General features: G+C 66.9%; 29 protein-coding genes and 1 pseudogene (1 of these 30 cut by a window edge). 14 read left to right on the forward strand and 16 right to left on the reverse strand.

Annotation, left to right across the window (positions count from 1 at the left end; translation table 11 throughout):
• On the reverse strand, positions 1 to 543 hold a 543-nt coding region (locus CDN38_RS31685), incomplete at its 3' end, for a PE family protein (RefSeq protein WP_180276288.1).
• A gap of 1,089 nt (positions 544 to 1,632) precedes the next feature.
• Between CDN38_RS31685 and CDN38_RS04795 the strand changes: the two genes are divergently transcribed.
• Complete coding sequence (locus tag CDN38_RS04795) at positions 1,633 to 3,354, forward strand: DEAD/DEAH box helicase (protein ID WP_075511438.1); 1,722 nt, start codon at positions 1,633 to 1,635, stop codon at positions 3,352 to 3,354.
• A gap of 12 nt (positions 3,355 to 3,366) precedes the next feature.
• On the opposite strand, the gene CDN38_RS04800 is transcribed toward CDN38_RS04795, so the two are convergent.
• The 11 genes from CDN38_RS04800 to sepIVA all read right to left on the reverse strand — a co-directional run bounded on the left by CDN38_RS04800 (position 3,367) and on the right by sepIVA (position 16,531).
• Positions 3,367 to 5,814, reverse strand: a complete 2,448-nt coding sequence (locus CDN38_RS04800; protein ID WP_075511437.1) for a [protein-PII] uridylyltransferase — start codon at positions 5,812 to 5,814, stop codon at positions 3,367 to 3,369.
• A 51-nt stretch (positions 5,815 to 5,865) separates the two neighbouring features.
• Positions 5,866 to 6,204, reverse strand: coding sequence for a nitrogen regulatory protein P-II (gene glnB / locus CDN38_RS04805; protein ID WP_023372285.1), 339 nt, complete (start codon positions 6,202 to 6,204; stop codon positions 5,866 to 5,868).
• Positions 6,201 to 7,634 carry an ammonium transporter gene (locus tag CDN38_RS04810; protein WP_099318822.1) on the reverse strand — a complete coding sequence of 478 codons (1,434 nt, stop codon included), beginning with the start codon at positions 7,632 to 7,634 and terminating at the stop codon, positions 6,201 to 6,203. The genes glnB and CDN38_RS04810 overlap by 4 nt, the downstream gene beginning before the upstream one ends.
• Before the next feature lie 142 nt (positions 7,635 to 7,776).
• Complete coding sequence (ftsY, locus tag CDN38_RS04815; RefSeq protein WP_075511436.1) at positions 7,777 to 9,066, reverse strand: signal recognition particle-docking protein FtsY; 1,290 nt, start codon at positions 9,064 to 9,066, stop codon at positions 7,777 to 7,779.
• Positions 9,067 to 9,139: 73 nt separating this feature from the next.
• Entirely contained in the window at positions 9,140 to 12,754 is a 3,615-nt protein-coding gene (gene smc, locus CDN38_RS04820) for a chromosome segregation protein SMC (RefSeq protein ID WP_075511435.1), read from the reverse strand.
• 11 nt (positions 12,755 to 12,765) lie between these two features.
• The gene (locus CDN38_RS04825) at positions 12,766 to 13,047 is read right to left on the reverse strand and encodes an acylphosphatase (RefSeq protein ID WP_075511434.1); all 282 of its coding nucleotides are present in this window, start codon (positions 13,045 to 13,047) and stop codon (positions 12,766 to 12,768) included.
• Positions 13,034 to 13,447 (reverse strand): OsmC family protein, encoded by a 414-nt coding sequence (locus tag CDN38_RS04830; protein ID WP_075511433.1) that lies wholly within the window; start codon positions 13,445 to 13,447, stop codon positions 13,034 to 13,036. The genes CDN38_RS04825 and CDN38_RS04830 overlap by 14 nt, the downstream gene beginning before the upstream one ends.
• A 69-nt stretch (positions 13,448 to 13,516) precedes the next feature.
• Entirely contained in the window at positions 13,517 to 14,377 is an 861-nt protein-coding gene (gene mutM / locus CDN38_RS04835) for a DNA-formamidopyrimidine glycosylase (protein WP_075511432.1), read from the reverse strand.
• Entirely contained in the window at positions 14,378 to 15,103 is a 726-nt protein-coding gene (gene rnc, locus CDN38_RS04840; RefSeq protein WP_075511431.1) for a ribonuclease III, read from the reverse strand.
• Positions 15,100 to 15,693, reverse strand: coding sequence for a YceD family protein (locus tag CDN38_RS04845; protein WP_082277197.1), 594 nt, complete (start codon positions 15,691 to 15,693; stop codon positions 15,100 to 15,102). The genes rnc and CDN38_RS04845 overlap by 4 nt, the downstream gene beginning before the upstream one ends.
• Positions 15,694 to 15,793: 100 nt before the next feature.
• Positions 15,794 to 16,531: a cell division protein SepIVA gene (gene sepIVA / locus CDN38_RS04850; RefSeq protein WP_075511441.1), complete on the reverse strand. Its 738-nt coding sequence runs from the start codon at positions 16,529 to 16,531 to the stop codon at positions 15,794 to 15,796.
• A 275-nt stretch (positions 16,532 to 16,806) separates the two neighbouring features.
• Here sepIVA and CDN38_RS04855 point away from each other — a divergent pair, with 275 nt between their 5' ends.
• From CDN38_RS04855 to CDN38_RS04905, 11 genes are all read left to right on the forward strand, one after another.
• Positions 16,807 to 17,538, forward strand: a complete 732-nt coding sequence (locus CDN38_RS04855; RefSeq protein ID WP_075511429.1) for a thioesterase II family protein — start codon at positions 16,807 to 16,809, stop codon at positions 17,536 to 17,538.
• A 668-nt stretch (positions 17,539 to 18,206) separates the two neighbouring features.
• A complete protein-coding gene (gene fadD26, locus CDN38_RS04860) occupies positions 18,207 to 19,958 on the forward strand; it encodes a long-chain-fatty-acid--AMP ligase FAAL26/FadD26 (RefSeq protein WP_075511428.1) in 1,752 nt (583 codons plus the stop codon).
• A complete protein-coding gene (locus CDN38_RS04865) occupies positions 19,955 to 25,507 on the forward strand; it encodes a type I polyketide synthase (protein ID WP_099318823.1) in 5,553 nt (1,850 codons plus the stop codon). Before fadD26 ends, CDN38_RS04865 begins: the two co-directional genes overlap by 4 nt.
• Positions 25,504 to 30,138 carry a type I polyketide synthase gene (locus tag CDN38_RS04870; protein ID WP_099318824.1) on the forward strand — a complete coding sequence of 1,545 codons (4,635 nt, stop codon included), beginning with the start codon at positions 25,504 to 25,506 and terminating at the stop codon, positions 30,136 to 30,138. Before CDN38_RS04865 ends, CDN38_RS04870 begins: the two co-directional genes overlap by 4 nt.
• Positions 30,135 to 36,692, forward strand: coding sequence for a type I polyketide synthase (locus CDN38_RS04875; RefSeq protein ID WP_075511426.1), 6,558 nt, complete (start codon positions 30,135 to 30,137; stop codon positions 36,690 to 36,692). The genes CDN38_RS04870 and CDN38_RS04875 overlap by 4 nt, the downstream gene beginning before the upstream one ends.
• Entirely contained in the window at positions 36,689 to 42,166 is a 5,478-nt protein-coding gene (locus CDN38_RS04880) for a type I polyketide synthase (protein WP_075511425.1), read from the forward strand. The genes CDN38_RS04875 and CDN38_RS04880 overlap by 4 nt, the downstream gene beginning before the upstream one ends.
• Positions 42,163 to 46,590: a type I polyketide synthase gene (locus CDN38_RS04885; RefSeq protein ID WP_075511424.1), complete on the forward strand. Its 4,428-nt coding sequence runs from the start codon at positions 42,163 to 42,165 to the stop codon at positions 46,588 to 46,590. The genes CDN38_RS04880 and CDN38_RS04885 overlap by 4 nt, the downstream gene beginning before the upstream one ends.
• An 11-nt stretch (positions 46,591 to 46,601) precedes the next feature.
• On the forward strand, positions 46,602 to 47,591 hold the full coding sequence (locus CDN38_RS04890) for an ATP-binding cassette domain-containing protein (protein WP_075511423.1): 990 nt from the start codon (positions 46,602 to 46,604) through the stop codon (positions 47,589 to 47,591).
• Positions 47,588 to 48,454 carry an ABC-2 transporter permease gene (locus CDN38_RS04895; protein ID WP_075511422.1) on the forward strand — a complete coding sequence of 289 codons (867 nt, stop codon included), beginning with the start codon at positions 47,588 to 47,590 and terminating at the stop codon, positions 48,452 to 48,454. The genes CDN38_RS04890 and CDN38_RS04895 overlap by 4 nt, the downstream gene beginning before the upstream one ends.
• 5 nt (positions 48,455 to 48,459) lie before the next feature.
• A complete protein-coding gene (locus tag CDN38_RS04900) occupies positions 48,460 to 49,281 on the forward strand; it encodes an ABC transporter permease (protein WP_420865956.1) in 822 nt (273 codons plus the stop codon).
• 48 nt (positions 49,282 to 49,329) lie between these two features.
• A complete protein-coding gene (locus tag CDN38_RS04905; protein WP_075511420.1) occupies positions 49,330 to 50,589 on the forward strand; it encodes a phthiocerol/phthiodiolone dimycocerosyl transferase in 1,260 nt (419 codons plus the stop codon).
• Positions 50,590 to 50,686: 97 nt separating this feature from the next.
• Here CDN38_RS04905 and CDN38_RS04910 read toward each other — a convergent pair.
• Together CDN38_RS04910 and CDN38_RS28850 are read right to left on the reverse strand one after the other, a co-directional pair.
• Positions 50,687 to 50,767, reverse strand: a pseudogene (locus tag CDN38_RS04910) (transposase); the annotation flags it as partial.
• Positions 50,768 to 51,084: 317 nt separating this feature from the next.
• Complete coding sequence (locus CDN38_RS28850) at positions 51,085 to 51,297, reverse strand: hypothetical protein (protein WP_142361241.1); 213 nt, start codon at positions 51,295 to 51,297, stop codon at positions 51,085 to 51,087.
• Between the two features lie 244 nt (positions 51,298 to 51,541).
• On the opposite strand from CDN38_RS28850, the gene CDN38_RS04915 reads away from it, so the two are divergent.
• Together CDN38_RS04915 and mtf2 are read left to right on the forward strand one after the other, a co-directional pair.
• On the forward strand, positions 51,542 to 52,264 hold the full coding sequence (locus tag CDN38_RS04915; protein WP_408632998.1) for a rhamnosyl O-methyltransferase: 723 nt from the start codon (positions 51,542 to 51,544) through the stop codon (positions 52,262 to 52,264).
• 622 nt (positions 52,265 to 52,886) lie between these two features.
• Positions 52,887 to 53,696, forward strand: coding sequence for a fatty-acid O-methyltransferase Mtf2 (gene mtf2 / locus CDN38_RS04920; protein WP_075513631.1), 810 nt, complete (start codon positions 52,887 to 52,889; stop codon positions 53,694 to 53,696).
• Here mtf2 and CDN38_RS29250 read toward each other — a convergent pair.
• Positions 53,682 to 53,825, reverse strand: a complete 144-nt coding sequence (locus CDN38_RS29250; protein ID WP_161951717.1) for a hypothetical protein — start codon at positions 53,823 to 53,825, stop codon at positions 53,682 to 53,684. The two genes, mtf2 and CDN38_RS29250, sit on opposite strands and share 15 nt — an antisense overlap.
• Before the next feature lie 106 nt (positions 53,826 to 53,931).
• On the reverse strand, positions 53,932 to 57,671 hold the 3' portion of the coding sequence (pks2, locus tag CDN38_RS04925; protein ID WP_099318825.1) for a sulfolipid-1 biosynthesis phthioceranic/hydroxyphthioceranic acid synthase. Its footprint extends 2,554 nt past the window's final position; 3,740 of the gene's 6,294 nt are visible here — the last part of the coding sequence; its start codon lies off the right edge, out of view; it ends in the stop codon at positions 53,932 to 53,934.

The following is a 57,671-nucleotide window of genomic DNA, read 5'->3' on the forward strand; positions in this document are numbered from 1 at the left end:
GCCGCCCACACCGGACGTGCCGGCCCCGCCGGCACCACCGGCACCGAACAGACCCGAACTCCCGCCCTGTCCACCGGCCTGCCCGGCTGCCCCGGCCGCACCGTCACCGCCGTTGCCGACCAAGAACCCGCCCGGCGCACCCGGCTGCCCCGGCAATGCGCCGTTGGCGCCGTTGCCGATCAACGGGCGCTGGAACAAATAAAGGGTGGGCGCATTGATTGCGGCGAGAAGGTCTTGCTCGAGGACCTGCAGCGGCGACGCATTAGCCGCCTCGGTCATCGCGTACAACAAACCCCCGCCGCTCAACAGCTGGACGAATTGCTCATGAAACAGCGCGGTCTGCGCGCTGACCGCCTGAAACCCTTGCCCCAAATCGCTAAACACCGCCGCGATCGCCACCGACACCTCATCGCCGGCCGCGGGCAGCAGCTGCGTCGTCCCGACCGCTGCCGCAGCGTTAGCCGCTCTGAGTGTCGAGCCAAGGCTGTTCAGATCCGCGGCCGCCGCCGCTGTCGTCTCGGGGGCTATTGCTACGTACGACATCGGCGGATTTCCTTTACCTCAGCAATATCATCCGCACCATTACGGTGGGGCAAGCACACTTTGGGCGTAGCGTACAGCTACCTATCGCAATTTGGGAAGGCTTTGTTAATACTTTTTCGCGAAGATTTAAGCCGCCATCGATGCTGTTGGATCACACGGACCAGGTGACGGATACATCGCGGCGACAGCGAACTCTGGTGCGTGCCGACCGCAGTGAGCTGATCTCGTGGTGATGACAACGAACTGCGCTTTTTCACAAGACCTTTCAGGTGTTACCTGTGTGGGATCACCATGTGCTTCTCCGACCTACACTTTATTGCGCAACAGCATATGTCGACCGCGGTACGGACGTGGGCACTTTGTCAACATCAATGACAACGACCACCAGTCATAAAGGGCCCATCATTGCAATGTAAAGTATTTGTACGGCGCTCATTAAAGCTGAACTTTTGTACTATTTGTCTACGTACGGCGCTCTACTTGACATCGTCCCGTAGCTCGTAAATACGCCAGAATTAGTAGTTAGCTACTAGCTAGCCGTGGGTTAGTCCAGGGTTAGCCCCAAAGGCTCGGGACTGCTGCCGTCGGGGTGATTAACGCGGAATCCGCGGTGGCCGGCGGTATCGCCCCGATGGCAACGGCCGCGACGACCGCCGCGACGGACAACGCGCGCATCACGGAGGCCGATTTTCGCCGGTTATTCGTCTTCGCACCAGGATCTTCGGACGGGGCCCGGGTGCCCGGCAACCGGGCTCCCGCCAGCCTTCACACCGACACACGCTTCAGAGATGTGGACGCGAAACCTCTCACCAGCGCAGCGGTCGGCCCGAGGAACGCGGCGAGCTGATCCGGAAGTGACCCCATGTCGCGACTGCACCGAAAAGCGTTGCCATGCTAGATTTCACACTCGCCGCCCAGCCGCATTGACCCGACCCGGAAGACTTTCGTCGCGCCCGCCGGTGTGCCGACAACGGCTCCCCGCGTGTTGTGCCGCAACATGCCACCACGTCGGGGTGGGCGTGCGGAGCCATGTGACGGCGTGAACGTGAACCGCCACGCGCGGGTGAGCATCCGGGGGGGCAGTGTTCGATGCAGCAGGTCAGTCACTCCGACGGCGAAAGCAGTCGGCCGTTGCGGGGCTGGCAGCGCCGGGCAATCGTGAAGTACCTGGCCGCCCAGCCGCGGGATTTTCTGGCCGTGGCCACCCCCGGATCGGGCAAGACGACGTTCGCCCTGCGGATCGCGGCCGAATTGCTGAGCCATCGGGCGGTCGAGCAGCTCACCGTCGTGGTGCCCACCGAACATCTGAAGATCCAGTGGGCACGGGCCGCGGGACGGCACGGGCTGGCCCTGGATCCCAGGTTCACCAACTCCAACCCCCGGACCTCACCGGAGTACCACGGGGTCGTCGTCACCTACGCCCAGGTCGCTGCGCATCCGACGCTGCACCGGGTGCGCACCGAACAACGCAAGACCCTGGTCGTTTTCGACGAGATCCACCACGGCGGCGACGCCAAGACCTGGGGCGACGCGATTCGCGAATCCTTCGGCGACGCCACGCGCCGTCTCGGCCTGACGGGCACACCGTTCCGCAGTGACGACAGCCCGATCCCGTTCGTCAGCTACGCGCCCGACGGGGACGGCGTGCTGCGTTCCCAAGCCGACCACACCTACGGCTATGCCGAAGCCCTTGCCGACGGCGTGGTCCGGCCGGTGGTGTTCCTTGCCTACTCCGGGCAGGCGCGCTGGCGCGACAGCGCCGGCGACGAGCATGAGGCGCGCCTGGGTGAGCCGTTGTCGGCCGAGCAGACCGCACGGGCCTGGCGCACGGCGCTGGACCCTGCCGGCGAGTGGATGCCGGCGGTCATCACGGCCGCCGATCAGCGGCTGCGTCAGCTGCGCGCCCAGGTGCCCGACGCCGGCGGCATGATCATCGCCTCGGACCGGACGGCGGCCCGAGCCTATGCCGGGTTGCTGACCAAGCTGACGTCCGAAGCGCCCACCGTCGTCTTGTCCGACGATCCCGGATCCTCCTCCCGCATTACGGAATTCGCCTCCAACACCAGCCGGTGGCTGGTCGCCGTGCGGATGGTTTCCGAAGGTGTCGACGTGCCTCGCCTGTCGGTGGGCATCTATGCCACCGGCGCCTCGACGCCGCTGTTCTTCGCGCAGGCGGTTGGCCGGTTCGTGCGGTCACGTCGACCCGGCGAAACCGCGAGCATCTTCTTGCCGTCGGTTCCCAGCCTGCTGCAGCTGGCCAGCGAGCTGGAGGCCCAGCGCAACCACGTGCTGGGCAAGCCGCACCGGGAATCCGGCGACGATCCGCTCACCGGTGATCCCGCCACCAGGAAACAAACCGAACCGGGCGAAACCGGCTTCACCGCACTGGGAGCCGACGCCGAATTGGATCAGGTCATCTTCGACGGATCGTCGTTCGGCACCGCCACTCCGGCGGGAAGCGACGAGGAGGCCGACTACCTCGGCATCCCCGGGCTGCTCGACGCGGAGCAGATGCGCGCGCTGCTGCACCGCCGCCAAGACGAGCAGCTGCAAAGGCGGGCCCGGCGTCAGCACGGGGCCGCGCAATCAGTCCCCGCCCAGCCAACCACCACCCACGGCCAACTCCGCGAGCTGCGCCGCGAGCTCAACAGCCTGGTGGCGATAGCTCATCACCGCACCGGCCGGCCGCACGGCTGGATCCACAACGAACTTCGCCGCCGCTGCGGCGGCCCGCCGATCGCCGCGGCAACCCGCGAGCAGCTCAAGGCGCGCATCGAAGCCTTGCGCCAGTTGAACTCCGAGCGGGCTTGACCGGGGGGCGGGTCAATCGCCGACGGGCTCGTCGACCAGCACGTCGGCGGGGGTACCCAGCACCGCCGACAGCTGCTGCTCGACCGCGGCGGGTATGTCGGACTCTCCGGGAACCGTCACGCAGAAAACGTCGGCCGCGGTCGACCCGAACGTGTTGACCTTGGCCCACCGGATATCTGCGCCCGCGCGCTCCAGAGCGTGCGTAAGCAGCGCGAGCAATCCCGGTCTGTCCATGGCACGAACCTCCAGGATCAGCTGACGGGAGCTGGCAGATTCCAGCCACAGGATGCGCGGCGGCGCGGCCGAACGCGTGACCGGCACTCCGGCCACCACTTCACCGGCTCGCTCGGATGCGGAACTGCTGGCCTCGCTGTCCCGCTTTTCCACCATGGCCAGGACGTCGACGTCGCCGCCGAGGGCACCGACGAACTGCTGGCGCAACAGTTCGGCCGCCGGCGGCGAACCGAACAGCGGGGACACCACGAATTCAGTGATCGCAACGCCGTCGTGGCTGTTGACCGCCGCCGAATGGACGCCCAGCGAATTCAGCGCCAGCACGGCAGCGGCTTTGGAGACCAATCCCGGCTGGTCCGGGGCGACCATCACCACCTGGTACATCCGCGCGCTGTCACCGGGCGCGATCTCCACGTGCACGCCGTGATCGGTGGCCAGCGAAAGATAGTGCGGGGCAAGGGGCTTCGCCTGCGGCAGGGCCTCACCAGCCATCACCATCCGGCAGCGTGACACCAGTTTGTCGACCAGCGACGCCTTCCAGTCGCTCCACACCCCCGGGCCGGTGGCCTTCGAGTCGGCTTCCGTCAGAGCGTGGAGCACCTCGAGTAATTGCGGGTCCCCGCCCAGGGCCTCGGATACGCCCTCGATGGTCTTCGGGTCGTTCAAGTCGCTGCGGGTGGCTACGACGGGTAGCAGCAGGTGATAACGGACCAACTTCGAGAGCACATCGACGTCCGTGGACGGCAGACCCAGCCGCTCGCCGATCTGCATGACCATTTCGGAGCCGAGGACACTGTGGTCGGCGCCCCTGCCCTTCCCGATGTCGTGCAGCAGTGCACCAAGCGCCAGCAAATCGGGTCGAGCCACTCGGGTGGCCAGCGGCGCGGCATGGATGGCGGTCTCGATCACATGACGGTCCACGGTCCATTTGTGGGCGACATCGCGGGGCGGGAGGTCGCGAATACTGCCCCATTCCGGCAACAATCGGCCCCACAACCCGGTGCGGTCGAGCGCTTCGATAGTCCCCACCGCGGTGGGGCCGGCCAGCAGCACCACCAGCAGGTCGTCCAATACCTCACGCGGCCAGGGCGTCGGCAGCTCCGGAGTGCAGGTGGCCAGTCGGCTCAAGGTCGCGGCGCCGATGGGCAGTCCGGTGTCGGCCGCGGCGGCGGCCACTCGCAGCGTCAGTCCGGCATCGCGTTCGGGTTGAGCGTCACGGGCGAGCACGATTTCGCTGGCGTACTCGACGACGCCCTCGTCCAGCGGTCGCCGCTTCGGCCGGTGCCGTAATGCCGAGATGCCCCGCCGCGGCAACGCGTTGGCGGCGGTGCGCAGCCCGGTTTCGGATTGGTAGGCGATGGTGCGGCCGGCGCCGGACAGCATCCGGGCCAGGTCGAAGCGGTCGCCGAAATGCAGGGCCGCGCTGATGTCGTCGGCGTGCTGGGCCAGCAGCAGATCGTGTCCGCGGCCCGATACCCGGTGCAGTTCGGTGCGCACGTTGAGCAGCGTGAGGTAGGCGTCGTCCAGCGAACCTACCGGCAGGCCCGGAGCGGCCATGCCGTGGCGGTCGATGAGCTGGGCTATCGCCAGCGCGTTGAGCAATTGCACGTCGCGAAGGCCACCGCGACCCGATTTGAGGTCGGGTTCGGCGCGGTGGGCGATGCGACCGTAACGCAACCAACGGTCATGCGTTATTTCGACGAGTTCGTCCATGCGCGAACGTATTCCGCTGCGCCATTGCCGCCGCACGCCTTCAATCAACCCGTCCGAAAGTCGCTTGTCGCCGGCGATGTGACGGGCTTCCAGCATGCCCAGGGCGGCCACCAGGTCGGAAGTGGCCACGCCCAGCGCGTCGGGAACGGTTCGCACGCTGTGGTCGAGCCGAATGTTGGCGTCCCACAACGGGTACCACAGCTTGTCGGCGACCTCTCCGAGCACCTCGGCAGGCTTGCCGTCGTGCACCAGCAGCAGGTCCAGGTCGGAATGCGGCAGCAGTTCGCGTCGGCCCAGCCCGCCGACCCCGACGATCGCGAAGCCGCTGTCGTCGGTGATCCCGATTTCTGCGGCCTTGGCGATCAGCCAGGACTCGTGCAGCTCCAGCCAGGCCTGTCGCAGCTCCGCAGGATGCGGTGCCCGCTGGTCGTCGGACAGCAATTGGCGCCGTGCGGCAACCAAATCGCTTGCCGGACAGGTGGTTACGGCCTGGTCGCGCTGGTCGGGGGTCATACCGGGTCGGACCGACGCGTCCCAGAACGGTTCAGCAATGCGCGGCGACTCTCACAGCGCGTCCGGTCCGCGTTCACCGGTGCGTACCCGCACGATGGTGTCCACGGGGCTGACCCACACCTTGCCGTCGCCGATCTTGCCGGTGCGCGCCGCCCGCACGATGCTGTCGACGACCTTGTCGACAATGGAATCGTCGACGACGACTTCGACCCGGACCTTGGGCACGAAATCGACCGAGTATTCGGCGCCCCGGTAGACCTCGGTGTGGCCCTTCTGCCGTCCATAGCCCTGGATTTCGCTGACGGTCATCCCCAGGACGCCGGCGTCCTCGAGGCTGGCCTTGACGTCGTCGAGGGTGAACGGCTTGACGATCGCGGTGATCAGCTTCATCTCGGCTCCGCCTCCACTTTCTCGCTCACTCGCTCTTCCTGGCCGTTAGGCGAACCCAGCGCCGGGCCGGAACGGGGAAGAACCGAACCGCTGGTGACCGCGAAATCATAGCCGCTCTCGGCGTGCTCAGCCTCGTCGATGCCCGCATATTCTGCCTCCGCACCCAGCCGCAGCCCAATGGTGTACTTCAGGATAAGAGCCAAGATAAGCGTGACGACGCCAGAGTAGACCAGAACGCTGAACGCTCCGACCGCTTGGCGTTCCAACTGGGCGAACCCGCCGCCGTAGAACAACCCCTTCGACACCCCGGCCACGCCGTTGATGGCCACGCTCTCGGGAGCGGCCAGCAGACCGATCAGCAACGTGCCCACCAGACCGCCGACCAGGTGTACCCCGACCACGTCCAGCGAGTCGTCGAAGCCCAGCTTGAATTTCAGGCCGACCGCCAGCGCACACAGCACACCGGCCACCACGCCGACCACCAACGCGCCGAACACGTTGACCGACGAACAGGACGGGGTGATGGCGACCAGTCCGGCGACAATGCCCGAGGCCGCGCCCAGCGTCGTGGCCTTGCCGTCGCGGATGCGTTCGGTCAGCAGCCAGCCCAGCATGGCCGCGGCGGTGGCGACGGTGGTGGTGATGAACGTCGACCCGGCGGCGCCGTTGGAGCTGGTGGCCGACCCGGCGTTGAACCCGTACCAGCCGAACCACAGCAACCCGGCCCCGAGCATCACGAACGGCAGGTTGTGCGGCCGGAACAGTGTCGTGGGCCAGCCCTTGCGCTTGCCCAGCACGATCGCCAGCATCAGGCCGGCCACACCGGCGTTGATATGGACCGCGGTGCCCCCGGCGAAGTCAATGGCGTGCAGCTTGTTGGCGATCCAGCCGCCGTGCGCGGAGGCGAACTTGTCGAACGCGAAGACCCAATGCGCCACCGGGAAGTAGACAAAGGTCGCCCAGAGCCCGGCGAACGCCAGCCAGGCACCGAACTTGAGCCGGTCGGCGACCGCACCCGAGATCAAGGCAACCGTGATGATCGCGAACATCAGCTGGAATGCCACGAACACGGTGGCCGGCAGGGTGCCGGCCAATGGAATATTCACCGCCGCGGTTTGCGTCGCGGGATCGGCGGCCACCGCGTTGCCACCGATCAGGCCCTTCAGGCCCCAGTATTCGGTCGGGTTGCCGGCAATGTTGCCGACGTCGTCGCCGAACGCCATCGAGTAGCCGTAGAGCACCCAGAGCACGGTGACGACGCCCATCGCACTGACGCTCATCATGATCATGTTCAGCACGCTCTTGGCGCGCACCATGCCGCCGTAAAAGAAAGCCAGGCCCGGCGTCATCAACAGCACGAGGGCGGAACTCGCCAGCATCCAGGCCGTATCGCCGGTGTTGGGCACGCCCATGATCGGGAATTGGTCCACTCGCTATCACCTCCAGTCAGCGTTGGGAGGGCCCCAGGACTATGACTGGCGACCTGATCCAGAACCATGCGCAGTAGTTGTTGCGGCGATGGTGCGCTGATGTTTCGTGAGGATTAACGTAAAGCCTGCTGTGTAAGAGCTGCTAGCCGAGCAGGGCGTCGACGAAGGCGGCCGGTTCGAACGGCGCCAGGTCGTCGGGGCCTTCGCCGAGCCCGACCAGCTTGACCGGCACACCAAGCTCCTGTTGGACGCGGAAGACGATGCCGCCCTTGGCCGTTCCGTCCAGCTTGGTGAGCGCCACGCCGGTGATGTCGACGACTTCGGCGAAAACCCTGGCCTGCGCCAGTCCGTTCTGCCCGATCGTGGCATCGAGCACCAGCAGCACTTCGTCGACCGCCGCGCGGCGGGTGACCACGCGCTTGACCTTGCCGAGTTCGTCCATCAACCCGACCTTGGTGTGCAGCCGGCCGGCGGTGTCGATGAGCACGACGTCGGCGCCGTGGGCGATGCCCTTGTCGACGGCATCGAAGGCCACCGATGCCGGGTCGGCGCCTTCGGCCCCGCGCACCACCTCCGCACCCACCCGGGCCGCCCAGGTCTGCAGTTGATCGGCCGCCGCGGCCCGGAAGGTGTCGGCCGCGCCGAGCACGACGCGACGGCCGTCGGCCACCAGCACCCGCGCCAACTTACCGACGGTGGTGGTCTTTCCGGTGCCGTTGACACCCACGACCAGCAGCACCGAGGGATGGTCGGCGTGCGGCAGCGCCCGGATCGAGCGGTCCATGGCCGGCTGCAGTTCTTTGACGAGGACGTCTCGTAGCACGGCCCGGGCATCAGCCTCGGAACGCACATTGGCGCTGGCCAGCCGGCTGCGCAGCTGCGACACCACCGATGCCGTGACCACCGGGCCCAGGTCGGCGACCAGCAAGGTGTCCTCGACGTCCTGCCAGGAGTCCTCGTCCAGGTCGCCGCCGCCGAGCAAACCCAGCATGCTGCGGCCGAAGGCGTTCTGCGACTTGGCGAGCCGCCCGCGCAGCCGCTCCAACCGCCCTTCCGGCGGCTCGATCGCCTCGATTTCCGGCGCCACCGGCGGCGCAAAGGTCTCGGGTTCGGGCTCGACTTCGGGGAGATGGACATCGGAGATGGTGCGTTTGACCGCGTCGCGCGGGACGGTCGCATCGTCGCCGACTGCGGGTAGTCCGCTGGTGTCGATCCGATCGGCCGGTTCGACGGTCTCGACAGCCGACGGCGTCTGGCTGAAGGTGATGCCGGACGATGCGGTGTAGCCGCCCGAACGGTCGATTACGCCAGGCTTCGGCTGGGTCGACAGGCGGATCCGGCGACGGCGGTAGCGCACCAGGCCGATGACCAGCGCGGCGATGACGACCAGGGCGGTGACGACCGCAATGGCGATCCATAGACCTTCCGACACACTGACATCCTTCCAGGGGGACATCCCTCCAGGGGCTTACCGGGGCGCCCGGGCCCCACGCTACGGGTCACCGTCAAGAAGAATTGGCGACCAGCGCATCCAGCTGCTGACCCCGCATTCGCTGCGAGATCACGGCGGTGATGCCATCACCTTGCATGGTCACGCCGTAGAGGGCGTCCGCGACTTCCATCGTCGGCTTCTGGTGCGTGATGATGATGAGCTGAGACCGGTCGCGCAGTTGTTCGAACAGGCCGAGCAGCCGGCGCAGGTTGGTGTCGTCCAGAGCGGCCTCCACCTCGTCCATGATGTAGAACGGCGATGGGCGCGCCCGAAAGATCGCCACCAGCATCGCGACCGCGGTCAGCGCCTTCTCCCCACCCGACAGCAACGACAGCCGGGTGACCTTCTTACCCGGCGGACGGGCTTCCACTTCGATGCCGGTGGTCAGCATGTCGTCGGGCGCAGTCAGCCGTAGCCGGCCTTCGCCGCCGGGGAACAGCGAGCCGAAAACGACCCGGAATTCGCGTTCCACGTCGACGAACGCGTCGCTGAAAACCTGCAGGATGCGGGCGTCGACGTCGGCGACGACGTCAAGCAGGTCCTTGCGGGCGGCCTTGACGTCCTCGAGTTGGGTGGACAGGAAGTTGTAGCGCTCCTCCAGCGCCGCGAACTCCTCGAGGGCCAGCGGATTGACCCTGCCGAGTTCGGCCAGGTCACGCTCGGCGCGTTTGGCCCGGCGCTCCTGGGTAGCGCGGTCGAACGGCATCGGGGCGGGCGCGACCACCTGCTCGCCGCGTTCGCGGGCCTGCTCGAACTCGGCCATCTCCAGCTCGGTGGGTGGCAGCGGCACCTCGGGACCGTACTCGGCGATCAAATCGGCCGGCGCCATCCCGAACTGCTCCAGCACCATGTGTTCGAGCTGCTCGATTCGCATTGCCGCCTGGGCATCTGCCACCTCGTCACGGTGCAGCGAATCGGTCAGCTTCGCCACCCGCGCGCTCAACGTGTTGGTCTCTTCGCGAACCGCCGCCATGGCCGCCAACCGCTGCCGGCGTTCGGCGGCGAGCTCGTCACGAAGTTGCGACGCCGCGTCCACCACCCGGTTCAACCGCCACGCCAACAGCCGCCCGGATTCGGCGACGGCCGCGGCCACCGCGGCCGAGCGCAGGCGCGCTTCCAGCGCCTGCTGGGCCCGCAGCCGCGCCTCCCGTTCGGCCGCAGCCGCGCGGCGCAGCGAATCTGCCTTTCCCCGAACGACATTGGCGCGTTCCTCGGCGGTCCGCACCGCCAATCGCGCCTCCACTTCAACGGCCCGCGCACTGTCGGTCGCAGCCGCGATCGCCTGCCTGGCTGCTGCCGTGCTGGGCTCGGCCGCCTGCACGTGTTGGGTCTGTTGGGCGTTGCGCAGCCTGGTCTCGAGCTCGATGACCTCCTCGAGCGTCTGCGCCCGCCCGGCTTCCAGTTCCTCGCGCTGCCGCAGCAGCCTGGTCCACTCTTCCTCGGCCGCGCGCGCGTCCTGACCGAGCCGGCCCAGCTGCTCGTAGGTCGCCGAAATGGTGGCGTCGGATTCGTTGAGCGCGGCCAGCGCCTGGTCGGCCGAGTCCTGGCGAGCCGCTTGTTCGGTCAGTGCGCCGGACAGCGCCGCGCTGAGGTGAGCCACCTGCGCATCGGCCGCGGCCAGGTCGCTGCGGGCCTTGTCGATTTCGGAGGTGATCTCCAGCGTGCTTGGCTTGCGGTCGGACCCGCCGCTCACCCAGCCGGCTCCCACCAGGTCACCGTCCAGGGTGACGGCCCGCAGCTGGGGCCGAACCGCCACCAGATTCAGCGCTTCGGCCAGGTCGTTGACCACCGCGACGCCCGAAAGCATCGCGGTGATCGCCCCGCGCAATCGCGGCGGCGCCTCGATCAGGTCCAGTGCCCACCGCGCGCCGCCGGATAACTCCGGGGCCGGGTTGTCCGGGGCCGGCCAGTCACTCAACACCAGCGCCGCCCGGCCGCCGTCGGCCTCCTTGAGCGCGCTGACCGCGGCGCGAGCCGCGCCGGGGCCGTCGACGGCCAGCGCGTCGGCCGCGGCTCCCAGCACCGCTGCCAGTGCGGCCTCATAACCCGGGCGGACCTTGACGAGCTGGGCGATCGGCCCGAGAACTCCCGCGCCGCCATGGTTACGGGCAAGCCACGCCGCGCCGTCCTTGCGGTCCAGTCCCACCGAGAGGGCGTCGATGCGGGCCCGCAGCGACGCCACCCGGCGTTCGGCGTCACGTTCGGCGACCTGGAGTTCGGCCACCCGCTGGTCGGCGAGCCGCAAGGCGGCCACCGTCCGCTCGTGCTGCTCGTCCAGACCGACCTCGCCCTGGTCCAATTCGCCGACGCGGCCCTGCACGGCTTCGAATTCCGCGCGAGCCTGCTGGGCACGCGCGGCGGCCTCTTCGATCCGCTCGGACAGCCGCGTGACGCTGTCGTCGATCGACTCCACGCGTGCCCGCATGGTTTCCACCTGCCCGGCAAGCCGCGCCAGGCCCTCGCGCCGGTCGGCCTCCGCCCGCACCGCCGCCAGATGGGCGCGGTCGGCCTCGGCCGCTTGACGCTCCCGCTCGGCCAGCTCCGCGCGGGCGGCCTCCAGCCGGGTGCGCGCGGCGGCCAGCTCCGCCAACAGCTGCTGTTCGGCGGCGGCCACCTGCTCGGCCTCGGCTTCCAGCTCCTCGGGTTTCCTGGGGTCGGTGTCGGCGCTGGTCAACGGCTCGACGTCGAGATGCTGAGCGCGCTCGCTGGCGATGCGTACCGTCGCGCCCACCCGCTCGGCCAGGGCGGAAAGGCCGAACCAGGCGTGCTGTACCGCCTCGGCCCGTTGGGAGAGCTCGGTCAGCGCGGCCTCGTGCGCGGCCAGCTCCTCGGCAGCCACCCACAGCCGCACGGCGGCCTGGTCATGTTCGCGGCGCATCGCGTTCTCGGCGTCCAAGATCGCTGCGCGCTCGGCGCGCCGGCCGACCAGGTCGTCGGCGGCCAGCCGCAGCCGGGCGTCGCGCAGGTCGGCCTGGATGGTTGCCGCACGCCGGGCGACTTCGGCTTGCCGGCCCAGCGGCTTGAGCTGGCGCCGCAGCTCGGTGGTCAAATCGGTGAGCCGGGCCAGGTTCGCCGCCATCGCGTCCAGTTTGCGCAGCGCCTTCTCTTTGCGCTTGCGATGTTTGAGCACGCCCGCGGCTTCTTCGATGAAGGCCCGGCGCTCCTCGGGCCGCGACTGCAGGATCTCGTCGAGCTTGCCCTGCCCGACGATCACATGCATCTCGCGGCCGATGCCGGAGTCGCTCAACAGCTCCTGCACGTCCATCAAACGGCAACTGCTGCCGTTGATTTCGTATTCGCTCGCGCCGTCGCGAAACATCCGCCGGGTGATCGACACCTCGGTGTACTCGATCGGCAGCGCGTTGTCGGAGTTGTCGATGGTGACGGTGACTTCGGCCCGGCCCAGCGGGGCACGCGACGAGGTGCCGGCGAAGATGACGTCTTCCATCTTGCCGCCGCGCAGGGTCTTGGCCCCTTGCTCGCCCATCACCCACGCGAGCGCGTCGACCACGTTGGACTTGCCGGATCCGTTCGGGCCGACGACGGCGGTGATACCCGGCTCGAACCGCAGAGTCGTCGCCGCGGCGAAGGATTTGAAGCCCTTCAGCGTCAGACTCTTGAGGTACACGAGCAGCCAGATTACCGCTCGCTGAACCCGGCGATCCGCTCCGACGCCTCCGACCAGTCGGCGACCACCTTGTCAACGCGACCAGGGGTGGCGCGGCCCCGCAGCAGCCGCAGCAACTGCTCCCCGGACTCACGCGGCCCCTGGGCGACCACCAGCACGCGGCCGTCAGCCTGGTTGGCCGCGTAGCCGGTCAGGCCCAGCTCCAGCGCCCGGCAGCGGGTCCACCAGCGGAAACCGACGCCCTGGACCCGCCCGTGCACCCAGGCGGTCAGCCGCACCTCAGCAGCCGACATCGGCGACCTCGACGTTGACGGTGGTGCCCGACTTCAAGGTGCGCCCGACGGTGCACACCAGGTCGATGGCCCGGTCGACGACCAACAGCAGGCGCTCCTTCTCCTCGGCGGCCAGTCCCGACAGGTCGAGCTCCAGGGTTTCCTCGAGCAACGGATAGCGCTCCTGGTCACGGTCGGCCGCACCCGATACCTTGATCACCGCCTGGTAGTCGTCGCCCAGGCGACGGGCCAGCGGCTGATCACTGGACATGCCGCTGCAGGCGGCCAGCGCGATCTTCATCAGCTCACCGGGGGTGAACACCCCGTCGACGTCTTCGGAGCCCACGAGCACCTGCGCTCCGCGCGAGCTGTATCCCGTATAGCGGCGAGTGCCGGTGCGTTCGACCCACAGTTGCGTCATGGCTTCTTTGTACCGGTTGGTGACCGGGCGTCCTTGCGCCCAGTGACGCCGACCTCGATGATCTCGACGTCAACGCCGCGGCCGCGGCTGGCATCGCGGACAGTAGAACGACGAGCGGTTCATGAACTTCTCCCGGCGAATCACCGCGCCGCAGCGCCGGCAGTTCTGGCCGTCGCGGCCGTAGGCGTCCAGCGATCGGTCGAAATAGCCCGACTCGCCGTTGACATTGACATACAGCGAATCGAACGAGGTCCCACCCTGGGCCAGCGCGTCACGCATCACCTCGGCGGCGGCATCAAGGACGGCGCCCAGTTGCCGGCGGGTCAGAGTGGCGGCCAGCCGGGCACCGTTCACCTTGGCGCGCCACAGCGCTTCGTCGGCGTAGATGTTGCCGATTCCGGAGACCACCTGTTGGTTCAGGAGCTGGCGCTTCAGTTCGGAATGTTTGCGCCGCAACACCTCAACGACGGCATGGGCGTCGAACCGTGGGTCGAGCGGATCCCGCGCCAGGTGGGCGACCGGCGCCGGCACCACGTTGCCGTCCACGGTCACCAGGTCGGCGAGCAGCCACCCGCCGAAGGTGCGCTGGTCGGCAAAGCTCAGCACGGTTCCGTCGTCGAGCAGGGCGGAGATCCGGACGTGGTCGGAGCGCGGGACTGCCCCCAGCAACATCTGTCCGCTCATGCCCAGGTGCACCACGAGTGCGCTGTCGGGGTTATTCGGGCTATCCAGCGTCAACCACAAGTACTTGCCGCGCCGGTCGGTTCCGGTGATTCGCGCGCCCAGCAGCCGCGCCGTCAAGTCGGCGGGTCCGGCCTCGTGGCGGCGTACCGCCCGGGGGTGATGAACCCGAACCGCGGTCATCCTCTTGCCCACCACGTGGGCCGCAAGGCCGCGCCGCACCACCTCGACCTCAGGTAGTTCGGGCATCTAGAGCGACGGTTTCCCAGCGGTGTCCAGCACGTCCAATGCTTCGAGCGCCTTATAGGCGGCTGACGCGGCTTTCTGCTCGGCTTCTTTTTTGGACCGGCCCATGCCCGACCCGTATTCGGCGTCCAGCACGACGACCACCGCGGTGAACTCCTTGTCGTGGTCCGGGCCGGTGGAGGTGACCAGGTAGGACGGGGTGCCCAGCCCGCGCGCCGCGGTCAGCTCCTGCAGGCTGGTCTTCCAGTCCAGCCCGGCACCCAGCGTCGCCGCCGCGTCCAGCAACGGCCCGAACAACTTCAGGATCACCTTGCGCGACACCTCGATACCGTGCTGCAGGTAGATCGCGCCCAGCAGCGATTCCATACCGTCAGCCAGGATGCTGGACTTGTCGGCTCCGCCGGTGTTGGCCTCGCCGCGGCCCAGCAACATGTGCACGCCGAGGCCGTTGTCGGACAGGTTGCGCGCGACGTCGGCCAGCGCTTGGGTATTGACCACGCTGGCCCGCAGTTTGGCCAGGTCGCCTTCGGAACGGTCGGGGTGGCGGTGGTAGAGCTCGTCGGTGATGGTCAGCCCCAGGACCGCGTCGCCGAGAAACTCCAGCCGCTCGTTGGTCGGCAGCCCGCCGTTCTCGTAGGCATAGCTGCGGTGCGTCAACGCCAGCGACAGAAGTTCATCGGAGAGATCGACACCGAGCGCGTCGAGCAGACTCTGCCGTGACGCCGTCACCGCTCACCTCGATCCGCGGCGCCGGGGCGCCGGGCCGTGACGATGTCGGCCAGCTTCGCCCACCTGGAGTCGATCTGGTCATGGTGATGGTCGGGGTCGGTGTCCAGCACGACTCCGCACTGCGGGCATAGCCCGGGGCAGTCGGGCCGGCAGACCGGGGAAAACGGCAGTTCCAGGCCCACCGCGTCGATGATCGACTGTTCGAGATCGATCTTCTCGTCGACGACGTGCCCGACCTCGTCCTCCTCGGTGGTGGCCGCGGTGGTGCTGTTGGGATAGGCGAACAGTTCGGTCAGGGCAACCCGTACCCGGCCCTGTATCGCGGTCAGGCAGCGGGAGCACTCCCCGGTCGTGGGGGCGGTAACCGTCCCGGTGACCAACACTCCCTCCGAAACCGACTCCACGCGCAGGTCAAGGGCCAGCGGCGCACCCCGCTGGATGGCAATCAGCTCCACGCCGATGCGGGTGGGGCTGTCCACGGTGTCCTGCACGGTGAACATGGCCCCGGGGCGACGCCCCAGCCGGGCGATGTCAATCGCCATCGGCGCGGTCAGACGCCCGTGGGCTGTACGGCTGTGCTGCCTCGCCATAGGAGAGATCCTACGGCGCGCGCCGGGCTCTGGCGGGAATCCACCGCCTGCCGCGCCGAACCCCACCGCCGCGGCGGACCCTCCTGCGGCGGGAACTCGACTAGCGCGTTGCGTAGTCGTGTGTGCCGGCAGCGGTGCGAAGCTGATGGCGGCCTCGTCCGACGGAGCGCAGTGTGCCGTTGAGCATTTCTTCGAATTCGGCAAGCTTGGTGTCCACATAGACATCGCATTCGCCGCGCAGCCGGTCGGACTCGGCGTGCGCCGTGTCGATGAGGCGGGTGGCCTCCGCAGTGGCCGCCTGCACGACCTCGTTCTGCGACACCAGGCGCTGCTGTTCCTTGATGCCCTCTTGCACCGCCTTCTCGTAGGAGATGTTGCCGCTTTCGATCAGTCGATCGCATTCGGACTTGGCCCGGCTGATGCTGGCCTCGTACTCCCGTTTGGCTGAGGCGGCAAGGCGCATCGCCTCCTCCCGGGCGTCTGCGACCATCCGCTCACTGTGCTGGCGCGCTTCGCCCACCATTCGATCGGCCTGGGATTTCGCGTCGGACAGAATCCGGTCCGCCTCCGCGCGGGCATGGTTCAGCATCGAGTCCGCCTCGGTGGTCGCCGCGGAAACCATGGAGTCGGCATGCGCTTTTGCGTCGTGCAGCATCGAATCGCGGGCGTCGAGCACGTCCTGCGCGTCATCGAGTTCGCCGGGGATCGCGTCCTTGATGTCGTCGATCAGCTCGAGCACATCGCCGCGTGGTACCACGCAGCCCGCGGTCATCGGCACGCCGCGGGCTTCTTCGACAATTGCGCTCAATTCGTCGAGCGCTTCAAAGACTCGGTACACGGCCATATCCTCCCGGCATCCCTGCATGACGTTGTTGTTACCAGTGTGCCTGTTGTTATCTCTGTGACGCCGGTGGCGACGTCGGTGTGTCGGCCTGTTTCCCGGCTTCGGCCGACACCGCGGGCTGCACCCGCCGCACCCCCGAAGCCGGCCGGGCTGGCGCGGCGTTCGTGCGCGATCTCCGTGATGGCCACCCTCGGGTTCCCGGCGCCGACGTCGGGCGACGTCGGCCGACGTCGATGTGCATGTTCGGTGGGCCACGGTAGGGTGGCGCCGTGCACGCCCGCTCGAACGACGTCAAAAGCCCTACGCTGTATATCTTCCCGCATGCCGGTGGAACCGCAAAAGACTATGTCGCATTCTCGCGCGAGTTTTCCGGTGGCCTGAAGCGAATAGCTGTCCAGTACCCGGGCCAGAACGACCGGTCCGGCCTGCCGCCGCTGGAAAGCATTCCGGGCCTCGCTGACGAGGTGTTTGCGATGATGATGCCGACCGCGCCGATCGGCGATCCGGTGATCTTCTTCGGTCACAGCATGGGCGGAATGCTGGCCTTCGAAGTGGCATTGAGGTTTCAATCAGCCGGCTACCGCATCCTCGCACTGTTTGTGTCGGCCACGTCGGCCCCAGGCCATATCAGATACAAACAACTCCAGGGTTTCTCGGATAACGAGATGCTGGATTTGGTAGCCCGGGCGACCGGCACTAATCCGGATTTCTTTGCCGACGAAGAATTTCGGGTGGGGGTGCTACCCACATTGCGAGCCGTCCGCGCCATTGCGGGCTACACCTGTCCGCCGGAGACAAAACTCTCGTGCCCAATTTATGCATACATCGGGGACAAAGATTGGATTACGACCCGAGAAGACATGGAGCCGTGGCGTGACCGAACGACGGGCGAATTCGCGATCCGTGTCTTCCCAGGGGATCATTTCTATCTCAACAACAATTTGCCAGAACTCGTAGGAGACATCGAGGATCGCGCGCTCCATCAGCTCCACCAAGCTTAGCTGCGACAAACCTGGCCGGCACCGTACGCGCCAGCGGTGTCATTCCTGGCGCTTGCTGCCGAAGTTCGCCACCGCTCGGCGCCGGAGCCGGCCGGATGCCGCATCGGCAGGCGTATGCCGGACCAGGGGCCGGGTTGGCCGACCGACCGCCGCGCGCCCGCTGGCGCATCACCCCCCGGGCAAGGCTGTGAACTATGTCACAACGAGACGCCGGTCCCAAAGTGCTGGCACCAGCGTGCCAGAATCGAGATACCAACTCTCACTGCACTAGTCATCTGTCACTGATGTATCAAACGTCACATCTGCCACCCCGGCTCACGGCGGACTGCCTGGTACAAAGGCTTAATGCTGGTCGGAACGGTGCGATGGCGGGCGGTAGCATTGGCGGACGCTGTGGGGAAAGTGTGGATTTTCCAAATACTGCCCGCACCCGTCCCGAGAGGTGGTTACCTTACGTAGACCGACTAGTCGTATGGGGAACGGGTTCATTCTGGGGGCGGTCAGCATAGGCACATCGGTGTGCTTCAACAGCAACAGCTGCCTCCTCGTCATAGCGGACTAGTCAGCTCAGACCCGCGGGTTCCACGATGCTGGTCAGTCGCACTGTGGCAGTGATTCGCAGGTGCAACACACAATCAAAACCGACAAGCCGATGGGAGTTAAGTGCGATGCCGGTGATCGACTCTTCCGTCCCTGCTTTGCTGAAGCAGCGGGCGGATCAGCACGCTGACACCACTGCGTATACATTCATCGACTACGGATTGGACCCGAAGGGGTTCGCTGAGACTTTGACGTGGTCGCAGGTATACGGGCGTGCCTGCACCATAGCTGAAGAGCTCAAGTTGTATGGGTCACCGGGTGATCGCGTGGCTATTCTGGCGCCGCAGGGTCTGGAATATGTCATTGCATTCCTCGGCGCACTGCAGGCGGGATTTATCGCAGTTCCGCTCTCCACGCCGCAATATGGTATTCACGACGATCGCGTGTCCGCGGTATTGCGTGACTCCAACCCGGTCGCGATTCTGACGACGTCGGCGGTCGTCGCCGACGTCACGAAATACGCGAATGCGCAAGACGGACGGCCCGCGCCGTTCGTCATCGAGGTCGATCTGCTTGATCTGGACTCGCAACGTCAGCTCGCGACGCCACCGCGGCTGTCGACCGGGGCGGCTTATCTGCAATACACCTCCGGTTCGACTCGCACGCCGGCAGGTGTCATCGTGTCGCACAAGAACGTCATCGCCAACGTGACGCAGAGCCTCTATGGCTATTTCGGCGGTCCCGAAATGCCGATCGACGCGGTGCTGCTCTCGTGGCTGCCTTTGTTTCATGACATGGGCCTGATTCTTGGAATATGCGCGCCGCTGGTCGCGGGCCGAAGCGCGGTCTTATTCAGTCCGATGTCGTTCTTGCGCCGGCCGGCCTGCTGGATGCAATTACTTGCCACAAGCGGAAGCTGCTTCTCCGCGGCACCGAATTTCGCCTTCGAATTGGCTGTGCGGCGGACGTCCGACGAGGACATGGAAGGGCTCGACCTCGGCAATGTGGTCGGAATCGTCAGCGGCAGCGAGCGCATCCACGTGGCCACTGTGAAGCGCTTCACCGAACGTTTCGCCCGGTACAACCTCAGCCCCGCGGCCGTGCGGCCCTCCTACGGGCTCGCGGAAGCGACCCTCTACGTGGCGGCTCCCGAGCCGGGCACCGCGCCCAGGACCGTTCGTTTCGACTACGAACAGTTGACTGCCGGGCAGGCCAGGCGCAGCGGAACCGACGGGCCGGTTGGCACCGAACTCATCAGTTACGGTTCGCCGGATCCGTCGGCGGTGCGCATCGTCGACCCCGAGACCATGATCGAGAATCCGCCGGGGACGGTCGGCGAGATCTGGCTGCACGGTGACCACGTTGCGTTGGGATATTGGCGCAAGCCGGAGCAGACCGCGCGCACGTTCAACGCCAAGCTGGTCAATCCCGCCCCGGGAGCGCCCGAGGGACCGTGGCTGCGGACCGGAGACCTGGGCGTCATCTCCGACGGCGAACTGTTCATCATGGGCCGCATCAAAGACCTTCTCATCGTCGATGGCCGTAACCACTACCCCGACGACATCGAGGCGACGATCCAGGAGATCACCGGTGGTCGCGTCGCGGCGATAGCCGTCCCGGACGACATCACCGAGCAACTGGTCGCGATCATCGAGCTGAAGAGACGCGGAGCCTCGGCCGAAGAGGCCATGCGCAAGCTGCGTTCGGTCAAACGTGAAGTCACCTTCGCCATTTCGAGGTCACACAGCTTGCGTGTGGCCGACCTGGTTCTGGTCTCCCCCGGATCGATTCCGATCACCACCAGCGGCAAGATCCGCCGTTCGGCCTGTGTCGAAAGGTATCGCCGCGACGGCTTCAAACGCCTGGACGTGAGCGCATGACGGCGAGTATCAATGACGAAGCCGACCTTCGCCATTGGCTTGTCGACTACCTGGTGACCAATATCGGCTGTACGCCCGACGAGGTCGACCCCAATCTGTCACTGGCCGATCTCGGGGTGAGTTCGCGTGACGCGGTGGTGCTGTCCGGAGAGTTGACCGAGTTACTGGGCAAGACCGTATCCCCGATCGACTTCTGGGAACACCCGACGATCAACGCCCTGGCCGCATATCTCACCGCGCCCGAGCCCGATTCCGAGTCGGACGCGGCGCTCAAGCGCCCCGGTCGAAGCTCGTTGGAAGAGCCGATCGCCGTGATCGGCATGGGGTGCCGGTTTCCCGGGGGGATCACCGGCCCAGATGCGTTGTGGCAGTTTCTTTGTGACCGCCGTTCGGCGATCGGGAAGGTCCCCGACGAACGGTGGGAACAGTTCGACGACGGCTCGCCGGAAGTGCGGGCACTGCTGGACCGCACCACGCGGTGGGGCTCATTCCTGCCCGACATCGACGCATTCGACGCGGAGTTCTTCGAGATCTCCCCCAGCGAAGCCGACAAGATGGACCCCCAGCAGCGCCTGCTGCTGGAAGTAGCCTGGGAAGCGTTGGAACACGCCGGAATTGCGCCCAGCGCGCTGCGCCGCTCGCAGACCGGAGTATTCGCCGGGTCGTGCTTGAGCGAATACGGCGCTATCGCCTCCACCGATCTGTCGCAGGTCGACGGTTGGAGCAATACCGGCGGCGCGATGAGCATCATCGCCAACCGCCTCTCGTATTTCCTCGACCTGCGCGGCCCGTCGGTGGCGGTGGATACCGCATGCTCGTCGTCGCTGGTGGCGATCCACCTGGCCTGCCAGGGCCTTCGGACGCAGGACTGCAACCTGGCCATCGCCGCCGGGGTGAATTTGTTGTTGTCCCCGGCCGTATTTCGCGGCTTCGACCAAGTCGGTGCGTTGTCGCCCACCGGTCATTGCCGCGCCTTCGATGCGGCCGCCGACGGTTTTGTGCGCGGCGAAGGCGCCGGGGTGGTGGTGCTCAAGCGGTTGACCGACGCGCAACGCGACGGCGACCGAGTGCTGGCGGTGATCTGCGGTTCGGCGGTCAACCAGGACGGCCGCTCCAACGGGCTGATGGCCCCCAACCCCGCGGCCCAGATGGCCGTGCTCCGCGCGGCCTACACCAACGCGGGGATGCAGCCCAACGAAGTCGACTTCGTCGAAGCTCACGGCACCGGAACGCTGCTAGGCGATCCGATCGAAGCCCGCGCCCTCGGCACTGTGCTGGGACGCGGACGCCCCGAGGACGCTCCCCTGCTCATTGGCGCCGTCAAGACCAATCTCGGACACACCGAGGCCGCGGCCGGCATCGCCGGTTTCATCAAGACGGTGCTCGCGGTACAGCATGGCCGGATTCCGCCGAACCAGCGTTTCGAAAGCCCCAACCCACACATCCCGTTCGCCGACCTGCGGATGAAAGTCGTTGACACGCTGACGGAATGGCCGGAGACCGGCCATCCGCGGCGCGCTGGTGTGTCGTCATTCGGATTCGGCGGTACCAACGCGCACGTGGTGATCGAACAGGGCCAGGAAGTCTCACCGTCACCTGAACACGACCTGGACCCGGCGGTGTCGACGCTGGTGCTGGCGGGTAAGACGGCGCAGCGGGTGGCCGCGACGGCAGGGGTGCTGGCCGACTGGATGGAGGGCCCCGGCGCGGCGGTGCCGTTGCCCGATGTCGCCCACACCGTCAATCATCACCGGTCCCGGCAAGCCAAGTTTGGCACCGTGGTCGCGCGGGACCGTGCGCAGGCGGTAGCCGGATTGCGTGCGCTGGCCGCCGGTCAGCACGCCATTGGTGTGGTCGGCCCCCAGGAGGGTTCGCCGGGGCCGGGCACCGTGTTCGTCTACTCCGGTCGCGGCTGGCAATGGCCCGGCATGGGCCGCCAACTACTGGCTGACGAGCCCGCTTTCGCTGAGGCCATCGCCGACCTGGAGCCGGTGTTCGTCGAACAGGCCGGCTTCTCGCTGCACGACGTGCTCGCCAATGGCAAGGAACTGGTCGGCATCGAACAGATTCAGCTGGGCCTGATCGGCACGCAGCTGGCACTGACCGCGCTGTGGCGCTCCTACGGAGTGCAACCCGACGCGGTGATCGGCCACTCGATGGGCGAGGTGGCCGCCGCCGTGGTCGCCGGAGCGCTGACACCTGCCGAGGGCTTGCGGGTGACGGCGACGAGGTCTCGCCTGATGGCGCCGTTGTCCGGGCAGGGCGGCATGGCCCTGCTCGAACTCGACGCCACCGAGACCAAGGCGCTCATCGCCGACTACCCGCAACTGACACTGGGGATATACAACTCGCCGCGCCAGACCGTGATCGCCGGTCCCAGCGGGCAGATCGACGAATTGATCAGCCGGGTGCGGGCCCGGGATCGGTTCGCCAGCCGCGTCAATATCGAAGTGGCGCCGCACAATCCGGCCATGGATGCGCTGCAGCCCCAGATGCGGTCGGAGCTGGCCGATTTGAGCCCGCGGACCCCGACGATTCCGGTCATCTCCACCACCTACGAAGACGTCGACACCTGCCCGGTGTTCGATGCCGAGCACTGGGCCACCAACATGCGCAACCCGGTGCATTTCCAGCAGGCCATCGCACGGGCCGGCGGCACCCACCACACCTTCATCGAGATCAGCGCACACCCGCTGCTGACTCAAGCCGTCATGGACACACTGCGCAGCGCTCAGCACGGAACCCGATACATCAGCATCGGCACCCTGCAACGTGACAGCGACGACACCATCACCTTCCGCACCAACCTCAACACCGTCCACACCGACCATCCACCGCACACGCCACACCCGCCCGAGCCGCACCCGCCCATCCCAACCACTCCCTGGCAGCACCACCGCCACTGGATCACCACCAAACGCTCGGCCCACGTTGCCAGTGCGGCTCCCGCGGCGGGCACCCTGCTGGGCCAACACATTTCGGTCCTGTCGAGTCCGCCGTCGCACCTCTGGCAAGCCAGGTTGGCACCGGATGCCAAGCCGTATCGGGGCCGGTATCGATTCCACGGGGTCGAACTCGTCCCAGCCTCGGTCGTGCTGCACACATTGGTCTGCGCCGCAACGGAATTGGGCTACCGCTCGCTGACCGACATCCGATTCGAGCAACCCGTTTTCGCCGACCAGCCGCGACTGATCCAGGTGGTCGCCGACAACCTGTCGATCAGCCTGGCCTCGATTCCGGCTGCCGAAGTGTCGTCGAACCGGTGGACACGGCATGCGACAGCGCGACTTTCGTCGTCACCGGCGGGTTCGGCCCTTCCCGACAACGGATACCACCGTCAGACTGTTCACGGCGACGAGATTCCCGACGTTGCAGCGCTGTTCGCCGCCCATGGCGTCGACGGCCTGCCCTTCACCTGGTCGGTGGATTCATGGACACCGGAAGCCACCCGGCTCACCGTCGGGATCGAGCTGCCCGAGGCACTGCCTGAGGGCTCGACCGCACCGCTGCTGGACGCCGCAGTGCACGTCGGGGCGCTGGCCGACGACACCGACCCGCGGCTCTACGTGCCGGCCGCCATCGAGCAGATGTGGTTCGGCGACCCCGTCGGGGCACCGCGCGCCTCGGTGAGGCTCACCCGAACCGCCCGCGACGGCGACGGGATCACCGTCGATGTCGACATCACCGCCCCCGGCGGCACAGCCAGCATGTCGATGCGCTCACTTCGCTACCGGGCGCTGGACTTCGGCGACGGGCAACCGGCCGCCGAGAGCACCGACGCCCGGAGCTTCGTGCACACGATCGACTGGCAACCGCGCGCCGATGTCGTTGACGCGCAAGCTCACCCGGCAGCCGGTCGGGTGACCGGGCCGCAGCCCGTCGCGGTGATCGGTGATGACGGTGCCCCGCTGCGGACACATCTCGAGAACGCCGGATACCCGCCCGGATCGGTGCCGGATGCCCGTTATCTGCTTTACGTCGCGGCCTCCCACCCGGCAACCGCCGACGAGACCGACGTCGACTTCTCCGTGCGGGTCACGGCCGAAATCGGCGCTCTGGTAAAGACTTTGGCGGCACGAGACGCGGGTGAACCGGCCGCGCTGTGGATCGTCACCCGCGGAGTCCACGAATCGGCGACCCCGTCGGCGCTGCGCCAGAGCTTCCTGTGGGGTCTTGCGGGCGTCATCGCCGCCGAACATCCCCAACTGTGGGGTGGGCTGGTCGACCTCGCGGCCGACGACGACCTGGACGAATCCGCGCCGATACTCGTCGATCTGCTTGCGGCACCGAGCAAGTCGATCCTGGTATCACGAGACGGTGTGGTGCTGGCCCCCGCCCTGGCGCCGGTGCGTGGCACGCCGGCGCGCCCGTCTTTTCAGTGCCGGCCCGATGCGGCCTACCTCATCACCGGTGGGATGGGAGCGCTGGGTCTGCTGATGGCCGAGTGGCTCGCCGATCGCGGCGCCCGTCGTCTGGTGCTGACCGGTCGTACCCCGTTGCCGCCACGCCGGGACTGGGAACTCGACACCCTCGACGCCGGACTGCGAACGAAGATCGACGCCATCCGTGCGCTGGAAATGCGCGGCGTGACGGTGGAAGCCGTCGCCGTCGACGTCGGATGCCGCGACGAGCTACAGGCCCTGCTGGCGAAGCGCGATCGGGACGGAGCCGCCCCGATCCGCGGGATCATCCACGCCGCGGGCGTCACCAAGGATCAACTGGTGACACAGCTGACCGACGACGCGGTGCGACAGGTCATGTGGCCCAAGCTCGCCGGCAGCCAGGCGCTGCACGAGGCATTCCCGCCCGGCAGGGTGGACTTCTTCTTCCTGACCGCGTCGGCGGCGGGAATATTCGGCATCCCGGGACAGGGTTCGTACGCGGCCGCCAACTCCTATCTGGACGCGTTGGCACGGGCCCGCCGCCAACAGGGCTGCCACACCATGAGTCTCGACTGGGTCGCTTGGCGGGGGCTCGGTTTCGCCGCCGACGCCCAGATCGTCAGCGACGAGTTGCAGCGCATGGGTTCGCGCGACATCACGCCGGCGGAGGCGTTCACCGCGTGGGAATACGTCGACGGCTACGACGTCGCGCAGGCCGTCGTGGTGCCGGTGCCCTCGCCGGCTGCCGCGCCCGGGTCGATCGGTGCGGCCGCGCACCTGAAGCCGGCGCAGGACTGGTCGCAGATGTCGGCCACCGAGGTACGCGCCGAGCTCGAGAAAGGACTTCGCGGCATCATCGCCGCCGAGCTGCGGTTGCGGGAGACGGAACTGGACACCGACCGACCGTTCGCCGAGCTGGGGCTCAACTCGTTGATGGCGATGGCGATTCGGCGCGAAGCCGAGCAATTCGTCGGGATAGAGCTGTCGGCGACCATGCTGTTCAATCATCCGACGGTGGCATTGCTGGCCCAGTACCTCACCAAACTCGTCGCGCCACAACCGGATTCGGCCGCCGATGAGATGGCCGCGCTGTCCGCCTCGGCGGGAAGCGTCTTGGACAGCCTGTTCGACCGGATCGAAACGACCTCGACCGAGGGCGAAAGGTGATACGCACCGCCTTCAGCCGGATCTCCGGTATGAGCGCACAGCAACGCGCCACCTTGGCCGAGGAGTTCACCAAGATCTCCCGGATCGCGGTGGCCGAGCCCGTCGCGGTGGTGGGGATCGGCTGCCGGTTTCCCGGCGAGGCCACCGATCCGGACAGCTTCTGGGACTTGCTGGTTGACGCGCGCAACGCGATTTCGCGGGTACCGGCCGATCGGTGGGACGCCGACGCATTCTACGATCCCGACCCGTTGACACCCGGCCGGATGACCACCAAGTGGGGCGGATTCGTGCCCGACGTCGCCGGCTTCGACGCCGAGTTTTTCGGCATCACCCCTCGCGAAGCCGCCGCGATGGACCCGCAGCAGCGGATGCTGCTCGAGGTGTCCTGGGAGGCCCTCGAACATGCCGGCATTCCGCCGGATTCGCTGGCCGGCAGCCGGACCGGCGTCATGATGGGCGTGTATTTCAACGAATACCAGTCCATGCTGGGCACCAGCCCGGAAAGCGTGGACGCCTACAGCGGCACCGGAAACGCGCACAGCATCACGGTGGGCCGGATTTCATACCTGTTGGGGCTGCGCGGTCCGGCGGTGGCGGTGGACACCGCGTGCTCGTCGTCGTTGGTGGCGGTACACCTGGCCTGTCAAAGCCTGCGGCTGCGTGAAACGGACTTGGCGCTGGCCGGCGGCGTCAGCATCACCCTTCGCCCGGAGACCCAAATCGCGATATCGGCCTGGGGATTGCTGTCCCCGCAGGGCCGGTGCGCCACCTTCGACGCGGCGGCCGACGGGTTCGTACGCGGCGAGGGCGCCGGCGTGGTGGTGCTCAAGCGGTTGACCGACGCGGTGCGCGACGGCGACCGGGTGCTGGCGGTGGTGCGCGGCTCGGGGGTCAACCAGGATGGCCGCTCCAACGGGGTGACTGCGCCGAATACGGCGGCCCAGCGCGACGTGATCGCCGATGCGTTGCGATCCGCTGACGTCGCACCTGAAAGCGTGAACTATGTCGAAGCCCATGGAACCGGCACGGTACTGGGTGATCCGATCGAATTCGAGGCGCTGGCGTCGACATACGGCGGGGGCGAGGGTTCGTGCGCGCTCGGGGCGGTGAAGACCAATATCGGGCATCTGGAGGCAGCGGCCGGGATCGCGGGGTTCATCAAGGCCGCGCTGGCGGTGCAGCACGCCACGATCCCGCCGAATCTGCATTTCTCGCAATGGAATCCAGCCATCGACGTCGCGCCGACGAGGTTTTTCGTTCCCACCGAGAACACCGCGTGGCCGGCCACGCAAGGGCCGCGGCGCGCGGCGGTGTCGTCGTTCGGACTGGGCGGGACCAACGCGCACGTCATCATCGAGCAGGGTCCCGAACAGGTTTCGGTATCGGGTCGCGGCTCTGACGCCGACACCGAGACCGGAGCCGAAGTGTCGACGCTGGTGGTGACCGCCAAGACGGCGCAGCGGGTGGCCGCCTCGGCCGCCGCGCTGGCCGACTGGATGGAGGGCCCGGGCGCCGAGGTGGCGCTGACCAACGTGGCCCACACCCTCAATCACCACCGCGCCCGGCACCCCAAGTACGGCATCGTGGTCGCTCGGCAACGCGCCCAGGCGGTGGCCGGGTTGCGCGCCCTGGCGACCGGGCAACACGCCACCGGCGTGGTCGGCCCCCGGGACGACTCGCCCGGGCCGGGCACGGTGTTCGTCTACTCCGGACGCGGATCGCAATGGGCCGGGATGGGTCGCCGATTGCTCGCCGACGAGTCCGCTTTCGCCGCCGCGGTCGCCGAATTGGAGCCGGTTTTCGTCGCGCAGGCCGGCTTCTCGCTGCACGACGTGCTCGCCAATGGCAAGGAACTGGTCGGCATCGAACAGATCCAGCTGGGCCTCATCGGCATGCAGCTGACATTGACCCAGCTGTGGCGCTCCTACGGGGTGCAACCCGACCTGGTGATCGGCCACTCCATGGGCGAAGTGGCCGCCGCCGTGGTCGCCGGAGCCCTTACTCCCGCCGAGGGGTTGCGGGTGACCGCCACCCGTTCGCGGCTGATGGCGCCGCTGTCCGGGCAGGGCGGCATGGCCATGCTCGGCCTCGACGCCGCGCAGACCGAAGCGCTCATCGCCGACTACCCGCAGGTGACTCTGGGGATCTACAACTCCCCGCGCCAGACCGTGATCGCCGGGCCCACCGCGCAGATCGACGAGCTGATCACCCGGGTGCGGGCCCAGAACCGCTTCGCCGGCCGGGTGAATATCGAAGTGGCCCCGCACAATCCGGCCATGGATGCGCTGCAGCCCCGGATGCGTTCGGAATTGGCTGATCTGGCGCCGCGGACACCAACCATTCCGATCATCTCCACGACTTACGAAAACCTGGCTACCCGAACGGTGTTCGACGCGGAGCACTGGGCGACCAACATGCGCAACCCGGTGCGGTTCCAGCAAGCCATCGCGCATGCCTTCGACGGCTCGGGCGCCCAGCACCACACCTTCATCGAGATCAGCGCGCACCCGCTGCTGACCCAGGCCATCACCGACACGCTGCAAGCCGCACACCCGGAAGGCAGCGCGGACACTTTCGCGACTATCGGGACGCTGCAACGCGATACCGATGACACCGTCACCTTCCGTACCAACCTCTACACCGCCCTGGACCACCCACCGCGGACACCGCACCCGCCGGAGCCGCACCCCGCGATTCCCACCACCCCGTGGCAACACACCCGGCACTGGATCACCACCGCGGCGGGCGCCGAACGTCCGAATCCCAACAAAGTCGCGGTGCCCGGACTAGTGCACTCCGGAAACCGGGCACTCGACGATTGGTGCTACGAACTGGCCTGGCCGGCCTGCCCGGCACCGGAGGCCGACCCACCGAGCACCGCGCGCTGGCTGGTGGCAGCCGACGACGAATTGGGCACCGAGCTGCGCCGTGTCGCGGGTGCGGATTCCCGGGTCGAGACCCTGCCGTTGACCGCGCTCGCCGACGACGGTGACCTGAGCGCGCTGCTGGATTCTCTGCCCGCGCCGGACCACGTGCTCTACGCGCCGCCGGTCACCGCCGACCCACTGGACGTGGGACAGGCCTACCGGGTATTCCATGCAACCCGGCGGCTTGCTGCCGCGATGACGGCCAGCAGCTCGCCGGCGAAGTTGTTCGTCGTGACCCGCAATGCCCAGCCCGTCGCGGAGGGTGATCGGGCCAACCCCGCCCATGCGGTGCTGTGGGGCCTGGGTCGCTCCCTGGCCCTGGAGCATCCCGAAATCTGGGGCGGACTCATCGATCTCGACCATTCGACGCCGGCAGCGCTGGCAGTGCGGCAGGTGCTGGCCGCAGTCAGGGGTGCCGACGAGGAGGATCAGGTCGTGTACCGGCTGGGTGCCCGCCATGTGCCCCGGCTGCGGTGGCGGCCGGTGACCGCCGAAGCGGTCACCCTCAGTTCTGATGCCAGCCAACTGGTGATCGGGGCTACCGGCAACATCGGGCCGCACCTGATCCGCCAACTGGCCCAGAGGGGCGCCACGACCGTCGTCGCGGTATCACGCAACCCCGGCGACCGGCTGCACGCGCTGGCCGAAAGCCTTGCCGCAGTTGGCAAGAACCTCGTCACGGTTGCCGCGGATGTGACCGACGAAAGCGCCATGACGGCGCTGTTCGACCGGTTCGGCGCCGACTTGCCGCCGCTGGAGGGCATCTACCTGGCTGCCTTCGCGGGCCGGCCGGTGCTGCTCAGCGAGATGACCGACGACGACGTCGGGGCCATGTTTGCGCCCAAGCTGGACGCCGCAGCCCTGTTGCACCGGCTGTCGGTGACGACGGCGGTGCGCCATTTCGTGCTGTTCTCCTCCATCTCAGGCCTGACCGGTTCGCGATGGTTGGCGCACTACACGGCGACCAGCGGTTACTTGGACGCCCTGGCGTATGCGCGCCGCGTTATGGGCCTGCCGGCCACCGTCGTCGACTGGGGGTTGTGGAAATCCCTTGCCGATGCCGAGCACCAGGCCAATCAGGTCAGTGTGGGATCGGGGCTGCTGCCCATGGACGACGAGGTCGCCATCGGGGGGCTGCCGCTGGTGATGAACCCGGCGGCCGGGGTGCGCACTGCCGTGGTGGCCGCGGATTGGCCGCTGCTGGCGGCCGCCTACCGCACCAGGGGATCGCTGCGTATCGTCGAGGACCTGCTGCCGGCGCCGGAAGATGTCGCGCTGCCGGAAAGCGAATTCCGCCAAGCCTTGCGCAAATGTCACCCGGAACGCCGACAGGACATGCTGTTCGACCACGTCGGCGCATTGGCCGCCGCGGTGATGGGAATGCCCGCCACCCAGACGCTGGACCCGTTGGCGGGCTTCTTCCAGCTCGGCATGGATTCGCTGATGAGCGTCACTCTGCAACGGTCGCTGTCGGAAAGCCTCGGCGAGTTCCTGCCCGCATCGGTGGTTTTCGACTACCCGACGGTGTACAGCCTTACCGACTATCTGGCCACCATCCTGCCCGAGCTCATCGAAGCAACGGAGGCGACCAGCGCGGCAACAGCAGCGGTCACACCCGACCAGCCGGACCCGGACACCTACGAGGAACTCACCGAAGACGAGCTCCTGGAACAGCTTTCCGAACGACTAAGGGGAACGCGATGACCGCCGCGACACCGGATCGCCGAGCGATCATTACCGAGGCGCTGCACAAAATCGACGACCTCACGGCGCGCCTGGAACGTGCCGAAAAGTCCAGCACCGAGCCAATCGCGGTGGTGGGCATGGGATGCCGGTTCCCGGGCGGGGTGAACAACCCCGAACAATTCTGGGAGTTGTTGCGCGACGGCCGAAGCGGCATCGTCCGGGTTCCCACCGAGCGGTGGGATGCCGACGCCTTCTACACCGACGACCACACCGTGCCGGGGACCATTTGCAGCCGTGACGGGGGATTCCTCGCCGACTGGCAGCCTGCCGAATTCGACGCGGAGTTCTTCTCGATCTCCCCCCGGGAAGCCGCGGCCATGGACCCGCAGCAGCGGTTGTTGATCGAAGTCGCCTGGGAAGCGTTGGAGAACGCGGGCGTGCCACCGCATTTGATCCGCGGCACCCAAACCTCGGTGTTCGTCGGCGTCACCGCCTACGACTACATGCTGACCCTGGCCGGCCAGCTGCGCCCCGAAGAGCTCGACGCCTACATCCCGACCGGGAACTCGGCGAACTTCGCCGCCGGACGGCTGGCCTACATCCTGGGTGCTCGCGGCCCCGCGGTGGTCATCGACACGGCCTGCTCGTCGTCGTTGGTGGCAGTGCACCTGGCTTGTCAGAGCCTGCGTTCCCGGGAAAGCGACATGGCGCTGGTCGGTGGGACCAACCTGTTGCTCAGCCCCGGACCGAGCATCGCATGCTCGCGTTGGGGAATGCTGTCCCCGGAAGGTCAGTGCAAGACCTTCGATGCGTCCGCCGACGGATACGTCCGCGGCGAGGGCGCCGCGGTGGTGGTGCTCAAGCGGTTGGACGACGCGGTGCGCGACGGCGACCGCATCCTCGCGGTGGTGCGCGGTTCGGCCGTCAACCAGGACGGCGCCAGCAGCGGGGTGACCGTCCCCAACGGGCCCGCCCAACAAGCACTGCTGCGCACCGCATTGACGTCGTCCAAATTATCGGCTGCCGACATCGACTACATCGAAGCCCACGGGACGGGTACTCCCTTGGGCGACCCGATCGAACTCGACTCGCTGAGCAAGGTTTTCAGCGAGCGGGAGAGCTCACCTCCGTTGGTGATCGGCTCGGTGAAGACCAACCTGGGTCACCTGGAAGCCGCGGCGGGTGTCGCCGGATTCATGAAAGCCGTACTGGCCGTGGGCAACGGCTACATTCCGCGGCACCTCAACTTCCGGCAGTTGACACCGCATGCCAGCGAGGTTGCGGCCCGGCTGACCATCGCGGCCGACGGCATGGCATGGCCGGAAACCGGCCGGCCGCGGCGCGCGGGCATCTCCTCGTTCGGCGTCAGCGGAACGAACGCGCACGTGGTGATCGAGCAGGCACCAGCCCCGGCGGCCGTCGCGCCGCACGGCCCGGCTCCGGCGGTGTCAACCCTGGTGGTCTCGGGCAAGACGACGCAGCGGGTGGCCGCGACGGCATCGGTGCTGGCGGATTGGCTGGAAGGCCCCGGCGCCGGGGTGTCGCTGGCCGACGCCGCGCACACCCTCAACCACCACCGGCCCCGGCACGCCAAGTTCGCGACGGTGGCGGCCGTGGATCGGGGCCAGGCGGTGGCGGGGTTGCGGGCGCTGGCCGCGGGTCAATCCGCTGCGGGCGTGGTGGCTCCCCGGGAGGGCTCGATCGGGCCGGGCACGGTGTTCGTCTACTCCGGACGTGGATCCCAGTGGGCCGGAATGGGCCGCCAGCTGCTGGCCGACGAGCCGGCCTTCGCCGCCGCAGTCGCCGAACTGGAGCTGGATTTCGTTGCGCAGGCTGGATTTTCGCTTCAGGAGGTAATCGCCGGCGGCAAGGAGCTGATCGGCATCGAGCAGATCCAGCTCGGGGTGATCGGCATACAGCTGGCACTCACCGAGCTGTGGCGTTCCTACGGGGTGCAACCCGACCTGGTGATCGGCCACTCCATGGGCGAAGTGGCCGCCGCGGTGGTCGCCGGCGCGCTCACCCCGGCGCAGGGCCTGCGGGTCACCGCCATCCGGTCGCGGCTGATGGCGCCGCTGTCCGGGCAGGGCACGATGGCGCTGCTGGAACTCGACGCCGCCGAGACCGAAGCGCTCATCGCCGACTACCCGCAGGTGAGCCTCGGGATCTACGCATCACCACGCCAAACCGTGATCGCCGGACCGCCGCGGCAGATCGACGCTCTCATCGAGACGGTGCGCCAACGGGGCGGCTTTGCCACCCGGGTCAACATCGAGGTGGCCCCGCACAACCCGGCCATGGATGCGCTGCAACCCCAAATGCGTTCGGAACTGGCCGATCTCACCCCGCGGCCACCGACCATGCCGATCATCTCCACCACCTACGCCGACCTCGACAGCCAACCGGTCTTCGACGCCGAGCACTGGGCCACCAACATGCGCAACCCGGTGCGTTTCCACCAGGCGATCGCGCACGCCTTCGACGGGCCGGGCGGCCCCCACCACACCTTCATCGAGATCAGCGCACACCCGTTGCTGACCCACTCGATCAGCGACACCCTGGCGAGCACGCATCACAACGCCGAGTATCTGAGCATCGGCACGCTGCAACGCGACACCCACGACACCCTGACGTTCCACACCAACCTCAACACCACGCACACCGCCCGCCCGCCACAAACCCCGCACCCGCCCGAACCGCACCCGGTACTGCCCACCACCCCGTGGCAGCACACCCACCACTGGATCAGCGCCACTTCGCACTCCGGGTCCGCATTGCACCGGGCAGGCATCCACCCGCTGCTCGGCGTCGGCGTCACCGACCCCACCAACGGCATCCGGATCTGGGAAAGCGAGCTCTCCCCGGACCTGTTGTGGCTCGGCGATCACGTCATCGACGATCTCTGCGTGCTGCCGGGAGCGGCGTACGCCGAGGTGGCGCTGGCCGCCGCGACGGCGGCCTTCCCGGTCGAGCACGACAGGCCCGAGCGGCCCTGGATGATCGGCGAGCTCGACCTCCACCAGATGCTGCACGTGACCGAAGGCACCGTACTGGTCACCACGCTCACCGGCGACGAACAACGATGCCTGATCGAAATACGCTCTCGCAGTGGGTCTTCGGAATGGACCACCCATGCCACCGCCACCGTTGCCCGCACGCAGCCGGCGGCGCCGCCGGATCGCGAGGCACCAGGTGCGGCAGTCGCCGACACGGCGGACGAACTCGACCCCGACGAGCTGTACCAGCGGCTGCGCGGCGCCGGCCAGCAACACGGACCGGCGTTTCAAGGGATCGTCGGACTCGCCGTCGAGCAATCCGGCGCGGCCCGCGCCGACGTGCGGCTACCCTCGGCGGCCAGACCGGGCTCCCGCGACTTCTCGCTGCATCCGGTCATGATGGACATCGCGTTGCAGACGCTGGGCGCCACCCGGATGGCCACCGACCTGGCCGGCGGACAGACCGCCCGGAAATCCTTGGTGGTACCGGTACGTTACGCGGGCGTGCACGTATACGGCGACGTCACCCGCGGCGTCCGCGCCGTCGGCACTCTCGCCGCCCGCGAAGGCTCCGACCGGCTGGTCGGCGAAGTCGTGCTGACCGATCCGGATGGTCTGCCGCTGCTGGTCATCGACGAGGTCGAGATGGCCGTGCTTGGATCAGGCAGCGGCGCAACCGAACTCACCCAACGCCTGTTCACGTTGGAGTGGGAGCCCGCGCCGCTGGACAAAACGGCCGACGCTCCCGGTGCCCTGTTGTTGATCGGTGACCCTGCCGCGGCCGACCCACTGCTGCCCGCGTTGCCGTCGTCGCTGTCCGACCGTACCGAGGTGGAACTGGTCTCGCCGCACGACGAGGCGGCGCTGCGCGCGGCGATCACCCGATCCGGCTCCGGGTGGGACGGCATCGTCATCGTCTGTCCCCCCCGCAGCGTCGACGAATCGTTGCCCGACGACGCTCAGCTGGCGCTGGCGCAGACGCGCACCCTGCTGATCGCGCGCGTGGTGGAGACCGTGACGCGGATGGGCACCCGTAAGAGCCCGCGGCTGTGGATCATCACCCGCGGCGCTCAACAGTTCGATCCCACCGATTCGGTCACGTTGGCGCAGACCGAGTTACGCGGAATCGCCCGGGTGTTGACGTTCGAGCATTCCGAACTCAAGACCACGCTCGTCGACATCGAACCCGAAGGCACCGGCTCACTGGCCGGCCTGACCGCGGAGCTGCTCGCCGGGTGCGACCACGACGAGGTCGCCTACCGCGGCGGACAGCGCTACGTCAACCGGCTGGTGCCCGCGCCCACCACCGCGAACGGCGATCTGGCCGCCGAGTCCCGGCGCACCGTCGTGAATCTGGACCGCACCGGGCCTTCGGGCGGAGCTGTCCGGCTGCAGATCGACCAACCAGGCCGGCTGGACGCGCTCACGGTCCACGAGGTGAAACGGGCCAGGCCGCAGGGCGATCAGGTCGAGGTACGGGTGGTCGCCGCGGGACTCAACTTCAGCGACGTGCTCAAGGCGATGGGCGTGTATCCCGGGCTCGACGGCGCCGCGCCGGTGATCGGCGGCGAATGCGTCGGCTACGTGACCGCCGTCGGCGACGACGTAAGGTCCGGGGAGGCCTCGGTCCAGATCGGGCAGCGCGTCATCGCCTTCGGTCCCGGCACATTCGGCACCCACGTGGGCACGCTTGCCGATCTAGTCGTCCCCATCCCCGACACGCTGCCCGACAACGAGGCGGCCACGTTCGGCGTCGCATATCTGACCGCCTGGCATTCGCTGTGCGAGGTCGGGCGGCTGGCCCCGGGCGAACGTGTGCTCATCCACTCCGCGACCGGCGGCGTCGGCATGGCGGCGGTCTCGATCGCGAAAATGATCGGCGCCCGCATCTACACCACAGCCGGCTCGGACGCCAAACGCGACATGCTGTCCAAGCTCGGCGTCGAGTACGTCGGCGACTCGCGCAGCGTGGACTTCGCCGACGAGATTCTCGAGCTCACCAACGGCTACGGGGTCGATATCGTGCTCAATTCGCTTGCCGGAGAAGCAATTCAGCGTGGCGTGCAGATCCTGGCGCCCGGTGGCCGGTTCATCGAGCTGGGCAAGAAGGACGTCTACGCCAACGCCAATCTGGGCCTGGCCGCGCTGGCCAAAAGCGCGTCGTTCTGCGTGGTAGACCTCGACCTGAACCTGAAGCTGCGACCGGCGAAGTACCGCCAGCTCCTGCAACACATCCTGGAGCACGTGGCAGCCGGTCGCCTGCCGGTGTTGCCCGTCACCGAATTCAGCCTGCGCGACGCGGCCGACGCATTCCGGCTGATGGCCTCCGGCAAGCACACCGGCAAGATCGTCATCTCGATACCGGATAGCGGCAGCATCGAAGCGGTCGCGTCCCCGCCACTTCCACTGGTCAGCCCCGACGGCGGCTACCTGATCGTCGGCGGCATGGGCGGTCTCGGCTTCGTCGTCGCCCGCTGGCTGGCCGAACAGGGCGCGGGATTGGTTGTCCTGAACGGACGTTCGGCTCCCGGCGACGAGGTCGGGGCGGCCATCGCGGAGCTGCGCGCCGCGGGTCACCGAATCGAGGTGGTCACCGGCGACATCGCCGAACCGGGCACCGCCAACCGGCTGGTGCAAGCGGTCGAAGCGGCCGGTTTCCGGCTGGCCGGTGTCCTGCACAGCGCGATGGTGCTGGCCGACGAAATCGTGTTGAACATGACCGATTCGGCCGCAGCGCGGGTTTTCGCCCCGAAGGTCGCCGGCAGCTGGCGGCTGCACCAGGCCACCGCTTCCCGAGACGTCGACTGGTGGCTCACCTTCTCCTCGGCCGCCGCGCTTCTCGGCACACCCGGACAGGGCGCCTACGCCGCCGCGAACTCCTGGGTCGACGGCCTGGTCGGGTATCGGCGCTCCCGCGGACTGCCCGCGGTCGGAATCAACTGGGGCCCATGGGCCGAGGTCGGTCGCGCGCAGTTCTTCGCCGACCTGGGCGTGTCGATGATCACCGCCGAGCAGGGCCTGGCCGCGATGCAGGCGGTGCTCGCCGCCGATCGGGCGCGCACCGGTGTGTTCAGCCTGGACGCCCGACAGTGGTTCCAATCCTTCCCCGCGGTGGCCGGGTCGTCGTTGTTCGCGAAGTTGCAGGAGTCGACGGCGCCCGAGCGAAGCGGCGGCGGCAAGGTCCGGGCGCAGCTCGACGCCCTCGACGCGGCCGAACGCCCGGGCTACCTGGCGTCGGCGATCGCCGGCGAGATCCGCGGCGTGCTGCGCTCGAGCGATCCGATCGACCACGACCGGCCGTTGGAGACGCTGGGGCTCGATTCGCTGATGGCCCTGGAATTGCGGAACCGGCTGGAAGCAAGCCTGGGCATCACCTTGCCGGTCGCCCTGGTCTGGGCCTACCCGACGATCACCGACCTGGCGGCCGCCCTGTGCGAACGCATGGACTATGCGCCGCCGGCCGCCGCGCAGCAGCCCGCTGACGCGGAACCCGAACTGTCTGACGAGGAGATGGACTTGCTCGCCGATCTGGTCGAAGCCAGCGAGCTGGAAGCCGCCGCACGAGGTGAGTCATGACGAGCCTGGCAGAGCGCGCGGCGCAACTGTCGCCGAACGCCCGGGCCGCCCTGGCTCGCGAGCTCGTGCGCGCCGGGACGGCCTTCCCCACCGACATCGCCGAGCCGGTTGCGGTGGTGGGCATCGGTTGCCGTTTCCCCGGGAATGCGACTGGGCCGGAAAGCTTTTGGCAACTGCTGCTCGACGGTGTGGACACCATCGGGGAGGTGCCGCCGGATCGGTGGGACGCGGACGCGTTCTACGACCCGGACCCGTCGGCGCCCGGGCGAATGACGACGAAATGGGGCGGTTTCGTTTCCGACGTCGACGCTTTCGACGCCGACTTCTTCGGCATCACGCCCCGCGAAGCGGTGGCGATGGACCCGCAGCACCGGATGCTGCTCGAAGTGTCCTGGGAAGCGCTCGAGCATGCCGGTATTCAGCCGGATTCCCTGAGCGGCAGCCGAACCGGCGTGATGATGGGGCTGTCGTCGTGGGACTACACGATCGTCAACATCGAGCGCAGAGCCGACATCGACGCCTACCTGAGCACCGGAACCCCGCATTGCGCGGCGGTGGGCCGGATCTCCTACCTGCTGGGGTTGCGCGGCCCGGCCGTCGCCGTGGACACCGCGTGCTCGTCGTCGTTGGTGGCGATCCACCTGGCCTGTCAGAGCCTGCGGCTGCGTGAAACCGACGTCGCATTGGCCGGCGGGGTGCAGCTCACCTTGTCCCCCTTCACCGCGATCGCGCTGTCCAAGTGGTCGGCGCTGTCACCGACCGGTCGATGCAACAGCTTCGACGCCAACGCCGACGGATTCGTACGCGGCGAGGGCTGCGGTGTGGTGGTGCTCAAACGGCTGGCCGACGCGCTGCGCGACCGCGACCGGGTACTGGCGGTGGTCCGAGGTTCGGCAACCAACTCCGACGGCCGCTCCAACGGCATGACCGCACCCAACGCGCTGGCCCAGCGCGACGTGATCGCCTCGGCGCTGCGGCTCGCCGACGTCACCGCCGAGAGCGTCCAGTATGTCGAAACACACGGCACCGGAACAATATTGGGTGACCCCATCGAGTTCGAGTCGCTGGCGACCACGTATGGCCTTGATAAAAGCCAGGGCGCCGGCCCGTGCGCGTTGGGCTCGGTCAAGACCAACATCGGCCACCTGGAGGCCGCCGCCGGGGTGGCCGGATTCATCAAGGCGGTGCTGGCCGTCGAGCACGGACAGATTCCGCGCAATCTGCACTTCACCCGATGGAACCCCGCCATCGACGCGTCGGCGACCCGGCTGTTCGTGCCGACCGAAACCGCCCCGTGGCCCGCGGCGACCGGACCGCGCCGGGCAGCGGTGTCGTCGTTCGGCCTCAGCGGGACCAACGCACACGTGGTGCTCGAGCAAGGCCCGGACCAGGCGCCACCGCCGGCCGTCGAAGCAGCACCCGTCACGACCGTGACGATGTCGGGCAAGACGGCGCAACGCGTGGCCGCCATGGCCGCGGCGTTGGCCGACTGGATGTCGGGGCCGGGCGCGGCGGCATCGCTTGCCGACGTGGCGCACACCATGAACCACCACCGGCCCCGGCACGCCAAGGTCGCCACCGTGATCGCGCGGGACCGCGCCGAGGCGGTCGCAGGCTTGCGGGCGCTGGCGGCCGGACAGCCGCGGGTCGGTGTGGCGGGGTGTGATCAGCGTGCTGGCGGGCCGGGCCGGGTATTCGTGTACTCGGGTCAGGGCTCGCAGTGGGCCGGGATGGGCCGGCAGTTGCTGGCCGACGAACCGGCGTTCGCCAAGGCGGTAGCCGAGCTGGAGCCGGTATTCGTTGCCCAGGTTGGCTTTTCGTTACAGCAGACACTTTCCGCGGGCGACGAGGTGGTGGGGATCGACCGCATCCAGCCGGTGCTGGTCGGGATGCAGCTGGCCCTGACCGAGCTGTGGCGGTCCTACGGCGTGACACCCGATGCGGTGATCGGGCACTCGATGGGCGAGGTGGCCGCGGCGGTCGTGGCCGGCGCATTGACACCCGAACAAGGCTTGAAGGTGATCGCCACCCGGTCGCGGTTGATGGCGCGGCTGTCGGGTCAGGGCGCAATGGCACTGCTCGAACTCGATGCCGATGCCACCGAGTCGCTGATCGCCGACTATCCGCAGGTGACGCTGGCGGTGTATGCGTCGCCGCGTCAGTCGGTGATCGCCGGGCCGCCGGAGGCGGTGGACTCGATCATCGCCGCGGTTGCCGCGCAGAATCGGCTGGCTCGACGCGTCGAGGTCGACGTGGCCTCCCATCACCCGATCATCGACCCGATCCTGCCCGAATTGCGAAGCGCGCTGGCGGATTTGACCCCGCAGCCACCGCGCATCCCGATCATCACGACCACTCGCCCCAGCGACGAACATTCACAGCCGGTGATGGATGCCGACTATTGGTCGGCCAACCTGCGCAACCCGGTGCGATTCCACCAGGCTGTCGCCGCGGCCGCCGACCGCCACGGCTGCCATGCCTTCATCGAGATGAGTCCGCACCCGGTGCTCCTGCACGCCATCACCGAAACCCTGGAGGGCGCCGGCGACCAGATCGTCACGGGGGCGATGAACCGCGACCACGACCAAACCCTGTTCTTCCACACCCAACTCGCCACGGTCGGGGCGACCACCCCGGACGACGCCAACGGGCGCCTCGTGGACGTACCGCCCACACCGTGGCAGCACAGCAGATTCTGGGTCACTGATCGATCCGCGATGTCGGAACTGGCCGCCACCCATCCACTGCTCGGCGCCCACATCGAGATGCCCAGCGGCGGAAACCATCTGTGGCAGGCCGACGTCGGAACCGACGTATCCCCGTGGTTGGCCGATCACAAGGTGTTCGGCCAACCGATCATGCCGGCCGCGGCGTTCGCCGAGATCGCGTTGGCGGCGGGCACCGAAGCGCTGGGCGTATCCGCCGACTCGATCGGCATGTCCCAGTTCGAGGTCGAGCAGATGCTGCCCCTCGACAACCACACCCAGCTGACCACCCAGTTGATTCGCAACGGCGACAGCCAGATTCGGGTCGAGATCTACTCCCGTTCGCCCAACGGCGACTTCCGCCGGCACGCCACGGCCAGGGTCGAACAAGCATCGCCCGACGCCGTGCGCACCCACCCGGATGCGCACCGCTCTTCCACCGCGCCAACGGTGTCGCCCGCCGATTTCTATGCCCTGCTTCGTCAAACCGGTCAACACCACGGTCCCGCCTTCGCGGCGCTGAGCCGAATATCGCGTTTATCCGACGGTTCCGCCGAAACCGAGATCACCCTTCCCGACGAGGCTCCGCGGCACCCCGGATATCGGCTTCATCCGGCCATGTTGGATGCGGCCCTGCAAAGCCTGGGTGCCGCAATACCCGACGGCGAGGTCGCGGGGTCAGCCGAAGCCAGCTATCTGCCGGTGTCCTTCGACAAGGTTCGGGTCTATCGCGACATCGGCCGCCACGTCAGGTGCCGCGCGCAGCTGGCCAACCTCGACGGCGGCGCCGGCAAGCTGGGCAACGTCGTCTTGATCGACGACACCGGGCAGGTAGCGGCCGAAATCGATGGCATCTACCTGCGGCGGGTCGAGCGCCGGGCGGTGCCACTGCCGTTGGCGCAGAAGGTCTTCGATGCCGAGTGGATCGAAACCCCGATCACGGTCGAGGCCGGTCCACCGGCGGGATGCGAGACCGCACCCGGCAGTTGGCTGGTGCTCACCGACACCACCGCGGACAGCCAAATCCGGCTGATGGCCGACCAGTTCGTCGAGCGGTGGCGTTCGCCGATGCGCCGGGTGCACACCGCCGATCTCGGCGACGAGCCGGCGATGCTGGCCGCATTCGCGGAAACCGCAGGCGATCCGGACCACCCGCCCGTCGGCCTGGTCGTCTTTGTCGGCGGCGCCTCGACCGGATTGGACGACGGACTGGTCGCGGCGCGAGACCGGGTGTGGTCGATCACGACCGTGGTTCGCGCGGTCGTCGGCACCTGGCACGGCCGCTCACCGCGGCTGTGGTTGGTCACCGGAGGCGGGCTGCCCGTTCACGACGACGACCCGGGAGCCCCCGCAACGGCATCCTTGAAGGGTCTGGTGCGGGCACTGGCCTTCGAGCATCCGGACATGCGTGCCACCCTGGTCGACCTGGACGGCACACCAGACCCGCTCGCCGCGCTGACCGCGGAACTGCAGGACTCGGGCAATGACGACGTGATCGCCTGGCGGGGTGAGCGCAGGTTCGTCGAACGCCTGTCGCGCGCCACTTTCGACGCACAAGCGGGTCACCCGGTGGTCCGCCCCGGAGCCTCCTACGTCGTCACCGGTGGTCTCGGCGGACTCGGGCTGGTGGTCGCCAACTGGCTGGTGAACCGCGGCGCCGGCCGGGTGGTGCTCAATGGCCGCAGCGAGCCCACCGACGACCAGCGCCAGGCCTTGGCCGCATTGGAAGCCCGCGCCGACATCGTGGTCGTCCGCGGCGACGTCGCAGCGCCGGGCGTGGCCGAACGTCTCATCGAGGCCGCAGGACAAGCGGGGGCTCAATTACGCGGTGTCGTGCACGCCGCCGCGGTCATCGAAGACAGCCTGGTGTTCTCCATGAGCAGGGACACCCTCGAGCGGGTATGGGCACCCAAGGCCGCCGGAGCGCTGCGGATGCACCACGCCACCGAGGACTGCCAGCTGGACTGGTGGCTCGGATTCTCCTCCGTCGCTTCACTATTGGGCTCTCCCGGCCAGGCGGCCTACGCCTGCGCCAGTGCCTGGCTGGACGCGCTGGTCACCTGGCGCCGAGCGTCCGGCCTACCGGCTGCGGTGATCAACTGGGGGCCGTGGTCGGAGGTGGGCGTCGCGCAAGCCCTGGTCGGCAGCGTCCTTGACACCATCACCCCGGCGGAGGGCATCGAGGCTCTGGACTCGCTGCTGGCGGCCGGCCGGATACGCACCGGCGTCGCCAGGCTGCGCGCCGACCGGGCTCTGATCGCGTTCCCGGAGATCCGCGGCATCAGCTACTTCACCCGGGTGGTCGACGAGCTGGACTCGGCGGGCGATCTCGGCGACTGGGCCGGACCCGACGCGCTTGCCGACCTCGACGCGGCCGAGGCGCAGCGGGTGGTGACCGAAAGGATGCGTGCGCGGATCGCGGCGGTGATGGGCTACGCTGACCGGTCAGCCGTCGATCCCGCCGTACCGCTGACGGAGCTGGGGCTTGACTCTCTGATGGCGGTGCGGATCCGCAACGGCGCGCGGGCCGACTTCGGCGTGGAACCGCCGGTGGCACTGATCCTGCAGGGGGCGTCCCTGCACGACCTGACCGTCGACCTGATGCGCCAACTCGGGCTCTCGGGCCCCGACCAGACGCTGGCAAACCAAAAAAGCATGGCCACCGTTCGCGACCGGGCGCAGCAGCGCGCGGCAGCGCGACATGGAGCCGCGATACGGCGGCGGCCTACACCCCCCAAACCTCAAGTACACGGAGGACAAGAGTTGTGAGCACACCCGACAACGCCATCGCGGTAGTCGGCATGGCCGGCAGATTCCCGGGCGCGAACGATCTGTCGACCTTGTGGAGCAATCTTCGGCGCGGCAAGGAGTCGATCGTCACCCTGTCCGAACGGGAACTGCGCGACGCGGGGGTCAGCGACAAGACGCTGGCCGACCCGGCATACGTGCGCCGCGCACCGCTACTGGACGGGATCGACGAATTCGACGCGGACTTCTTCGGATTCCCCCCGCTGGCCGCGCAGGTGCTCGACCCGCAACACCGGCTGTTCCTGCAATGCGCGTGGCATGCGCTCGAGGACGCCGGGTGTGACCCCGCCCAGTTCGACGGCTCGATCGGCGTGTACGGAACCAGCTCTCCCAGCGGCTATCTGCTACACAACCTGCTGTCGCATCGAGACCCGAACGCCGTGCTGGCCGAGGGACTCAACTTCGACCAGTTCAGCCTGTTCCTGCAAAACGACAAGGATTTCCTGGCGACGCGGATATCTCATGCGTTCAACCTGCGCGGCCCGAGCATCGCGGTCCAAACCGCCTGCTCATCCTCGCTGGTCGCCGTGCACCTGGCCTGCCTGAGCCTGCTGTCCGGCGAGTGCGACATGGCACTGGCCGGCGGGTCGTCGTTGTGCATCCCGCACCGTGTCGGTTACTGGAACTCGCCGGGATCGATGGTGTCGGCGGTCGGCCATTGCCGGCCCTTCGACGTGCGCGCCGACGGCACTGTCTTCGGCAGCGGCGTGGCGATGGTGGCGCTCAAGCCGTTGCAGGCGGCCATCGACGCCGGCGACCGCATTCACGCCGTCATCCGCGGATCGGCGATCAACAACGACGGATCGGCGAAAATGGGCTACGCGGCCCCCAATCCAGCCGCCCAGGCCGACGTCATCGCCGAAGCCCACGCGGTGGCCGGCGTCGATTCCTCGACCATCAGCTATGTCGAGTGCCACGGCACCGGCACCCCGCTGGGTGACCCCATCGAAATCCAGGGGCTGCGAACGGCATTCGAGTTCTCCGAAACGCCCCGCCCGGGCCCGTGCGTGCTCGGCTCGGTCAAGTCCAACATCGGCCACCTGGAAGTCGCCGCCGGAATCGCGGGTCTGATCAAGACAATCCTCTGCCTGAAGCACCAGGCGATCCCCGCGACACTGCACTACACCAGCCCCAACCCCGAGCTGCGGCTCGACCAAAGCCCATTCGTGGTGCAAAGCAAGTACGGCCCGTGGGAGTGGGACGGCGTGCTTCGGGCCGGGGTGAGCTCGTTCGGGGTCGGCGGTACCAACGCCCACGTCGTTTTGGAGCAGGCACCAGCGGTTCCGGCTCACGCCGCGCCGGCCGGGCCGCAAGTGCTGCTGCTGTCGGCGAAAAGCGCGTCAGCGCTTGGCGAATCGCGCAACGCCCTGGCGGCTGCCCTAGAAAGGCCAGACGCACCGGACCTGTCCGACGTCGCCTACACGCTCACCCGGCGCCGCAAGCACGATGTCACGATGGCCGCCGTCGTCCACGACCGCGAGCACGCGGTCAAGGTTCTGCGGGCGGCCGAGCACGACAACGTCTTCGTCGGCGAATCCGGCACCGACGGTGCCGCTGAAACAACGACGTCGCCGGCCTCGGACCGCGTCGTTTTCCTCTTCCCGGGCCAGGGCGCGCAGCACGTCGGCATGGCGAAGGGGCTCTACGACACCGAGCCCGTTTTCGCCGAACACTTCGACACCTGCGCCGCCGGATTCCGCGACGAGATGGGCATCGATCTGCATGCCGAGGTGTTCAGCGGGACCGCAACGGATCTGGAGCGCATCGACCGATCGCAACCGGCGCTGTTCACCGTGGAGTACGCGCTCGCCAAGCTGGTCGACAGCTACGGGGTGCGTGCGGGTGCCTACATCGGCTACAGCACCGGCGAATACATCGCGGCCACCCTGGCCGGGGTATTCGACGTCGAGACGGCGATCAAGACCGTCGCGCTGCGGGCCCGCCTGATGCATGAGTCACCGCCCGGCGCCATGGTCGCGGTGGCGGTCGGCCCCGACGAGGTCGCGCAGTACCTCTCACCGGGGGTGGAGCTCTCGGCGGTCAACGATCCCGGCAACTGCGTGGTCGCCGGCCCGAAGGACGCGATCCGCGAGTTCACCCAACGTCTCAACGAGGCCGGGATACCCGTTCGCCGGGTCCGCGCCGGCCACGCGTTTCACACCAGCGCGATGGATCCGATGTTGGATGAATTCCAGGAATTCCTGTCCCGGCAGCAGCTCAGCGCTCCGCGCACGCCGTTGCTGAGTAACCTCACCGGAACGTGGTTGACCGAGCAGCAGGTCACCGATCCGGCCACCTGGACACGCCAGATCAGTTCGGCGATCAGGTTCGCCGACGAACTCGACGTGGTGCTGGCAGATCCGGGTCGAGTCCTCGTCGAGGTCGGTCCCGGCGGGAGTCTCACCGGTTCGGCGATCCGGCATCCGAAGTGGTCGCCCGCCCATCGTGCTGTCCGGCTCATGCGTCACCCGATTCAGAACACCGATGACCGCGACACCTTCCTGCGCGCGCTGGGTGAGCTCTGGTCCGCCGGAATCGAGGTTGACTGGACGCCGCGGCGTGCGGCCCAGCCGCAGCTGGTTTCCCTGCCCGGTTATCCGTTTGCCCGCCAACGGCATTGGGTCGAACCCAAGCACATGGTCTGGTCGCAGGTTCCCGCCGGGAGCAACGGCTCACCGGTGGTTGCGGGGACTGGTGCCGGCACCGTCGAAATAGCGCAGAACGGAGAGTCGCAGACCGAGACCACGTTGCGGCGCATCTGGGAGCAGTGCATGGGTGTCAGCTCCATCGATCGAAACGCCAATTTCTTTGACATGGGCGGTGATTCCCTGATGGCCATCAGCATCGCGATGTCCGCCGCCAACGAGGGCCTGACCATTACACCGCAGGATCTGTACGAATACCCGACCTTGGCCGCACTGACGGCTGCCGTCGATGCCTCGTTCGCGGCGAGTGGTTTGGCCAAAGCCCCGGTGGCTGATGCACATCCGGCGGTTCCGCCGAATATCGCGTACTTCCTCGACCGGGGACTGCGCGACACCGGTCGCTGGCGCGTCCCGTTGATCCTGCGCCTCGACCCCAAGATCGGCACCGAAGACGTCCGGGCAGTGCTGACCGCGGTGGCCAACCACCACGACGCATTGCGGCTGCAGCTCGTCGACAATGCCGGAATGTCGGAGCAACACATCGAACCATCCGGGGAGTTCACTCGGCTTTCGACCGCGTCACTTCCGGATGACGTATCCGCCGGCAGCCCGGAGGAACGGGCAGCGGTGTCGAAGATTCTGGCCGAATTGCTCTCAGATCAAGGTGATTCGGACGCGCCGCTGGCGGCAGTGCATATCACCGGTGCACACGGCGGTCCGCACTACCTGGGGCTGGCCGTGCACGAGATGGTCAGCGACGACGTGTCGCGTCAAATCCTGGGACGCGACATCGTCACCGCGTTCGGGCAGCGGCTGGCGGGCGAGGAGATCACGCTGGAGCCGGTCACCACCGGGTGGCGGGAGTGGTCGGTGCGCTGCGCGGCCCTCGCGACGCATCCGGCGGCCCTCGACACTCGCTCCTACTGGATCGAGAATTCAACGAAGGCGACCTTGTGGCTGGCTGACCAAGACATCACGCAACCGCCCAGCACCGAGGATCTGACCAAGTTCTCAACCACGCTGAGCTTCGAGCAGACATCCGAGCTCGATGACGCACGGCGCCGGTTCCGGCGCTCGATCCAGGAGATCGTGCTGGCCGGGCTCGGCCGAACGATAGCCAAGGCGGTCGGTGACGGTGTGATCGCCGTGGAACTCGAGGGCGAGGGGCGCTCGGTGCTGCGACCGGACGTCGACCTGCGCAGAACCGTGGGCTGGTTCACGACGTACTACCCGATTCCACTGGCGTGCGCGGACGGGCAAGGCACGTCAGCGATTCGGCAGCTCGACGCTGTTCACGACACGCTGAAATCCGTTCCGCACTACGGAATCGGATACGGGCTGCTGCGGTACCTGTATGCGCCGACTGGACGCGTGCTCGGTGCGCAGCGCACGCCCGACATCCACTTCCGGTATGCGGGCGTCATTCCCGAGTTGCCGAGCACCGATGCACCGGTACAGTTCGACTCCGACATGACGATGCCCGTGCGCGAGACGATCCCTGGGTTGGGCCACGCGATCGAACTCCGAGCGTATCGCTTCGGTGGCTCATTGCATCTCGATTGGTGGTATGACACCCGCCGCATCCCGGCAGCAACGGTAGAAACGCTGGCGCGGACCTTCCCGGCCACCCTGAGCGAGCTGATCCAGGAGGCCATCGCGGCCGAGCATGACGAGATCGAAACGGTCGGGGCACCCGAAGCGGGCGCCTTGGTGGACTTGTCCAGCCTGGATGCGGGCTGAGGAGGATCGGAATGCGCAACAACGACATCGCTGTAGTGGTCCGCGGGATTCACAAGGCGTTCGGCACGGTAGTGGCCCTCGATGACGTCAGTTTCGAAGTGGGCCGCGGCGAAGTGATCGGGCTGCTCGGTCCCAACGGAGCCGGCAAGACGACCATGGTGGACATCTTGTCGACGCTGACCCGGCCGGATCGGGGCACGGCGACCGTCGCCGGCTACGACGTCGTTTCCGATCCGGCCGGTGTGCGCCGCTCGATCATGGTCACCGGACAGCAGGTGGCCGTCGACGACGCGTTGACCGGTGAGCAGAACCTGGTGTTGTTCGGTCGCCTGTACGGGCTGAGCAAGTCGGCGGCACGTCGCAGGTCGCAGGAATTGCTCGAGCAGTTCGGGCTCATGCACGCCGCGAAGCGGCGGGTGAGCACCTATTCGGGCGGGATGCGTCGGCGCATAGACATCGCGTGCGGATTGGTGGTCCAGCCGCAAGTGGCGTTCCTCGACGAGCCCACCACAGGGCTGGATCCACGAAGCCGGCAAGCTATTTGGGATCTGGTGGCCAGCTTCAAGAAGCTCGGCGTCGCCACCTTGTTGACGACGCAGTATCTCGAGGAGGCGGATGCGCTCAGCGACCGGATCATTTTGATCGACCACGGCACGATCATCGCGGAGGGCACTGCGAACGAGCTCAAGCACCGTGCCGGTGACACATTCTGCGAAATCGTGCCGCGAGATCTCAAGGACCTGGACGCTATCGTCGCGGCGCTCGGTTCACTGTTGCCCGAGCAGAGTAGGGCCATTCTGACACCCGAGTCAGACCGGATCACCATGCCGGCGCCAGGCGGCACGCACACCCTGATCGAGGCCGCGCGCCGAATCGACGAGGCGAACATCGAGCTGGCCGACATCGCGCTACGCCGGCCGTCGCTCGACGACGTATTCCTGTCCATGACAACAGATCCCAGCGAGTCACTGAGTCATCTAGCGTCGGCGGGCATGCGATGAGCGCCGCAGCCACCGTTCCCACCCCGGCACCGGCCGTCGAGGGGTTCAGCCAGACCGTGGAGAAGCTAAACCAGTCGACGCTTAGGCAATGGCGGGTGCTCATCAGCCGCTTGTTCTTGCGCACGAGCATCGGCGAGTTATTCACCACCGCCGGCGCGCCGGTGGTTTTCATGGTGGGCTTCTATATACCCTTCGCCATACCGTGGAACCACTTTGTCGGCGGTGCAAGCTCCGGCGTCGCCAGTAACCTCGGGCAATACATCACGCCATTGGTCACACTGCAGGCCATCTCGTTCGCCGCCATCGGGTCGGGCTTCCGGGCGGCGACCGACTCGCTGCTGGGTGTCAACCGGCGGTTTAGCTCGATGCCGATCGCCCCGGTGACGCCGGTGCTTGCCCGCGCGACGGTCTCGGTGTACCGCTGCTCCATCGGTTTGGCGGTATCGCTGGCCTGCGGCTACGTAATCGGATTCCGGTTCCACCGCGGGGCCCTCTACATCGTCGGCTTTTGCGTATTGGTGCTGGCGATCGGGGCTGTGCTGTCATTCGGCACTGACCTGCTTGGCACAGTTACCAAGAACCCCGACGCCATGCTGCCGCTGCTGACCTTGCCCATTTTGATCTTCGGACTACTGTCGGTCGGCCTCATGCCGTTGCGGCTGTTTCCTCGGTGGATCCACCCGTTTGTCCGCAACCAACCGATCTCGCAGTTCGTTGAGGCGATGCGGGCGCTGGCCGGGGATACCACCAAAAGAGTCTTACCGGTGACGTGGCCTGTCATGGCACCGACGTTGGCGTGGATCGTCGGTTTCACACTGTTCTTGGTGCCCATGTCCATCGTCGTTTTGTCCAGGCGGCGATGATGCCCGTGACAACTGAGGAAGTCGGGCTCGCGCCGGCACGCTCGCAGGACCCGGAGAACTCTGTTCGCCTGCTCATTGAGCAAACTCTCTTGCAGACCAAACGGTTACTCATTCGGTGGGCGCGTGACTATGTCACCGTCGTCGGAGCGATCGTGTTGCCGATTCTGTTCATGGTGGTGTTGAACATCGTGCTCGGTAACCTGGCTTACGCCGTGACTCACGACAGCGGGCTCTACAGCATTGTTCCGCTCATTGCGATCGGTGCCGCGATCACTGGCTCGACATTCGTCGCGATAGACCTGATGCGCGAGCGCTCCATGGGCCTGCTTTCCCGATTGTGGGTGCTGCCGGTGCACCGGGCATCGGGCCTGATCGCTCGAATCCTGGCAAACGCGATTAGGACTCTGTTCACCACTCTCGTGATGCTGGGCACGGGCGTTGTCTTGGGTTTCCGGTTTCGGCAGGGCGTGATCCCGAGCCTCATGTGGGTGAGTGTCCCGGTGATCCTTGGCATCGCAATCGCCGCTATCGTCACCACCGTCGCGCTCTACACCGCGCAGACCGTGGTGGTCGAAGGCGTTGAGCTGGTGCAAGCAATCGCGATTTTCTTCTCCACCGGTCTGGTACCGCTCAACTCATATCCAAGCTGGATTCAGCCGGTCGTCGCCCATCAGCCAGTGAGCTATGCCATCGCGGCGATGCGAGGATATGCGATGGGCGGTCCGGTCCTGTCTCCGATGATCGGGATGCTGTTGTGGACCATAGGTATTTGCGTCGCCTGCGCGGTACCCATGGCCATCGGCTATCGACGGGCCAGCACGCACTGACCGAGCATGCGCTGGCCCGGCATGCAATGACTAGTAGGGGGTCTCGAGGTGTTTTCCGGATCCGTGATTCGAAAGCTGTCACACAGTGAGGAAATCTTTGCGCAGTACGAAGTTTTCACTTCCATGACAATCCAGCTGTGCGGCGCTGTCGACGTCGATGCGCTGTCGGATGCTTTCGATGCCCTCCTCGAGGCCCATCCGGTCTTGGCGGGTCACCTCGAGCCAAGCTCCGATGGCGGTTGGAATCTGGTTGCCGACGACATGCTCCACTCCGGGATCTATGTAGTCGACGGCACCAACGGGGCGTCTTCGGGAAACTCGCAAATCCGGCTCGACCAGAGTGTGTCGTTGATGGATTCGCGGCTGACGCTCAGGGAGGGAGGGGGCGAGCTGACTCTATATGTCCATCACAGCATGGCCGATGGTCACCATGGGGCCGCTCTCGTCGACGAGCTGTTCTCCCGGTACACCGACGCGGTAACTACTGGTGATCCCGGCCCGATAATCCCGCAGTCCGCGCCGCTGCCCATGGAGATCCTGCTGGAACAGCGGGGCGTCAAGAAGCAAGGGCTATCGGGAGCCGAACGTTTCATGCCGGTGATGTTCGCCTATGAGCTCCCGGACACCACCAAGGCGGCTGTTCTCGCCGATCCTGGATCGCCCCAAGCTGTTCCAGTCAGCAGACTCCTGCTCTCCAAGCTTGAGACATCGGACCTCGTTGCGTTCGGCCGTGAGCATCGACTCAGCATCAACGCTGTGGTCGCGGCGGCTATCCTGCTGACTGAGTGGCGCCTGCGCAATACCCCGCACGTCCCGATTCCCTACGTCTACCCCGTCGACTTACGATTTCTTCTTGCGCCGCCGGTGGCCCCGACCGAAAGCACCAACCTGCTCGGGGCGGCCTCCTACCTTGCAGAGATCGGTCCGGATACCGACATCGTAGATCTCGCAAGCGATATCGTTGCCACCCTTCGCGCTGATTTGGCCAATGGTGTGATCCAGCAGTCGGGGCTCCACTTCGGCACAGCATTCGAAGGAACTCCTGCCGGGCTGCCGCCACTTGTCTTCTGCACTGACGCGACCGCGTTCCCGACGATGCGCACACCCCCGGGTCTCGAGCTGAAAGACATTCGGGGCCAGTTCTATTGCTCCATCAGCGTGCCTCTCGATCTGTATTCGTGCGGCGTCTACGATGGGCAACTGATCATCGAGCATCATGGGCACCTAGCGGAACCCGAAAAGTCGCTCGAGATGATACGTTCCATGCTGTGCACTGTTCCCTCCGAGTATGGCTGGGTCATGGAATAACCGGAAGTCAACCGCCGCAGAGCAATTCGTCAACCACTCTGGGGGCTGGCGTCCTGTGGGTGATGTAGGTAAAGCCGGTCTTGCCGATGCGGTCGTGTTTGACGTTTTTCCATACCCACTCGTCAGGATTGAGCTCTGGTGAGTAACCGGGCAGGAAGAACAGTTTGAGCCGCCCTCCTCGGCGCCATCAAGCAAACTACGCTTGACAGCACCTGCGGGCCCGGAGCGCGCGAAAGGCAAAGCGGGAATCGGAGGCCAGGAAAACGGATCAGGGGTCCAGGTACTACGCTCACCGTCAGCTCGGACACCCCGGGTCACACAAAACGAGGTGTGCATCAAACCCGGGATGCTCCACACATCACCGAGACCCGCACCGAATATCCTGGACTTGCGCAACGCCGTAAACCCTCCTTCGCTTTGAACCTTTTCCAGTCCAAAACGTAAGCAGGACACGGCGTTGCGCCCAAAACCTCAGGTCAGCGAACCACAGCTATGTCAGAAGAGCCCCAAAAAGTCTGGCGCGCCATAACGGCGTCCAGCCTGCGAAATCACACCGACGCTTGCCGCGGATTCCCCACCGTGATGATGATCATAAGAAAGCTCGCTTTCATTTGCAGGACGGGCGTGTTGGCTAACTTCGAAAAGCGCCAACGCCAATCGTATTAGCCCGAATTTGCCGCCAATCGCCGTACCAACGAATGCGGGCATCTGCTACGATCCTGCGGTGCAGTGGCCGCCTCAGAACATGTTGAGCCGGTGGGCCGGGCCACGCTGACCTGGCACTAAGCCGGAGAGAGGCAACCCACGGAGCCAACTAGGTTGACAATATGCGGGCCTGAGGATCGCCACGGCCATACTTGAGTCTGCGCCCGGCACCATCGGTTCCGTCCACCGACTGGCCAAATGGCCGATACTTCAATAACCGCGGACTGGCTAGTGAGGAGATGACGGGATGGACGTGGCGGGCGCATTCATGCGACTGATGGACGTATTGCGGAAACTCACGAGCGCTGTGGCCCAACTGATTTACCGACCGACCGGCTCGGCGGCGGAAGAATACCATAAGTGGTACTACAGCAACTTGGTGTGGAATCAGACTACGTGGTTGGGCGTCCAATGCTGGAAGTCCGTGAGCGATATGTGGAATTACCAGGAGATCCTGTTCGACTTGAAGCCCTCGCTGGTCATCGAGTTCGGCAGCCGCTACGGCGGTTCGGCGCTGTTCTTCGCGAACATCATGAGACACACCGGCCAACCGTTCAAGGTGGTTTCCGTCGACATCTCACACAAGGCCCTCGATCCAATGGCCCGGCGGGATGCTGACATTATGTTCATTGAGTCCTCATCCACTGTCCCCGCCGTTGCCGAGCACATCGAACGACTCAAAGGCGAGTACCGCGGCAATATCTTCGCCATCCTGGACAGCGACCACTCCATGGATCACGTACTGGCCGAGATGAAACTGCTGCGGCCCCTACTCTCCTCCGGCGACTACCTGGTAGTCGAAGACTCCAATATCAATGGGCATCCCGTCCTCCCGGGGTTCGGACCCGGCCCATACGAGGCCATCGAGGCTTACGAGCGTGAATTCCCAAACGATTACAAGCATGACGTGGCGCGGGAGAACAAGTTCGGCTGGACATCTGCTCCTAACGGATTCTTGATCCGCAACTAAGCCGTCAGCCACCAGAATTGCATGGCCGAAGCCGCATGCGCTGCAGAAGTCGGGCACGCGAGCGACCGGCGCAGCGGTGATCCGTTCGGCCGCGGATGCCAATTGCATTGCGCCGAGTGAGTTTCCGAGTTTACCGTACGGTCGAGAATGACACCGTGGGCATTGTCGACGGCTCTGGGCGCTAGCCGAATGCCCCCGACATGCTCGGTCATCGGCTAACCAACCAACCGGCAGACTGGCCCCGGCATTGTCCGCCAGACCGGCTGTGGCTTTCCGATGTCCACCAGATGGGTGCGCGGCCAGGCCGGTTGATCGCCTGCGTCAGCCTGCCGTTGCGTAGTGCTAACAAAGCTGGATAAAGCCAATATGCGATCCGCCCGTCTCACAGCGACACCCTCACGGGCGCAACGATTTTGTCGCCCACAAAACACGCGGCGCAGACACCCCAAAGCGCCGGTAAGGCGTGCGGCTGACGTGATCAGCCGCCGTCGCGCCGACAGTCGAAGGGCCGCGGTATCAGCGGTATCAGTATCGGACATAGCGGCGGAGGCGTGGCAGACCGCTCGGGCGGTCGTCGACCTGATCATTTGGACCTCGACCACCGGCCTGTCATACTCTGCGCATGGCACTCAAAGACCGCTTGTGGGGCGTGGTTCTTCCGATTGGCTGGAAGCTGAATCAGAAGGCGCAGAAGTATATGTACTCCTCCTCCACCAAGCGCTACGCTGGCGATGAGCTGGTGTTCCTCAACACGGGGTATGAGGAGGAGCCACCGATGGCGATACCGCTGGAACCCGCTGACGAGCCCGAGCGGTACTCCATCCAGCTTTATCACCGTGTTGCGGCCCAGGTGAATCTCGCCGGCAAACGGGTGCTGGAGGTTGGCGCCGGCCACGGCGGCGGAGCCTCATACCTCACGCGTACCCTGCACCCGGAGTCCTACACCGGATTGGACCTGAACCCGGCCGGCATTGCGTTTTGCCAGAAGAAATACGATGTTCCCGGCCTCGATTTCGTGCAGGGCGATGCCCAGAACCTGCCATTCGCCGACGAATCGTTCGACGCCGTGATCAATATCGAATCCTCGCTCTACTATCCTGATTTCTCCCGTTTCCTCGGCGAAGTGGCTCGGGTCCTGCGTCCGGGAGGCCATTTCCTGTACACCGACTTCCGGCTCCCGTTTAACATTGCCGCCTGGGAAACGGCGCTTGCCAACGCACCGATGCGAATCGTTTCCCAGACCGAGATCAATGATGAGATCCTGCGCGGATACGAGAAGCTGGCGCCGTCGTGGAAGGCGCTACATGATCGCCATACGCCGCGGCTGCTGCGAGGCGCATATGTAAAGCTTTTCGCACTAGATGGCAAGACCACACATCCCCTGAAAATCTGGGGATTCTCTTACCGCGTCTATTGCCTAGCCAAAGGCTGAGGCGGCGTCGGAGACATTGACGCTAGACCAGCGGCTGATCCAGGCCTCGTCTTCGAAACCGCTGACCCTGCGTCGCAGTGACAGCGCCGACTCTCGGCGTTGACGTCGCGCGCCTGCGATCAGCGTCATGGAAGCATCCTCCGGTAATGTTGTCCGCCAACAACTTTGGCAGCCCGGTAGGAGGCACCGGGGACGACCATCGAGTCGCGCCCCCGGGCCAACCAAGCTCCGGACTTTATGCCGCCGGCGTCGCCGCTTCTTCCTGGGCCAGCGTGTCCGCCAGGTGCTGGGCCAAGGCGCGCGCGGTGTTGTGCGTCGCGATGACCTTGGGAGACAGGCGGATCCCGGCCTCGGCTTCAATGTGAGTACGCATTTCGAGCATGCCCAATGAGTCCAGGCCGTACTCGAGGAATGGGCGGTCGGCGTCGACCGCGCGACGCAGGATCACACTTGCCTGCTCGACGATCAGACGCCGCAGTCGGGCGGGCCATTCATCTTGCGGCACCGACATCAGCTCGGTGCGGAATTTGCTTGGGCCCCTTGAGCCTTGGCCAGCGGATTGGAACATTTCACCCCATGGGCTGCGCCGCACGAGGTCGGGCAGCCAGGGCGCCCCGATGATGGGGATGTATCCGGTGTATGTGCGGTCATAGCGCAGCAATGTTTCGAAGGCGTAGGCACCTTCGTCCGGGGTGATCATGACTTCGCCGCCCTCGGCCAGGAACGTGGCGCGGCCGACCTCTGCCCACGCACCCCACGCGATCGCGCAGACCGGCAGTCCTTGAGCACGGCGCCAGTGAGCGAAGGCGTCGACCCAGCTGTTGGCCGCGGCGTAGGCACCCTGCCCGGGCGACCCCAGCAGGGCCGCGCCCGAGGAGAACAAGCAGAACCAGTCCAGCGGCTGTCCGCTCATGGCGCGGTGCAGGTTCCACGATCCGAAAACCTTGGGGGACCAGTCTCGGTCGATCAGCTCATCGGTGATGTTGGTCAGCGTGGCGTCCTCGACCACCGCCGCCGAATGCAGCACGCCGCGTACCGGAAGCCCGGTGGCGGTTGCCACGCTCACCAGGCGGTCACCGGTCTCAGGTTCGGCGATATTGCCGCACTCCACCACGATGTCGGCACCGGCCGCGCGGAGACTCTCGATGGCCTGCCGCGCCTTGGGGTTTGGCTGGGAGCGAGCGGTCAGCACGATCCGGCCGCAGCCCGCCGCAGCCAGTTTCGAGGCGAAGAAGAGACCGAGGCCCCCTAAGCCACCGGTGATGATGTAGGCGCCGTCGCGGCGGAACACCGGCACCTGCTCCGGGGACACCACGGCACTGCTGCGCCCGCTGCGAGGCATGTCGAGCAGCAGTTTTCCGGTGTGCTCGGCATTGCTCATTGCCCGGATGGCGTTGGCCGCGTCGGCCAACGGGTAGTGCGTGCACTCTGGCGCGGTCAGCACACCGTCCGCGGTCAGTTTGAACACCGTGGTGAGCAACTCGCGCACCCGGTCTGGCTGCAGCACGGACATCAGCGCCAGATCCAGGTAGTAGAACGTCAGCCCGCGACGGAACGGGTACAGCCCCATCCGGGTATTGCCGTATACGTCGGCTTTGCCGATTTCGACGAACCGCCCACCGAACGCCAGCAGCTCCAGCCCCGCGCGCTGGGCCGCGCCGGTCAGCGAGTTCAGCACGATATCCACCCCGTACCCGTCGGTGTCGCGCCGGATCTGATCGGCGAACTCGACGCTGCGGGAGTCGTAGACGTGCTCGATGCCCATGTCATGCAGCAGGGCGCGCTTGCGCGCATTGCCGGCGGTCGCGAAGATCTCCGCTCCGGCAGCACGCGCAATGGAAATGGACGCCTGCCCCACGCCGCCGGTTGCGGAGTGGATCAGCACTTTGTCACCGGCCTTGATCCCGGCCAGGTCGTGCAGCCCGTACCAGGCGGTGGCGTTTGCGGTGGCGGCTGCGATCGCCTGCTCATCGGCCAGCCCGGGCGGAAGCGTGACGGCGAGGTTGGCGTTGCACGTGAGGAAGTTGCGCCAGCAGCCGCCTTCGGAAAAGCCGCCGACGCGATCACCGACCTGGTGGTCGACCACCCCTTCCCCGACTGCCGTCACCACACCCACGAAATCCATGCCCAACTGCGGCTCGCGGTCGTCGATGATGGGGAACTTGCCGAACGCGATAAGAACGTCGGCGAAGTTGATGCTGGAGTGGGTGACAGCCACCTCGATCTGCCCGGGCCCGGGCGGAACGCGATCGCACGCGGCGAGTTCCAGCGTCTGCAAGTCACCGGGCATGCGGACTTGTAGCCGCACACCGTCGCGTTCGTGCTCCACAATGGTGGTTTGCCGCTCGTCATAGCTCAGCGGGCTGGGGCACAGGCGCGCCACATACCAGTCACCATCGCGCCAGGCGGTCTCGTCCTCATCGGAGCCTCCCAGCAGTTGCTGGGCCACCTTTTCGACGTCCGTGTGCTCGTCCACGTCGATCTGGGTGGTCCGCAACAGCGGATGCTCACTGCTGATCACCCGCAGCAAGCCACGCAGCCCGGCCTGCTCCAGGTTCGCCTCGTCGTCCGACCGAACTATCTGGGCTTGCCTGGTCACGACGAACAGGCGAGGAAGCTCGCCCTCCAATTCGGCGAGTTCCCGGGTGATCCGAACGAGATGACGCACCCGCTCGCGGCCCTCCAGCAGGCTGTCCTCGTCGGGCTCGCCGCCGCGTGGCCCACAGAGGATCACCACACCATCGACTGAACGCGCCCGCAGTTGACTGCCGAGCTTTTCGACGCTGGCCGTCAGATCGGCCTCCCTCGGCCAGTGCAGGATGGCGCATTCGGTGCCTTGGGGGCCATGGGATTTCAGCGCGTCCGTCAACGCGGACGCCAACATGTCCGCCCCGTCGGAGGTGTCGATCAGCAGCCATGATCCCGCCTCGGCCTGGGTGGCCTCGGGCAGGGTCCGCTGCTGCCACGCCAGGGTCAGCAGCCGCTCGGTGAGCACGCGGTTGCGCTCGGCGCTTTCGGACGTACCGGTTCCCATGTGCAGGCCACGCACGGCCAGCAGGACGGTCCCGTGCTCGTCCAACACGTCGAGGTCAGCCTCGCCCCCCGTGACCCCGGCCTTGGTCAGCCGGGTGTAGCAGTAGCGGGCATTGCGGGTTGGTCCATAGATACGCAGGCTGCGCACCCCCAACGGCAACAGCAGACCACCGCTGCCGGCGGCATCGACGCCAGCCCCGACAGACTGGAAACAGGCATCCAGCAGCGCGGGATGGACGCGGTAGGCGCCCTGCTGGAAGCGGATCGAGGCGGGCAACCCGACCTCCGCCAGCACGGTGCCGGCTCCCGCCTCCGCGGTGTGCGCGGTGGCCAGACCACTGAACGCGGAACCCAACTGAACGCCACGCTTGGCGAACGATTCCCGCATCTCGGCCCCGTTCACACTGGACGGATGCGCCGCCAGCAGGGCGGCCATGTCGTACGCCGGCGGCAGCGAATCGTCCTCGACGGCATGCAGCGTCGCGGTGGCATGCCGCGTACTCTCACCGTCCTGATTGGACGCCACCGCGAAGTTGACGACACCTGGCGCATCGACCGACGCGATCGCGTCGACCGGGGTCTGCTCGTCGAGCAAAAGCATTTGCTCAAAGGCGATGTCGCGGACCTCCGACGCCCCGCCGAAAACCTCCCCCGCCGCGGCCAACGCCATCTCACAGTAAGCGGCGCCGGGCAGGGCGGCGACGTTATGCACCTGGTGGTCGCTTAGCCAGGACAACGTCGCGGTACCGATGTCGGCCTGCCAGACGTGGCGCTCGGGCTGCTCGGTCAGCCGCACATGCGAGCCCAGCAGCGGATGCACGGTAATAGTGCAGGCGCCTTGTGCCCGCTGTTCTTGCCCTTCGCCTTCGATGAACAAGTGCGGGTGGGTCCACGCCGGCAACGGCGTATCCACCAGCCGGCCCGTGGGATACAACACCGAAA

The sequence above is a fragment of the Mycobacterium ostraviense genome, from assembly GCF_002705925.1.
Classification (GTDB): Bacteria; Actinomycetota; Actinomycetes; order Mycobacteriales; family Mycobacteriaceae; genus Mycobacterium; species Mycobacterium ostraviense.

Bases quoted from the DNA above. Each gene is read 5' to 3' on its own strand.
- CDN38_RS04875 (WP_075511426.1), top strand. From the start codon at position 30,135: ATGACCGCCGCGACACCGGATCGCCGAGCGATCATTACCGAGGCGCTG.
- CDN38_RS04845 (WP_082277197.1), bottom strand. From the start codon at position 15,693: ATGGCGAGGCAGCACAGCCGTACAGCCCACGGGCGTCTGACCGCGCCG.
- mutM (WP_075511432.1), bottom strand. From the start codon at position 14,377: ATGCCCGAACTACCTGAGGTCGAGGTGGTGCGGCGCGGCCTTGCGGCC.
- fadD26 (WP_075511428.1), top strand. From the start codon at position 18,207: ATGCCGGTGATCGACTCTTCCGTCCCTGCTTTGCTGAAGCAGCGGGCG.
- glnB (WP_023372285.1), bottom strand. From the start codon at position 6,204: ATGAAGCTGATCACCGCGATCGTCAAGCCGTTCACCCTCGACGACGTC.
- CDN38_RS29250 (WP_161951717.1), bottom strand. From the start codon at position 53,825: ATGACGCTGATCGCAGGCGCGCGACGTCAACGCCGAGAGTCGGCGCTG.
- CDN38_RS04880 (WP_075511425.1), top strand. From the start codon at position 36,689: ATGACGAGCCTGGCAGAGCGCGCGGCGCAACTGTCGCCGAACGCCCGG.
- CDN38_RS28850 (WP_142361241.1), bottom strand. From the start codon at position 51,297: ATGCCCGCATTCGTTGGTACGGCGATTGGCGGCAAATTCGGGCTAATA.
- CDN38_RS04865 (WP_099318823.1), top strand. From the start codon at position 19,955: ATGACGGCGAGTATCAATGACGAAGCCGACCTTCGCCATTGGCTTGTC.
- CDN38_RS04890 (WP_075511423.1), top strand. From the start codon at position 46,602: ATGCGCAACAACGACATCGCTGTAGTGGTCCGCGGGATTCACAAGGCG.
- CDN38_RS04830 (WP_075511433.1), bottom strand. From the start codon at position 13,447: ATGACGCAACTGTGGGTCGAACGCACCGGCACTCGCCGCTATACGGGA.
- CDN38_RS04825 (WP_075511434.1), bottom strand. From the start codon at position 13,047: ATGTCGGCTGCTGAGGTGCGGCTGACCGCCTGGGTGCACGGGCGGGTC.
- CDN38_RS04800 (WP_075511437.1), bottom strand. From the start codon at position 5,814: ATGACCCCCGACCAGCGCGACCAGGCCGTAACCACCTGTCCGGCAAGC.
- mtf2 (WP_075513631.1), top strand. From the start codon at position 52,887: ATGGCACTCAAAGACCGCTTGTGGGGCGTGGTTCTTCCGATTGGCTGG.
- CDN38_RS04915 (WP_408632998.1), top strand. From the start codon at position 51,542: ATGGACGTGGCGGGCGCATTCATGCGACTGATGGACGTATTGCGGAAA.
- CDN38_RS04795 (WP_075511438.1), top strand. From the start codon at position 1,633: ATGCAGCAGGTCAGTCACTCCGACGGCGAAAGCAGTCGGCCGTTGCGG.
- CDN38_RS04895 (WP_075511422.1), top strand. From the start codon at position 47,588: ATGAGCGCCGCAGCCACCGTTCCCACCCCGGCACCGGCCGTCGAGGGG.